Source organism: Bacteroidota bacterium (assembly GCA_017303975.1).
Lineage (GTDB): Bacteria > Bacteroidota > Bacteroidia > JAFLBG01 > JAFLBG01 > JAFLBG01.
Genome location: JAFLBG010000011.1, coordinates 1 through 57,671 on the forward strand (window position 1 = coordinate 1; position 57,671 = coordinate 57,671).

Consider the following 57,671-nt stretch of genomic DNA (forward strand, 5'->3'; position numbering starts at 1 on the left):
GTTCGGAGAATTGTGTTTTTTTCATTGTTGTTACCATTTAAAGTTAAATTTAAAAAACTGAACGCGCAGCTGTAGCTGCTTGTCGATTTTCTATTTTTAATTGGCTCAACTTTGGGGAAGCTTACAGGTGGTATTTAAAAATAATAACTTAGCACAATGAAAATAAGAATTTATCTTTTAATTTTTTCTTCCCTTTTAATAATATTGCTTTTTACATTTTGGGCTAATTACAAAATCGTTAAGACGTCTGAACCTTTTATATTTGAAAACATAAATGATCTTCCAACAATTGAGACAGGTTTGTTGCTTGGGACAAGTAAGTATTTAAATAATGGAAATGTAAATCAATATTTCAAAAATCGAATTAAAGCAACAATCGAATTATACAAAGCTGGAAAAATTAAATACATTATTATAAGTGGCGACAATAGTAGAAAGGATTACAACGAACCACTTGATATGAAAAATGAATTAGTAAATAGTGGAATTCCTGACTCAGCAATTTATTTAGACTACGCAGGATTTAGAACTTTCGATTCTGTGATTAGAGCAAAGAAAATTTTTGGACAAAATAAATTAATTTCAATTTCTCAGAAATTTCATAATGAACGGACTGTTTTCATTGCAAGAAAGAATGAAATTGAGGCTTATGGCTACAATGCTAAAGACGTTAATGCATATATGGGTTTTAAGACAAACTTGAGAGAGTTTTTCGCGAGAACTAAAGTATTTTTAGACATTTTAATAAATAGAGAACCGAAATTTCTTGGTGAGAAAATACAAATAGGAAAGTAGCATAGCCCCACCTCATCCTCGTTTAACGAAGTGTAACGAGGATGTTTAAAATTTAGCGTTTGCAACGCTATTCGTTTTGCGACAATTTCAGCCCCTGTTGGTGTTTTCACCAACAGGAAGCGTTGGATTAAGAAGCAATAAAGTATTATTTTTACTTAAATGCCTTCTCTAAAACCAGATACAAACTTATACTACTCTACCTACACAAATCTTAACTGGCTTCTTGTTCTTAAACGTGACAAACACAAACAAATAATAATTGACAGTTTAAATTACTTATCTAAGAACCATAGAGTAATTGTTTATGGTTTTGTTATTATGCCCAATCACATTCATCTAATTTGGCAGATAATCAATAATGATTTACCCAATGTTCAACGCGATTTTTTGAAATACACTGCGCAACAAATAAAATTTAGTCTTATTGAAACCAATGACCAACTGTTGGATGACCTAGTAGTAAATGCAAAGGATAGAAAAGTACAAATATGGGAACGTAATGGATTATCATTTGTGCTCAAAGAATATACAACGGCTGTTCAAAAGCTTAATTATATTCATAATAACCCTATTCAAGAGAAATGGAAGTTAGCTAATACCATTGAAGAATATTACTTTTCTAGTGCAGCTTTTTATTTTAAGAATGAAACTACATTTGCTTTCTTAAGGCATTTGAATGAGATAAAATGAATCTCACAAACCTATGTTGGTGATAACACCAACATAGGCGGAATCTCACAAACCTATGTTGGTGATAACACCAACATAGGCGGAAAATGTAGCAATAGACTATTTTTGATAGTATCAAATGATAGTATCAAAAACCAATCTCATCCTAGTTTAACGAAGCGCAGCGAGGACACTTGACTATAGCGTTCACAACTCGAGTCTATTCAAATATAGATACATTATAATTGCTAAATTTATCTTTTATACCAATTATATATGAAAGGCTTAGCAAGTGATAACTATGCAGGTGTTCTACCCGAAATGATAGAAGCTATACAAGAAGCAAATGTACAGCATGCTAAATCGTATGGCTACGACATTTTTACGGAGCAAGCAAACAATGAATTCAAAAAAGAATTTGGTACAGAGGATGTAACATTTGTCTTCAACGGCACTGGTGCCAATGTATTGGGCATAGGCACTGTTACGCAAACATTTAATTCTATTTTATGTGCCGATACTTCGCACATGTATGTAGATGAATCTACCGCCCCGGAAACCTTTACAGGTTGCAGATTGGTACCGTTAAAAACAAATAATGCAGGAAAAATTGAAGTAGAAACAATTCAAAATGCATTGATTAGAAGAGGCGATGAGCACCATCCTCAAGTAAAAGTATTGTCCATAGCCCAACCTGCCGAATACGGAACGGTTTATTCCTTAGAAGAGTTAAAAGCCATAGGTAATCTGCTAAAGCAGAACAACATTATTTTTCACATGGATGGCTCACGTATATTCAATGCTGTGGCCAGTTTGGGTTGTTCTTTAAAAGAAATGACCAAAGAAGTGGGGGTAGATATCCTTTCGGTAGGTGGTACAAAAATTGGGTTGCTTTTTGGTGAGGCTGTTGTATTCTTTGATAGAAACTTATCGAAGGATTTGAAATTCCGACAAAAGCAAAGCATGCAACTGCCATCGAAAATGAGGTTTATAGCAGCACAGTTTCACAAATTGCTAAAAGATAAGGTTTGGCAAAAACATGCTACACATGCCAATGCAATGGCACAGAAATTATACAGCGGAACAAAGAACATTTCCCACATTCAGATTACAAAGCCTGTTCAGGCGAATGCTGTATTTGCTATTATTCCAAGAGCATGGAACCAAGCACTAATCGACTCTACACCATTTTATGTTTGGAACGAAAAAACAAACGAAGTACGTTGGATGTGTTCCTTTGATACTACTGAAAGAGATATTGACGATTTTATTGGACTTCTAAAGAGGCTGAGCAGTATTATGCCAAATAACAATAATGATAAATGATTTTGCTGTTTCGATTTCCTAAAAGTTTATATTTAACTCGAGTGCAACTATTTAATTGGGCAACGAGAAATAATCAATAATGGCTTATACGCAATTACAAATAAGAAAAGGACAACTGACCGATTTGATTGAATTGCAACAGTTGTTCGTGGAAACAGTTAGAACTGTTTGCAAGGTAAACTACAACCGGCATCAAATAGATGTGTGGGCTGCAAGTGTTGACAATAAGCTTCGGTGGTTAGCAATTATTGAGCAACAGTTTTTGCTTGTAGCATGCCATCAAGAAAAAATTGTTGGTTTTTGTTCTTTAACACAGCTCGGTTGTATAGATATGTTATATGTGCACAAAGACTGGCAGAGAAGAGGTGTTGCAGCGCAACTTTATTCTGCTATCGAGAAGGAAGCAAAACAAAATGGACATAAACGATTGATTTCAGAAGTTAGCATTACAGCTAAACCTTTTTTCGAGAGGGTTGGCTTTTCGATTGAGACAGAACAAACTGTAGTTAGAAATGAAGTTGAATTGACCAATTATAAAATGGTAAAAGGATTGATGTAGCAAATTTTGAAGTATTATGGTTTGCCAGGAATTATTTTTAGCCGGAAGCAAACGTTTAACAAAGTAAAGTGTGTATGTTTGAGTTGGATATTGGTAGCGCCAGTGCATTAAGTAACGAGTGTCGAAATTTGATGGAATGCATTTCCAGTACTATGTAAAAACAAAAAACGTGATATGTCAACAGAAATTAGTATAACAACACCTGATTGTGAAATTGTTAGTTCTCGGGTTTTTAATGTTTCAAGAGAGCTTCTTTTTCGTGCTTGGTCAGACCCTGCCTATCTGCAAAAATGGTGGGGACCTGCAGGGTTTACCAATACGTTTAATGAATTTGATTTTCGAGTTGGTGGCAAGTGGAGTTTTATAATGCACGGACCTGACAAAGGAAATTATGCTAATGAATGTGAGTTTATAAAAATTGTTGCTCCTTCGTTAATAGCCTGGAAGCGGTATTCAAAGCCACTTTTTCAAGTAGTTGCTACTTTTGAAGAAGTGTCGGTAGCGAAGACACAGCTTGTTTTTAAAATGCTTTTTAATACAGCAGAGGAGTGTAGAAAAGTGAAAATATTTGCAGTTGAAAAAAACGAAGAGAATTTTGACAGACTTGAAGTTGTATTAGCTAAAATGACAGTTTAATCAAGAAACACTACATGTGAAATGAAATAGATTGTTTACATCTTACAATCGCATTAATCAACAACATACACGACATACACTAAAATTTGGGAAACACAATTAATAAAAAGCTATTTGGGCTAGATCATTTGCGGGCAGTAGCCATTTTATTTGTTTTCTTTTTTCACTATTTCATATTGAGTAATGCCACACTTAAATGGCTACCTAATTTTTTAAAATTTGGATGGACAGGTGTAGATTTATTCTTTGTATTAAGTGGATTTCTAATTTCAGTGCAGCTCTTTCTTCCTATTAAACTAAATCAAGCTATTCCCATTAAACAGTTTTTCCTGAAACGTTTTTTTAGAATTATTCCCTTGTATTTGGTAGTTGTGTGTATTTACTTTTGCATGCCGTTTTTTCGGGAGAAAGAAAATTTACCACCATTGTGGAAGTTTCTAACATTCACTCAAAACATTGGCTTGGATTTAAATGCCTTTGGTGCATTTTCTCATGCATGGTCGCTTTGTGTTGAAGAACATTTCTATTTATTATTTCCATTTATTTTATTTTTACTCCATTATACCGGACTGCTCAAAAGAGCCTACTGGCTTGTGCTAGCCATATTCCTGTTGGGCTTTGCAACCCGATTTTATAGTTTTACTCAATTGTATATTCCTAGAATCGGCCAAGAAAACGGCTGGATGTATTGGTACAAGCACATATATTACCCAACATACAATCGCTTAGATGGAATTTTAGTGGGTGTTTCAATTGCGGCAGTTTATGTTTTTCTTCCCAATGTGTGGAATAGAATACGTAATTATGGAAATTTTATTTTTGGCTTTGGGTTGCTGATTTTAGCAGGATGCTATTTTTTGTGTTATGATAAAACCGCTTTTAATGCCTCCATATTCGGGTTTCCTTTAATTGCAATTGGATATGGCTTTGTAGTTGCTGCTGCAGTAAGCGAAACAAGTTTTCTTTACAAATGGAATTCAAGACTAACAACGTTTATTGCAACAATTTCTTATTCAGTTTATTTGACACACAAAGGGGTAATTCATTTAACACTTACATTTTTAAGCGACTATGTAATGCATAATAATGTACGACTTTTGATTTGTATGATAACATGTATAAGCTTTGCCTACTTATTGCATTTTATTGTAGAAAGACCTTTTATGAAGTGGAGAAGTAGAATGATTGAAGCAAAATAGAATTGGATTTTTAGGAGGAGTGGCTCTTGAAAATCATTTATATCTTTGGTTGTATAGCTATGAAAAAATCAATTGCAATTATAGGGAGCGGTCCTGCATCGCTTATTTTGGCAGCAACCCTTGATGAAGCGCTTTTTGATATTGTAGTATACGAACGCAATTTTGCTCCGGCCCGAAAATTTTTAGTTGCAGGAGATGGAGGCTTTAACTTAACGCATTCCGAAGACATGGAGCAATTGATTACCCGTTATACTCCGTCCATTTATTTAGAAAAGTGTCTTCGGTCTTTTACCAATATTGATTTGCAAAAATGGCTTAAACAATTACACATTGAGACATTTATAGGTTCGAGCAAAAGAGTATTTCCTGTGAAGGGAATCAAACCAATTGATGTATTGAATGCCATTTTATATAAATTAAAAAGTAGAAACGTTCGTATAAATACAAAACACGAATGGAAAGGATGGAACAACAAGAACGAATTGCTGTTTAGAAATGAGGAAAAGGAATTTGTCGTAAATCATGATATTGTTGTATTTGCACTTGGCGGTGCCAGCTGGAGCAAAACAGGAAGTGACGGAAAATGGACAGCTTATTTTAACGAGAAAGGAATTGAAACAATTCCGTTTCAACCATCCAATTGCGCATTTGCAATTAATTGGGATAAGGATTTTATAGCAAAAGCAGAAGGGCAGCCTCTTAAAAATATTTCTGTAATGTGTAGTAAAAAGGAAAAGAAAGGCGAAATAGTGTTAACTCAATTTGGCGTGGAGGGTGGTGCTGTGTATGCATTAAGTCCTGAAATTCGCAAGCAGCTGGAGGAGAATACTACAGCCACCATTTTTATCGATTTAAAACCAACCTTAACCAAAGAAACTATTTTTGAGAAGCTGAATAGTGCGATGAATAGGACGATTTCAAAAACATTGCAAAATGAAATTAAACTAAATGAACTTCAAATCGCATTGCTGAAATCTGTTTTGCCGAAAGAGGATTTTGTAAATCCAATAAATTTGGCACTTAGGATAAAACAATTGCCATTGTTAATTACTCGAATGGCTTCAATAGAAGATGCAATATCAACAGTGGGCGGGATTGCATTACAGGAAACAGATGAGAATTTTCAATTGACAAAATTACCTAATCATTATGCAATAGGGGAAATGCTTAACTGGGATGCACCAACAGGTGGCTATTTGCTACAAGCATGTTTTAGCATGGGATATTATCTTGCTAATCTACTGAATGCGAAAAATAACTAGTGTTTGTATGGTGTTGTTATTAGTAGGGCATACTTACAAAATAACAACTCCTCAAATCCAGTGGCGATCTAATCTGTAGCTCGTTGTAAAAATTTATTTAACGGCTGCATCGCTTTAAATATTTTAGATGCAATCGAAATAAATTTAGTGTTAAGCACCTCGTCATCTTTTAATTGGTGTACCACGATAAAGCTTTTGTGTTTAATCAACTCTATGGCGGGATTGTCTTTTGCATAGCCTCTTGGCAGCGAAGTAAGTTTGTCTGAATCATCCAGCTTGCCAAAGTAGGAGACAAAATCTTTGTTCGAGATAATCTTTTTAAACTCCATAAAGTTGTAATCAATCTCTTGTCTAACAGCAGCAAGTCTGTCAGACGGAGGCATGTACATACCTCCGGCTAAAAAGGAATTTCCCGGTTCAATGTGCAAATAATATCCGGGAATCATCGACTTTTTACCTCCCGGATTAATGCTAGCACCAATAGTGGTTTTGTAAGGGCTTTTATCTTTTGAAAAACGAACATCTCTATTAATCCTAAATAAACATTGCTTAGGAGTTAATCCGGCAACTTGTGGTTCAAACTTTGACAATTCAGAAATTAATTTTTCAACTAGAACTGACACTTCCGCTTTGGTTGCTTCATAGGTTGCACGATTCTTGTCAAACCATTCTTTATTATTGTTCTTTTTAAGTTGCTTTAAAAAATCGAATGTTTTTTTTGTCACCATATTAGTTTTTTTTGAGGCTAGAATATATTTCCATGCTAATTATCTTTAAGATGGAATAAACTGGGACAGCCAATATCATACCGGTAATGCCAAATAAATTGCCGGCTGCAATTAATACAATAAAAATTTCTAAAGGATGTGCCTTTACGCTATTCGAAAAAATATACGGTTGAAGAAACATATTGTCGATAAATTGCACTACAGCAAAAATTCCTGCAACTTTAATAATAAGAATATACCATTCTGTATAAAAATCTAAGTATGTATTTGTTGTTAGAGCAATAACGCATGCAATGGCTGACGAAAAAACAGGACCTATATAAGGTACAATGTTTAATAGCCCTCCAATAAAGGCCAGCAATAGCGCATTGTCAATGCCAAAAATGCTTAATGCAATGAAAAGTAGTATTCCGGTTGCTAAGTTTTCAATTATTATTCCAATTAGGTAGCGTGTTAATAGTTTCTTGGCATGCACAATAACGGAATCAATTTGCCCATGATATGTTTTTGGGAAAACAGTTTTAAAAAAAATATTGATAAGGTTTTCTTCATTTAAAAAATAAAATGTCATGAAGCTGATGGTGAAGATGGCAACAAAAAAATTGCCAATTGTAGAAACAATATTGTTAAGCGTATCTGTTATCCAGGAAAAACTTAGTAGTTCCCTTATTTTTATGGTTACAAATTCTTGAACACTTGTTTTCTCAAGTTCTTTAATATTTAAGTTTTGAGCAAAGTATTCAATACGTTTTATAGGTTCGCCTAATCGTTCGGTAATATCTGTAACAGAAAGGGACGATATTAATTTAATTTCATTTACGACTAAGGGAATAAATAAAGTAAATGTGCCAAAAAAGAAAATTAGCAAAACCAATAAAGCAATTAGTGAAGCAACTGATTCGGGTAGAATATTTTTTTTGAAATTAATTTTTAATACAAACTGTTTAATGGGCCTCCCAATAATAGACATCAAGAATGCAATAAATAGGTAAAGAACAATACTTGGAAATACAAGAGTTGCAGCTATACATACTAATAAAATGATAAAGCTTATGATGTTGTTTTGAGAGATATTCATGTAGAGTAAATATACTCAACAAAGTTTGAAATAAATTAAGCATCTACGTATTTTCTGTTTAAATTTAGAGTATAGATAACGAAAAGTAAACACAAGGTGGATTCATTAACGCATATTGTTTTAGGAGCATCTCTTGGGGAACTCATTGCAGGAAAGAAACTTGGTAAGAAAGCTATGCTGATTGGCGCTTTGGCAGATACCATTCCTGATTTTGATGTGTTTGCCAATCCCTTTGTTCCTCCTGTTGATGCATTGCTTATCCATAGAGGCATTACTCATTCTGTATTGTTTGCCGTACTTGCTCCTTTTGTTTTTGCTTGGCTGTTTCAGTTGCTTTTTAAGAAAAGAGAAGTTGATTACATAACATGGTACTTGTTGTTTTTCGTAGGGTTTGCATCGCATATATTTATTGATAGCCTCACAGCTTATGGTACTGCATTGTTCGAGCCATTTGATAATCATCGCATTTCGCTGCATACTATTTTTGTCGCAGATTTGTTGTACACGTTGCCTTTACTGGTGTGTGCAATTGCATTATTGGTAGTTAAAAATAAGCGAGTAGTATGGGCCACTTCCGGTATTGCAATAAGTACCATTTATATTTTTAGCTGTATGTTTAATAAAATGGAAGCCACCAATCAATTTCAGATAGGTTTGAAAGCACAGAATATTTCTTATAATAGATTAATTGCAACTCCAACTCCATTGAATAATGTATTATGGACAGCTATTGCGCAAACAGATTCGGGAGCATGGACAGCATACTATTCTAAATTTGATGACCAAGCTCCAAAAGAATTTTGCTATTTGCCTCAAAATAAACACTTGTTAGATTCGGTTGAAGATGTAACAACAATAGAGAAATTGAAATTATTTTCCGATGATTTTTATTGTGTTACTACTAAAGATGGGAAATTAAAGTATGTCGATTTGAGATTTGGACAGGTTGGTGGTTGGCACAATTGCAATGCTCCTTTTGCGTTTGAATATACACTTACGCGTGGCGCTGACAATAAAATGATTTTAGAAAAAGGTCGTTGGAATTCATCTTCTCTAAAGGATGAGCTAAATAAGCTATGGCTTAGAATAAAAGGAAAATAAATTTCTTGCAATTTATATTTCTTTCTCTGAAAACACGACACCAAATTCTTCTAATTCTTTTAATACCGGTTCGTAAATTTCTTTATGAGTAGGAATTTGCACTCCTGTTGCTTTTATTACTCCTTGTAAAATTAATTTTGCAGCAATAGCAGCCGGTAATCCAACAGTTTTTGCCATTGCTGTATATGTTTGATCTTCACCCAACACTACTAATGAAGAAGTAATAGTTTTTAGTTTTCCATCTCTCTTTTTTACACTAAATAAATGCTGCAATACAATCATATCTTTATCGTGCGGCATTAATTTCCATTTGCCTTCCAACAAAGCTTGCAGAGCCATTGCCGGGGTTGCATTTGGAATATTTATTTTCTTATCAGAAAATAAATCAAGCCATTCTATCTTTTTACTAACTGTAGAATCAGGTTGTATATTCAAGAAGTTGCATAGTTTTTCTTTTACAGAATTGCCTTTTAGGTGCGAAGGTAAAAGAGCTTCTATTAATTCAGCATAGGTTAGATTCTCTGCATTTTCAATTGAATATGAATCATCCGTTAAGCCTAATTGTACAAACACATTCCATGCTTCGCAAAAGCCCGGCATTCGCAGCGTGCCTCTCAGCATAGTTGGAATGGTTTCTAATCCGTAAACTTTGCGATATGATAACGAATCTCTATTGGCATACCCATCAAATGTACCATGTTCTTCCACAGAGATAGTTTCAATATCTTTAAAAACTCGACTGTACGGCTTATAATGGTATTTCCCATTCTCAATATACTTTGCTGTTCCTTGTCCTGCCAACACCACATTGCGAGGATTCCATGTAAATTTATATCCCCACGGATTGTTATTGCTTTCCGGAGCAATTAGCCCACCGCAGTAGGATTTGAACGAAATGATTTCTTCTCCTTCTTGTTTACATGCGTCAATAATTTTCATGGCGCTCATGTGGTCTATTCCGGGGTCTAAGCCAATTTCGTTTAGCAATAAAACTCCATTTCTTTTTGCTTCCCTATCCAAAGCCCCCATTTCTTTTGATACGTAACTGGCCGTAACTAAATGTTTTTTTTGTTTGATACACTCTACAGCTACCGAATAGTGCATTGTTGCAGGTAGCAATGAAATTACCAAAGAATGTTCTTTTACCAACTCCGATACTTTGGCAGCATCTTGTACATCAAATAAAACTGCAGCAGCCCTAGGATTATTTGCCGTTTTTTGCATAGCAACCTCTATTGATATATCAGCAATGGTTACTTGCCAATCAAGTGCAGCAGAATTGTCGAGTAAATATTTAATTAACGATGATGCTGACCGGCCGGCTCCTAATACAAGTATCTTTTTCATAGAAAAATTGAGTAATTTAAGAGTAGCAATTTACGATAAATATTGCATCCAATAAGTAGGATTGTTTTCATTAAAACAATTGAAGCAGTGAAGTAGTTTGCAATTATTAATTTAAAATGTAGAGTATGAATTTTAGAGTCTTTTATTTACTAGTTGGGTTGATGGGCGCAACAGCAGTAGCTTTAGGCGCTTTAGGGGCACATTTTTTAAAAACCTTTGTTGATTTAGGTGTTTTAACTCCTGCTAGCTTGGCTTCTTTTGAAACCGCAGTTAAATATCATTTGATACATAGTGTAGTTTTACTGATGTGTATTTATTTCGCCAAGCACTATAATAATTCGCTACTCAGAGCAGCTGCGTATCTTTTTTTTGCAGGAGTTATTTTATTCTCGGGTTCAATTTATTTTTTATCCACTAAAGCAATTACACAAATTGAAGGACTGTCCTGGCTTGGCCCAATAACGCCACTTGGCGGACTTTGCATGATAGCCGGATGGCTTTGCTTAGGATTTGGGTTATATAAAACAAAGCATCATTCACATTCACACCATAACGAACATCATTAATTAGTATGAGTTACATAAACTACATAGAGAAGCTTAAAAAAATTGCAGATATTAACTATGCATATGGATTGTTAAGTTGGGATCAAGAGGTGTATATGCCGGAAAATGGAGCAACCCGGAGGTCGGGGCAAATAGCTACTCTTGCTTCTGTTTCGCATCAATTATCTACCGATAACAATTTAGGAAGCTTGTTGACTGCTCTTTCTAAAGATGCCACACTAACAACTAAACAAAAAAGAAATGTAGAATTAAGTTTGAAAGACTACAACAAAAGTATAAAGCTGCCGTCTGATTTTGTGGAACTAATGAGTAAAACGGTTTCGGAAAGTTTTGTAGCGTGGCAAAAAGCAAAAACAACCAACGATTTTTCTGTTTTTGCTCCTAAGCTACACGAATTGGTAGAGCTAAAAAAGAAGCAAGCTGATTTGATGGGATATGAAAATCATCCGTACGATGCACTTATAGACACCTATGAGCCGGGGATTACAACAGCAGAGATAGATACATTGTTTAAAGATGTAAGAAATAAATTGGTGCCGTTTGTAAAACAAATTACTGCATTGCCGCAAACAGATGATTCTGTTATGTATCAGCACTTTCCTAAAAAAGAGCAATGGGATTTTGGAATTTATCTGTTGGAGCAAATGGGCTACGATTTTAAATCGGGCAGACAAGATATTTCATCGCATCCGTTTACTATTAATTTTGGAGCAAAGGATGTCCGTGTTACCACGCGAATAAATGAAAATGATTTGGCCGAAATGATTTGGAGTTGTATTCACGAAGGCGGTCATGCCTTGTATGAGCAAGGATTGCCTGATGATGAATACGCCTTGCCTTGCGGAGAAGCGGCATCGTTGGCTATACACGAATCACAGTCTCGTTTATGGGAAAATAATGTTGGCCGAGGATTGCCTTATTGGAAAAATAATTTTTCAAAAGCAAAGGAATTTTTTCCGGAGCAACTAAAAAACTGTTCGGTCGAAAATTTTTACAAAGCAATGAATTGTGTAAAGCCTTCTTTAATTCGTACATCTGCCGATGAGCTTACGTATCATTTTCATATTATGATCCGTTTTGAAATTGAAAAGTCGCTGTTAGAAGGAGCATTGAAAGTAGCAGAACTGCCGGAATATTGGAATGCAAAGTACAAGGAATATTTAGGAATAGATGTGCCCAATAATCAAAAAGGAGTATTACAAGATATTCATTGGTCGCACGGCAGCTTTGGATATTTTCCTACCTATTCGTTGGGAAGTTTTTATGCGGCACAATTTTATCAGCAAGCAAAAAAGGAACTACCTAGTTTAGAGAACGAAATTGAAAAAGGCAATATGCAGCCTCTCTTACATTGGTTGCGAGATAAAATACACGCACACGGAAGATTTTATACTGCTAATCAATTGTGTGAAAAAATTACAGGAGAGAAATTGAATTTCTCGTATTTCTATGAGTATGCAAAAGAAAAATATAGCGGTATTTATGGCGTGAAGCTTGTGTAGGCGTTTAAATACTTGCAGCAACTTTTTTTATGTTCTTGTGAAACTGATTGATAATACGGGTATGAAAAAAAGGATAAATGTATTTATCCCGAAATTTTGATCCGCTTTTGAAATACGTTTGATGAATAATTTGAGTTTGACCGTTTTCGCCTTCCACAAACTTTAGCTGCTGTTTTCCTTGCGATTTATTTCCTTTTATGTAACTAAACTCCATGATTCTGTTTGCCGGGTCAACGGTGGTTATTTCAAATGCTACTGGCACGTTGGCTAGTCCTTTGCATACTTTTAAATTCAAAAACAATACATTCCCCTTTTTTGCTCCATCGTACTCTTTACTGTCGTTATATACAATTTCTCCAGTCGATTTTTTTAACAACACATCAAATCCTATGTTTTTTCCGCACCAAGCTATTGCAGGATTTGCATTTTTGTAGGCTTCCCAACTTTTCGAAATCGATTGGTTTACTACATAGGTTTTAGTATGTGTGCTATATTGGTCTATATCCGCAGCATTGTCAACTAAAGAAGGTTGAATATCATTAAACCGAATAATGTTGTTGAGTTGTTGTTTTCTTAAAAATCTACGCACTTTTTTATGGTGCACTTTCTTTAAATCAATATCAGATAGGTTTTCGTGAGCGTGTGATAAATTACCTAACACCATAAGTGTAACAAACAACCCAATATGTAATTTGCGTAAATTCATTTGCGTGCCAATGATAGTTAAAAATGAATTAAAAAAAAAGGGAGATAAATTTTCTTTATCTCCCTTTTTTTAATTAAAAATATTCTATTATTAGTCCATTACACATCGAACATACGCAGAGTCAGTCTTGCTATGTAGGTTTGTATAAATATAATTGGTGTCTGAATTAAGTTGCATTATTTGTGCATGACTGGTAGATTCTGTGTTGCTCCAATAGCGTGCAGCTTTTTTTCCGCCAGCTAAATTAATATTAAGAACAGCCGAAAAGCCTAGCAAGTCCGTTCCAACTCCGCTTCCGGTACCTTGCCCTACTTTTTTTAAATCATTTCCGTTGTTGCCAGCATACATTGCTAAATTTTGCAATTCGGCACTGGTAGGCAAGTGCCAGCCTGTTGGACACACTCCCTGCGAATCTGTTGGTGCAGGCATCATTTCAGTGTACATAAATCGGTCTCTTGTACCGGTTTTAATTAAATTTTCTTTCATCCAACATTGTGTACCGCCAACCTCTACAACATTGTACGTTTTTCCGCTTAAAGTAAATGTTGTTACTCCATTACATCCTGAATTAGAAAACTTAACATATACATACTTTTGTTTTATTTGACTTGGAACTCCGCTTAGGGTGTATGTTACGGTGTACATTCCAATGTGTTTTCTGGTAATGTTGCTCACAGAAGGGTTTTGAACGGTTGAACTAAATCCATTTGGTCCTGTCCAGCTGTAAGATGCGCCTGCAATGGTTTGTGTAGAAAACGTTAAAACGCCACCTACAGAGGGAGAATTATTTGTGATAAATGATACTGCAGGAGGAATAACTTCAACAGTAACAGTACTTACTGCTGATTGAAATCCATTTGCAGATGCAACACAACTATATGTTCCGGCTGCGGCAATCGGCACTGCTGTAATAGTAGGGTTTTGAACAGAGGATGTAAATCCATTTGGTCCTGTCCAGCTATAGGTAGCGGCAACGGCTTGTCCAAGATTATCTAAAATATATCCACCAAATAATGTTAGTGTTTGATTCATAATTACCGGGCTATTGCTGCTTGCAGTGGTTTTAAGCTCTTCTACATAAACATAGTATGGATCGCTAGTACACTCGTCAACAGTAATTGTTACGGCATACGTTCCTGCCGCGGCAGAGGTAAAAGATACGCTTGGATTTTGACTTGTAGATGAAAACCCATTGGGCCCTGTCCAGCTATAAGAAGCACCTGAAATGCTTTCTGCTGTTAATTGTAATGTGCCGCCAACACCTATAGGTCCGTTGGAATATGCTTTTGCGGGAGTAGGTTTTGAACAAGGAGTATTAAACTCTTCTTCTTTTTTCTTGCACGCATTAACTAAAAATAAAATTCCAATTAAAACGCTAACGGAAAGGAATGCTATTCTTCTCATTTTCTTGTTTTTTTCTTAGTGGGCAAATATAATAATATATTGAATAGAAATTATGCTAAAATTTAAATACGGTTCAATAAAACACATGAATGGTAGGGCAGCTAAATAGGCGGGTAAGTGCTAAATTCGTTTTAGGTTAATTTCCTTTATTGGGGAAATAACTAGAGGTACTTTTTCGATGTTTACAGAGCTGGTATCTAAACCAAAAGCCTTTTCTTCCGACAAACTCCAGTGTTTTAAGAAGAAATAAATATCTAAAATAATTTTTTGATAAAATGGTAAATCATTGTCGTATGACAAGAACTTTTCTAAAACAACAAACCTAAAGTCTCCAATTACGTTTTGTTTATTAAGCGATTCGTAGCGACTGGTAATATCCACCTCTCCATTCTTCACTAAGTCTTGAACAACTTTTCGATACATTAAATTTATTTTTGGAGCAACTCTAAAGCCGAGCCGAAAATCTATACGTATTATATCGTGTTTAATAATTTCTGTAACGCGGTAATCCATTTTGTATGGCTCATCTACAACATCTACATGTACAAACCAATAAATATCTGCACGTTTGGGTTGTTTTTGTAAAATAGAATAAATAGCACCCGATTCTATTTCGTCTGCTTGATTTGCTCCGGTTAGGTATACAAGATGTGTGGAGTATTTTGGTATAGTTAAATCCTTGCTTAAGTCAGCAATCATAGGAATATAATCAGATAGGCGTACAAATTCGATGTACTTGTTTCGAATTTCTTTTGCTCTATGCCAAGCGTACATTATTAAATAGAGTGTCCCGGCAATTAGCAATGTAATCCACCCTCCGTGGGTAAATTTTTCTAAATTGGCAATTAAAAAGGATGTTTCAATAATAATGTAGGTTACGAGTAAACTATACATAAAAATTTTGTTGTATCTCTTTAAGGTGAGATAATATGCTAGTAGTGTTGTTGTCATTAACATGGTAAGCACAATCGCTAACCCGTAAGCAGCCTCCATATTGGACGACTCCTTAAAATATAAAACAACTGCAATACAACCAACGAGCAACATCCAATTTACTGATGGAATATATAATTGTCCCTTCCAATCTGTTGGATATTTAATTTTTACTTTTGGCCAAAAATTAAGTCGTACAGCCTCATTAATTAATGTAAACGAACCGCTTATAAGAGCCTGGCTAGCAACAATAGCAGCGGCAGTAGAAATAATAATACCTGTCAATAAAAAACTATCGGGCATAATTAAATAGAATGGCTTGTCAATATTAAAAGATGAAAGCAATGCTCCTTCATGATGCATTAGCCATGCCCCTTGACCAAAATAGTTAAGCAATAGCGCGATTTTAACAAAAATCCATGTCGCACGAATATTGGCTTTACCACAATGGCCTAAATCTGAATACAAAGCCTCAGCTCCTGTAGTACAAAGAAATACGGCTCCCAATAACCAGAATCCCCCCGGAGTTTTTAAAAGTAGTTGATAGGCATAGTAAGGATTTAAGGCTTTCAAAACTTGCCAATCGCCCACAAGCTCCTTGATTCCCAATATAGAAAGCATTAAAAACCAAATAAACATTATAGGCCCAAAACCTCTACCCACTATTTTTGTTCCAAATTGTTGAATTAGAAATAGTACGGTTAGTATTGCAATAACGATAGGCACAGTATTTATATTAGGATTTATTTTCACCAAGCCCTCTACAGCCGAAGAAACTGAAATGGGTGGTGTTATAATGCCATCTGCTAATAACGTGCTACCGCCAATAATGGCTGGAAATAGCAGCCACTTTACTTTTGTTTTTCTAACTAATGCGTATAATGAAAATATCCCCCCTTCACCTTTGTTGTCGGCTCTTAAGGTAATTACAACATATTTTAAGGTTGTTTGAAGTGTAAGTGTCCAAAAAATACATGATAATGCACCTAACACTACGTTATTACTTATTGGATTTTTTCCAATAATGGCGCTTAATACATATAATGGAGAGGTACCTATATCACCATATATAATTCCGAGTGTTACAAGTAGACCGGCTGCTGTAAGTTTATTATGATTGCTATGTTCTTTGTTTAAAGACACAAATAGTTTATGATGAGCAAAGGTAGTATTTTTTTAATTCAGCCACTTTTAATCATTCAAAAATAAAGACCAACGCTAATAATTTTGTGCTTGTTCCAACAGTTGATTGAGCTTACGTTTTATTTGATTAAAAAACTGATTGCGGTCGCGCTCGGCAATCCCGCTAATAAGCGATGATTTTTTAATTGTATTTTTAATCCAAGATTCCGCTTCTTTGGTATATCCGGCATGAAAAGTAGTAAGCGAATTAATACTATTAAACGAGTGTACAGCTATTCTTTGGGAATCAAATTCAGAATAAATTAAAATCCCCGTAAGGTTTATATTACTTAAATATAAATTATACTCTACAGGAGCTTTATCTGGGTTTGCCTTATTGCTATGTATTGCAGCCTGCTCAATGGTCTCAATCATTTGAATAGTTTGTTGTATAATCTTTTCGGCAATGGCTCTATTCTTAAACAGGAAGCTTTCTAAATAAAAGGTTATTTGTGTGTAAATAGTATTAATGGATTCTGGAGTCCATATTTCTGTGGCAGGACAGCGCTTGTAAGTTGTATATATATTATGGCAAATTTCATTAATCTCGGGCTCTAAATCTGATGCGTCAAACAGCATTTTATCGTAAGCGGGCACACCTAAAACTGTTTTGCGCCAATAAAATAATTTGTATGCAGTAAGCTCCGGAAACTGGAAGTAATAAAACAAAGGCATTTCGTGCGCGGCATAATAAATATGTTTTTCGTTACTTTCTGCGCAACCTCTCAATTGGCTTAGCATATTCTTGAAATGCTGTTTCAGTAATTCAGGGTTGTGGTATAATGAGGTGTAGTTAAAACTAACTGAATTATTATTACCGTCTTCTCGCAATAATTCAACCAGGTTCAGCTTAAACTTACGTGCAATTAAAGCCATTTCATCAATACTAATGGCTGTTTCACAACGTAAACGTCTGTAAATACTATCGGTGCTTAATCCTAGAATATCCGATAATTCATCAGCCAATGATATATTATCAGATACAGAAAGCTTTAGGCTCTCGATAAAGCGGTGCTGATATTTTAATTCCTGTTCGTTTTTCATAAATAAAGCAGTTGATTTTGGCGATTTTATTTGCATTTTTCGCAAATAAATGGATTTTGTTTTGCAATAATTCGTTTCAATATACCCAAAAGTTGCAAATTTTGCAACTAAAAATGATTGTTGCTTAGGAGTGCCCTTCTAATTGCATTTTTTGCCGATTTTCATTCGGAGCGCCTTATTTCCCGTTACACTTCTCTGCTAAAGCGAACGAACTTTGTGTCATAAAATTAAATAACAAAACAATTAAAATTTAAAACATGAAAACGTCAAATTCAAACAAACTGATTAAAAAATTAACTTTTGTAATGTTACTAACGGCAAGTATTGCTAACGCAAATACAGGAGATTCTTCCAAGGTTGAATATTATAGAAATATGAATAATGTATCGAAAAAAAATTTATTTTCTATTGAAGCACATAAATTATTGGCATTTACGGCCGTTGTTCATTATGAATATTTGATTAACGAAAGATTGTCTGTACACACATCATCATCGTTTGGACTATTGGGGATTAATGGGACTTTGGGAGCAAAGTATTATCCTATTAAAAATACAGGGTTGATTTCGCCTTATATCGGAGCAGAAATGTTTTATGCAGGCAGCGGGTATATATTAACCAGAAATAATTTTTGGGATGCAAGTTTTGACGAGGCGTTGGATGGTAAAACAAAAATGAATCCAGGAATAGTATTCGCGTTAAAAAACGATTTCTTTTTAGACGTAAGCTATCCAGTTTACATTACCCAGGGCAAGTTTGATAGTGCTGTGCTTCCTCAGTTTAAGATTGGACTAAAACTGTAATCGATACATTGAAAAATCAGAGTGTAAAACCAACCATTTTTTTATCAACAAATGTTAATAAAAGCAACTTCTTTTAATAGCCTTTCTTGCTAATAAATAAAGGCTTTTTAGTATATTTACCACACTTAAAAAAACCAAAAAAATTAGCAAAAAAAAGTATGGAAGACGCATTGAAAAATAATGGAGATTATAACGCAGATAGTATTCAGGTTTTAGAGGGCTTAGAGGCTGTTAGAAAGCGCCCTGCCATGTATATTGGCGATATTGGCGTAAAAGGATTACATCATTTGGTGTATGAAGTAGTTGACAACTCCATTGATGAGGCTCTTGCCGGACATTGTAAAAATATTGATGTTTTTATTAACGAAAATAATTCCATAACCGTAAAAGATGATGGACGTGGTATTCCTACCGACTTTCATCACAAAGAAAATCGTTCGGCTCTAGAGGTTGTAATGACGGTATTACATGCCGGAGGAAAATTTGATAAAGATTCGTACAAGGTTTCCGGAGGATTGCATGGTGTGGGTGTTTCCTGTGTAAACGCCTTGTCTACACATTTAATGGTGGAGGTTCACCGTAACGGAAAAATGTTCCAACAAGAATATTCAATAGGAAAGCCATTGTATCCTGTTAAGGAAATTGGAACTACTGAGAAGCGTGGTACAACTGTTACATTTAAACCGGATGAATCTATTTTTACCACTACGGTTTATTCATACGATACACTAGCAACGCGTTTGAGAGAACTATCGTTCCTTAACAAAGGAATTAGATTAAATCTTACAGATTTAAGAGATAAAGACGCAGAAGGAGTAGCAAAAAACGAATCGTTTTATTCTGAAAAAGGATTGCTGGAGTTTGTTGAATATTTGGATGCTACACGCGAAAAATTGATTCAAGATGGCATTTACATGGAAGGCGAAAAGTCCGGTATTCCTGTTGAGATTGCAATGGTGTACAATACTTCTTTTGGAGAAAATTTGCACACGTATGTAAATAATATCAATACACACGAAGGAGGAACTCACTTAGCCGGATTTAGAAGAGGCTTAACGAGAACCTTGAAGAATTATGCCGATAAATCGGGCATGCTATCTAAGCTTAAATTAGAAATAAACGGAGATGATTTTCGTGAAGGATTGACGGCAGTAATTTCCGTAAAGGTGCAAGAGCCGCAGTTTGAGGGACAAACAAAAACAAAGCTTGGGAATAACGAAGTGATGGGGGCTGTAGATACAGCCGTGAGCGAGATGCTTTCTAATTACTTGGAAGAACATCCAAAAGAAGCAAAACTGATTGTAGATAAAGTTATTTTGGCTGCCACCGCACGCCATGCTGCTCGTAAGGCGCGCGAGATGGTGCAACGTAAGAATGTGCTTACAGGAACAGGTTTGCCGGGTAAGCTTTCGGACTGTTCCGAAAGTGATCCTTCTATTTGCGAAATATTTTTGGTTGAGGGAGATTCAGCGGGTGGAACTGCCAAACAAGGTAGAAACAGAGCCTTTCAAGCTATATTGCCATTGCGTGGAAAAATTTTGAATGTGGAGAAAGCAATGGAATATAAAATTTACGACAACGAAGAGATAAAAAATATGTTTACTGCGTTGGGTGTAACAAAAGGAACTATGGAGGATGAACGTGCATTAAACCTAGATAAATTACGTTACCACAAAGTTGTTATCATGTGTGATGCCGATGTGGATGGAAGTCACATCACTACCTTGATTTTAACTTTCTTTTTCCGTCACATGAAGGAGTTAATTGAGAACGGATATATCTATATAGCTACTCCTCCGTTGTATTTAGTTAAAAAAGGAAAAGACCAACGCTACTGTTGGAATGAAGAACAACGTGATATTGCTATAAAAGATATGGCGGGAGCCGCAGGTAAGGAAAGTACTGTAGGCGTGCAACGTTACAAAGGTTTGGGAGAGATGAACGCAGAACAATTGTGGGAAACTACGATGAATCCGGAGTTCAGAACACTAAGACGTGTAACAATTGAAAGTGCTGCCGAAGCCGATAGAATTTTCTCTATGCTTATGGGAGATGAAGTTCCGCCACGTAGAGATTTTATTGAGAAAAACGCTAAGTATGCAAATATTGATGCGTAGGAATATTTATAAGTAAGAGTAAGAATTAAATGAAAAAGGCTGCGGAATTTGTTTCGCAGCCTTTTTCATTTGTTTTTTGTGAATAGCCGTCCCTGCGCGTTTTAAACTTTAGTTAAGCTTGTTTTTTACTAGCGTATTATTGTAACATCACCGTATTTTTCAATCTCGTTGTCATAAAAATCTTTTACAACAAGTTTCCATACGTATGTTTCTATTTCTGCAAGTGTGCCATTTTTCTTTCTTCCATCCCAATGCTTATTAGAGTCTGTCGATTCGAATAGCAATTCGCCCCAACGATTAAATATTTTTAAATTATAGGAGCTGATTCCATAAGCGCTAATTTCAAACTCTTCATTTTTAGTATCTCCATTTGGCGTAAAAGAATTTGGTGCAAAAATAAGTACTTCTGCATTGATGCGAATTACTTTTTCCATAGAGTCTTTGCAGCCTACTTCGTTTATCAGTACTATTTTTGAAACAAACTCTCCTGTTTGTGGATATGCATATTTTGGATGTGTTTGAAATGATGTTGCACCGTCTCCAAAAAACCAAACAAAATTTTGTATCGTGTCGCTAGATAAGTTGGTAAATGTGATAGTTGGATCCGATAATTGAGTTTCCTCTTTGTCAACGGTGAAATCGGCAACAGGAGCCGGAAGTATTGCTAATGTGGTGTTTCCTGTGCTTATGCAGCCGTCTGAGTTTACTACCGTTACAGAATAAACGCCCGACATATTTACGGTTGAATTAGAAATTACCGGATTTTGCACCGTTGTATTAAAGCCCATTGGTCCTTTCCATTGGTAGGAAACCCCATTGCCTACAACATCGAGCATTGCGGCTGTTCCGGCACAATACGGTCCGGTGTTTGTTGCAGTAGCACCGGGATAAGTAGATACCAAAACGGAAATCACGGTGTCTTTTGTACATGGTCCAATCTCTACACTGAGCCTAACTTGCTTGGTTCCGGGGGTTGAGTAGAGGTAAGTAGGATTTTGTTGCGTGTCGTCTATGCTTCCATTTCCATCAAAATCCCAATACCAAGCAGTAATAGAGCCTGCCGGGCTTGATAAGTCGGTAAACTGTGTAGTTGCTCCAATGCAGGTAGATGTAGCCGAAAAACTAGCTATAGGGCTAATTGGAATTCCGGGTATTATGGTATCTAATGTGTATGCACACGCTGCTCCGGTAGAAGGAGTAACCAAAACTTGGTAATGGCCGCCTTGGTTAATGGTAACATTTTGGTTTGTTGTGGTGCCAACAATATTTCCTTGCCCACCTATTACAGACCATGCGTAGTTGCTAGCTCCTGCAGGTGCTGTGAGTACCACATTGGTAGTGCCACACACTACCGGAGCAGAGGCTGTAATGGCTGATGTCATTGGGCTACAAACGGCATCGACATAAGCATATCCGTAGTGACCTCCAAATGCGCAGCTGGAAGCGGTAAATCGAACCGTAACATTTTGACCAACATATTGGGATAGGTTAAAAGAAGCAATTGTCCAAGGTTTGTAATATACTCCGGAAAACCAACTGCCACAGTTATTGCTTAAGATAAAACCCGGAGATCCTCCATTTTGGGCTACCACATTATACGCCAAACAATTGATAGGATTTCCAAGAGCATCCAGCACTTCTGCCCTAAAATAAGGCTGTTCGTTGGTTCCATGGCCACTGCCGCCATCTTCTAAAACTACCGCATACGCAATTGTGAGAAGCGCATTTGACTGTGCAACTGTAAACATTTGCTCTAAAGAAGCCCCAAACCCAAATGATGCAAAGTTATAGCAAGTACTATTGAGCAGCACAGAATTATTGCTATTAGGAAGGGGGGACAATGTTGGAAAACCTCCACAAGCATCATTCCCTAAGGTGTTTCCTGCAACTAGGGTATGTCGATTGCATGAGGATGGAGGTTGGTTAACTCCTCCATTCGGTCCGGGAACAAAGCCTGCAATCATATTTGACAATGGTTGTTGAGAATCATAATTGTCGCCTTTGTATCCGTTCCATCCATTTAAACTTCCATTTTCAAAATCCATGTTCGTGCAAGGCCCTTGTACTATTGGGTTTGCAGAGTTGTTGTTGTTTTTAAAATTAGCTTTTGGTTGTAGTGATGGAATTGTAAGATTGTATTTAGCAGCCACAAATTCTACTTGCTTATGGTAGAAGAATCCAGGGATATCTACCGATGCAATGCCTTTTGCTGAAATCTCATTCCAAGTGGCATTGTGGTCAAAGTTTTTGAGCGAATCGCCTTTAAAAAAATTGTATTGTTGGGAATACAAAAAGGAAATATAAAATATTCCAACAAATATGATGGAAAGTTGCTTTTTCATGGTTGGGTGTAATTGGATGCAAATGTACCACAATTATCAACCCAATTCAAGAGGGCGTAGTTAAATTAAGTATTTGATTTTCAGTTGTTTGAAAAAAGCTATCGAATCATGTTTACATGACCAACTCTTTCTACTTGTTGGTTGTACAAATCTGTAATTTCAATTTTCCAGATGTACGTATCTATTTGAAATAATTTGCCATTAGCATCTTTCCCGTTCCAATTTTTTAATGGGTCGTTGGTTTCAAACATTAATTCTCCCCACCGATTAAAAATTTTGAGTTGGTATGTCGTAATCCCCCAAACGCTTACTGCAAACTCATCGTTTAGTCCGTCTCCATTTGGTGAAAAAGAATTGGGGACAAAAATTAACGCATCGGCATTAATTCGGATTACTTTTTCTAAAGAATCTTTGCAGCCAAGTTCATTGGTAAGTACAATTTTTGCAATGTACTCTCCTGGATTCTCGTAGCTGTGCTGAGGATGCACGGTGGTTGATGATATCCCGTCTCCAAAAAACCAAACAAAGTTTTGAGTTGTATCGCTCGATAAGTTTGTAAAATTAACTATCGGATTAAGTATTTGTGTTTCTTGTGGATCTGCAATAAAATCGGCAGTTGGAGAGGGTAATATGGAAATGCTCGTGGATGCCGTTGTAACGCAGCCCAAAGAAGAGGTAAATGTTACCGAATATACACCAGCCATATTCACAGTAGAGTTAGATATTACAGGATTTTGCAAAGTGGTGCTGAATCCCATCGGGCCTTCCCATTGATAGGTACCTCCGGTTTGGTTTACATCCAATTGAATTGATTGTCCGGCACAGTAAGGCCCTGTATTGCTTACAGCAATTGGTGTTGCGGCTCCTACCTGAAAAGTAAGCACAGTGTCTTTTGTGCAAGGTCCAATTTCTACGGTTAGTTTAACTTGTTTGGTGCCAGGAGTTGTATATGAATAGGTCGGATTTTGATTGGTGTCATCCACGGTTCCGTTGTTGTCAAAATCCCAATTCCAGGCAGTTACAGAGCCTGTAGGAGTCGATAAATCTGTAAACTGAGCAACAGAGCCTAAGCATACCGATGTGCCTGAAAAATTAGCAACCGGTACAATTGGTATTCCCGGAATGATGGTGTCGATTGTGTAAGAACATGATGCACCGGTTGGAGGTGTAATCGTTACTTGGTAATGCCCGCCTTGATTTACGGTAATATTTTGATTGGTGGTAGAACCCACAATGTTTCCGCTATTTCCAACAACCGACCATGCATAAGAAGTTGCTCCTGCGGGTGCAGAAATAACTACATTATTGCTGCCACACACTGCAGCCGATGAGGTGGGCATAGCCAATGGTCCGCATTCGGCATCTACATAAGCATATCCAAAGTGCCCTGCTAGGGTGCAACTAGCAACCGTAAAACGAATGGTTACATTTTGCCCCATATATGCTGCCAAGTTGAAAGAGGCAATTGTCCATGGTTTGTAGTAAACCGTTCCACCGCTATTTGCTTGGCAAGTACCTTGTAAAAAGCCGGGAGTAGAACCATTTTGTGCAATTATCTTATACGTTAGGCAACCAATTGCATTCCCTTGTGCATCTAAAACTTCCGCTCTAAAATAAGGCTGTTCACTATTGGAGTGCCCTCCATCCTCTAATACTACTGCATATGCAATTGTTAGTAGTGCATTGGATTGAGAAACAGAAAAAGTTTGTTCCAAAGAAGTTCCATAGCCATAACTAGGAAATGCAAAGAATGGGAAACATTTATTATTTAGTAGCACAGCATTGTTGCCAGATAAAGGAGATAGTGTTGAAAACCCTCCACAAGCATCATTGCCAAGAGTGGTTCCGGAAACTAAGGTATGTCGGTTGCAATTATTAGGAGATTGATTTATTGCTCCATTGGGACCGGGGGAAAATCCAGTAGATAAAGAGGAAAGTGCGTTATTTGAATTGTAGTTTCTCCCTGTAATGCCTGTCCAACCAGATAGATTTCCATTCTCAAAACCAAAATTAGTACATGAAGCTTGTAGTGAAGGTGCGTATCCTATATTGTTTTTAAAACTTGCACCTTGTTGAAGTGCAGGAAAGGGGTGTAAATTGTATTTTTTTGATACGAATTCAAATTGTTTATTCCCGAAATAACCGGGGATATCTGCACTGCCAATTCCTTTTGTTGCAATTTCATGCCAAGTAGCATCGTAGTCAAACCCGTTTAGTGAATCTCCACCAAAAAATTTATACTGTTGTGAAAACACAGCATAAGAACAGCAAATAAGTAAAAGTATAGTAAGTGTTAATTTTCTCATTTTACAAAGGGAAACAAATATAGCGCATTAGAGTTTTATATTCAAATAGATATGCTAATTGTTGCCTAATATTTCCCAACATTAATTAAATTCGGATAAAATATAATAACGGTCTATATGCCATTGAATTATAATTATACAGTTACAAATCGTTTTACGAGTTATGTTAAAATTGATACCCAAAGCGACCCAACTTCACCTTCATGTCCATCAACAGATAAACAAAAGGATTTAGGTCGTTTATTAGTGAAGGAATTATTGGAAATGGGTATAAGCGATGCGCATTTAGATGAACACGGTTATGTGTATGGTACTTTACCTGCTACTACCACAAAAAAAGTTCCGGTTATTTGTTTTTGTTCTCACATGGATACCTCGCCCGATTGTAGTGGGAAAGGTGTAAATCCAATTATTCACAAAAAATATTCAGGCAATGATATTGTGTTGCCTAATGATACAACTCAGGTAATAAAAACGAGCGACCATCCCGAATTACTTAATCAAATTGGGAATGATATAATTACCGCAGATGGCACAACCTTACTGGGTGCTGATAATAAGGCCGGTGTTGCAGAGATAATGGATGCGATTAATTATTTGGTAAAGCATCCTGAATTAAAACATGGCGCGATAAAAATTTTATTTACACCGGATGAAGAGATAGGTAGAGGTGTAGATAAGGTAGATATGAAAAAACTAGGAGCCGATTTTGGCTATACTATTGATGGAGAAACGCTTGGGCATATAGAGGATGAAACATTTTCAGCAGATGGAGTAACTATTACTATTAATGGATACAGCACTCATCCCGGCTTTGCAAAAGGCAAAATGGAAAGTGCCATTAAGATTGCAGCCGAGTTTGTGGCTAATTTACCCAAAGACAAACTATCTCCGGAAACTACCGAGAAAAAACAAGGCTTTGTGCATCCGGTAAGTATTTCGGGGACTATAGAAAAAGCGATTGTTAAATTTATTATTCGTGATTTTACCGAAGGAGGATTGGAAGACTTGGAGTCGTTCTTGAAAAACGTAATTGAAGCAGTTGTGAAAAATTATTCAAAATCGTCCTATACATTTGACGTGCAAAAGCAATATAGAAACATGAAGGATGTTTTGGTGTCTTGTCCTCACGTAGTGGAGTATGCAGTAGAGGCTATTAAACGAACAGGTGTAAGTCCTGCCGTTGGAAGTATTCGGGGGGGGACTGACGGTTCTCGCCTTTCGTTTATGGGATTGCCTTGTCCTAATATTTTTGCAGGAGAACATGCTTTTCATTCTAAGCACGAATGGGTTTCTGTGCAAGATATGCAGAAAGCAGTAGAAACTATTGTAAATCTATCTTTGATTTGGGAAGAACGTTCATAATTCTAATAGTTTAAATTTTTTATATGAGTGATTTTGGGTCGGTGCGTTTAAATAAATATATCAGTGAGAGCGGATTGTGCTCTAGAAGAGAGGCCGATAGGTTTATAGAGCAAGGTGTGGTTTTTATAAATGGAGAACGCGCAAAGATTGGAAGGCAAGTGTTTCCGGGGGATGTGGTAAAAGTTAATGGGAATATAATCGAGGGGAAAGATGCAGAGTCAACTATTTTTATTGCTTTGAATAAACCAGTTGGCATTGTATCAACCACAGAAGAGGGTGAGCGAAATAATATTGTAAGTTATGTAAACTATAGTCAACGAATATTCCCAATCGGACGATTAGATAAGGATTCACAAGGGCTTATTTTTTTAACCAACAATGGAGATATTGTAAATAAAATCTTACGTGCTGGCAATAATCATGAAAAAGAATATTTGGTAACAGTTAATAAACCTATTACAGATGGCTTTATTGATGGGATGGCCAAAGGTGTTCCAATTTTGGGAGGGACAACAAAAAAGTGTTTTGTAAAGCAAGAATCTGTATTGGTGTTTAGAATAATACTAATACAAGGACTTAACAGACAAATACGAAGAATGTGTGAGTATTTTGGATACGAAGTAGTAAAGTTAGAGCGAGTTCGTATTATGAATATTAGCTTAAAAGGCTTGCCGGTAGGAGATTGGCGAGAGCTTACAAAGCAGGAGATAGATACAATTAATTTATTGGTTAAAGATTCTGTTTCTACTATCGAGAAAACAAACTCGCCTTCAAAAAATCACAAGAAAGAAAAAGATTTTTCTCGTTTCAAGAAGAAAACTTCTTCTCGAAACGGGAAGTTTAATAACCGAAACACCTCTTTTTCAAAAGGCGGAAAAAACAACAAATCCAATTCTAAATTTAAAAAGAGAAGATAGTATCTTCTCTTTTCATTATAAGTAAACCTTTTCATCTATGCAGCTTTTGCACAGATGAAATTACATCAATTATTAATTTCCTGAGAATTTAGTTGTCTTTTTTTAGATTGCTTCTGCAACAATAAACGTGCTTCCACACACTAAAATTAAATCGCCTTTTTTGTAATTTGTTTTTGCAGCGCGCAGTGCATGCTTCACAGATTTGTAACATTTTCCATGAAGTTTATATGTTAGTGCTGTGCGCTGAAGTTCTTGTTCGTCAAGCGATCTAGGAATCTTTGCTTTGCAAAAGTAGTAGGTAGCTGTTTTGGGCAGTAACGACAACATCTTGGTGTAGTCTTTATCATTTACTACCCCCAACACCCAATGTAGTTTAGTGTAGTGCGTGTTTTTTAGTTGGGCAAGTATTTCTTTTATTCCGGCTTCGTTGTGGCCAATGTCGGCAATTACTTTTGGTTGGGCCCACACTTGTTGCCATCTACCCAATAAGCCGGTGTTTTTAATTACATTTTTCAATCCCTTACTCAGGGCGGTGTTTGAAATAGAGTAGCCTAACTGATTAAGCCTTTCAATACTACAAAGTACAGTGGTGCAATTCTTTTTTTGATACATGCCAGAAAGTTCGCAATCGTATTTTGTTCCATTCGTACTTATTGATAAATAGTTCTTCCCTTTTACAGTAGCAGTATGGCAATTGGTTAGTTTAATTTTTTTGTCTGCAAATACTATGGGAGCGCTGTTTTTTGCAGCAGTAGAAATGAAAACTTCTTTTGTTTCTTTTTGTGTTTCACCAATCACCACAGGGGTGTTGTGTTTTATGATGCCAGCTTTTTCTAAAGCAATTTTAGGTAATGTGTTTCCCAGTAAATGAACATGGTCGTAACTGATATTGGTAATAATGCTTAAATCGGGCATAATTACATTAGTTGAGTCTAGACGTCCTCCAAGCCCAACTTCAATTACAGCTACATCTACTTTTTTTTCTGCAAAATAATCGAAAGCTAGCGCTACCGTCATTTCAAAAAAGGAAGGATGTATGGTGTCGAAAACTTGAGAGTGCTTATTTACAAAAGCAATTACTTTTTTTTGTGAAATTTTTTTACCATTTATTTTTATTCGCTCTCTAAAATCTTTCAGGTGGGGCGATGTGTAAAGTCCAACTTTGTATCCTGCCTCTTGCAATACAGAAGCAATCATGTGAGAAGTAGAGCCCTTGCCATTAGTGCCGGCAATGTGAATACTTTTAAACCCTTGTTGGGGATTGTTCAAATGAGTACACAAAGCCCATGTATTATCTAAATTAGCCTTGTATGCAGCTGCTCCAATACGCTGATACATGGGCAATTTGCTGAATAAATAATCAAGCGTTTCTTTATAGGTTGCGAACATTTAATTGGATTTAGGCTACAAAAATAAGTTTTTGAATTCGTAAATATCAGTTTAACTTTAAACTATAAAATTATTTTATGCCAACAATTTCAACAAAGGCTAATTCAATGCCTTCATCGCCCATACGTAAATTAGTTCCATATGCAGAAGATGCAAAGAAAAAGGGAATTAAAATTTATCACTTAAATATTGGGCAACCAGATATAGAGACTCCCGAAACAATGTTGAATGCGATAAGAAATTTTTCTCCTAAAGTTGTTGAATATACGCATAGCGCAGGCACCGAGAATTATAGGAAAAAACTGGTTGGCTATTACCAAAAGTATAACATTCATCTTTCTTATACCGATATATTAATAACTACCGGAGGTTCTGAGGCAATAGAAATAGCTATGATGAGTTGTTTAAATGCAGGCGATGAAATACTCATTCCGGAACCTTTTTATGCCAATTACAACGGCTTTTCTGCACAAGCAGATGTTGTGGTAAAGCCTATTCGTTCGTTTATTAAAGATGGATTTGCATTGCCTCCAATAGCAGAATTTGAAAAACTAATCACCCCCAAAACAAAGGCAATTATGATATGCAATCCGGGAAATCCAACCGGATATCTTTATTCTAAGCAAGAATTAGAATCATTAAAGGAATTGGTGCTTAAGTATGATTTGTTTTTATTTGCCGATGAGGTGTACAGGGAGTTTTGTTACGATGGAAAAGAGTATGTTTCTGTTATGCATCTTTCGGGTATAGAAAATAATGCTATTCTGCTGGATTCTATTTCTAAACGTTATAGCGCATGTGGAGCTAGAATAGGGGCGTTGATAACAAAAAATAAAAAAGTGATTGAAGCTGCATTAAAATTTGCACAGGCTAGATTAAGCCCTCCTACTTTTGGTCAAGTAGCTGCAGAGGCTGCTATTGATACACCCGATAGTTATTTTGCAAGTGTAAAAAAAGAATACACCGAACGTAGAGATTTGGTAATAGAAGCTCTTAATAAAATGGAAGGTGTATTTTGTCCAAAGCCAAGCGGTGCTTTTTATTGCATAGCCCAGTTGCCAATTGACGATTCCGATAAATTTTGCCAATGGCTTTTAGAGTCGTTCGAACACAACAAGCAAACCGTTATGTTAGCCCCAGCAACGGGGTTTTATTCAACTCCCGGGCAAGGAAAACAAGAAGTTAGAATTGCGTACGTGTTAAATAAAGAATCGCTAAAAAGCGCCATGGGGTGCTTGGAGAAGGCGCTTAAAGTTTATCCCGGAAAAATTAATTAAGGAAGAGTTAGATTTACTTCCCTGCAGGTCTAGTACTTACGGTAACTACATATCGTAGTATAGACTCTTGACCGTTGGCATCCACAACTTCTTTTCCGGCTTTTTTGTTTGTCTTCTTCGCCATGCCGGGTACAATTTTTATCCACTGTTCTTCTGTATAGTCTGAAGGCTTTACAAGTCCGTGGCAACTGCCACAGTTTTGTTCATATAAATTTTTTCCTTCGTTTAATGCAGCTACTGTATAACCCGGATATTTACTTGACACCCTGTCAACATCTACTTGTGCCTGTGATCTTGTTTCTGTTTTTGTTTCTAATTGCGCAGGAGCGGATGTTTTTTTACTACATGCTATAGCAAGTAAAATAATACCAATGTAAATTAGGTTTCTCATAGAAGAATTAAAATAGAATTCTGTTTTTAGTTTTAATAATAAGCAAGTATCAAAAGTAGTTATTCTGTTTTAATAAATTTTTGTGTAACTGCTTTTCCAGCAATAATTGCTCTTATAAAATATACTCCCTTTGGAATTTCTCTAATATCAATAGGTTGAGGCATCCCTCCTGAAATAGTTAATTTGTGTACAACTTGTCCATTCATATTTACTATTTCGCAATCGTAAGAGTTATTCATTTCTTCGGGCAGTTGTATGAAGATATTGCTAGTTGCGGGATTTGGATAAATGTGTAAAGCTAGTAATTCATCTTCATAAGAAGTTTCTGTTTCCTCTTGTAGCTCTTCGTCTGTTTTCGAGCTGTTGGTGTAAGGTAGTACAACTGTTTTCATGATAGAGGGCTTGAAATTCTTATTATTTCCGGTTGTTGCACCTACAAACTGCCAATTGCTATTAGTTGTGTTAGATAAACTTCTGAAAATGATGTAATATGTTCCAGGAGGTACATTTATAGAGGAGGTGTTGAAATTCAAGCTTTTTGATGCTCCTGCATTTATACTAACGTTAGTTTTTATTTGAATGTCTTTTATAAAATCGCCATATAAATCGTATAGCGAAGCTCTCACTTGTCCATTAAAGTGTTGCGTACTCCAATTTTTGATGGTTGCACTTACAGAGCAACTTTTTCCTTTTGTAAAATTTCCGGAAGGGGAGGTTTTAATAGATGAATTTACAGCTAAGCTATCGTTAAAGGCTCTTACTTCAAGATTGTAAGGGTAGGTACCATAAGAAGCATTTGCAATAAGTTGCCAAGAAGGAGTTGTGGCATTCTTAAAATAAATTCCAAGTCTGTAATCTGCCGGAACCACATTTACAAATGCACTGGAAAAATAAAGAGTTGTTGTAGCTCCTGGATTAATTGATATGGAGTTGAGTGTGCTTAAATTTTCAGCAAATACATTTTTATTGTCAAATAATCTTGCAGCCAAACTGCCTGTTATTTTTGTGGTTCCGTAGTTTTTTATTTGAACCGCAATAAGTGTGCTAGTGCTATATTTTATAGATGTTGGTACACTTACTTTTGATACAATTTGCAATTTTGCAGGATTCAAATTTTTTGGTTTTATCCCAATAGTTAGGTTTTGGTAATCGTTCCATGTTAAATGACCATTTCCACCGGGTTGTAGGTTGCTAATTTGAAAGTAGCCATCATATAAACCTCCCCAACCCCAATTGATATGAAACAAATCATTTTGGTCGTAGCCATCTACAACAAAAGCATGTCCATATTCTAAATCGGCAGAACGCCCTCCTAATATGGCCACTCGGCTGTTGTTCAATTCTGTCTTTACTAAATTAATCCATTGCAATTCGGTATAGTTTGTTCTTTCTATGTATTGTGTTGTAGAGGAGTAGCCAAAATATTTTTTAAGTGCAGTAGCCACATCATGAAAATAAGCAAGACTCGATTTTTTGTTGTAGTTGATATTTATGGCTATACCGCAATGATACATTAGTTTTGCGATGGCATCTTTTTGTGCTGTTGAACTCGAAGAAGTAAGTTTATTTGGCATGTTTGTCCAGTCGTATTTGGTTGCGCCAAAATTTGCACCAATAGTGCCAAAGTAATCGTGATTATAGCTGTTTTGTCCCCATCCTTGTTCCGGATAGTTCCAGTATTTTAGTGTTTGTGCAAATGCAGTAGCAACGCAGCCTGTAGGCGTATTTCCCGGACATAATTTATTGTATCCATCATTTCGTTGTGTCCATTTTGTTTTCACCAATGGTGCAACACTTGATTGTATTTGTTGAGATTGTCCATATTTTATAGCACCACTACTTAAAATACTTTGCCACTTTTGTTTGGTAGCAGAGCTCTGTATCGAGTTTTCAATTACATATTGTATCTCTTGTGTATATTGATTTAAAAGTGCGGTAAAATGCTCAGGCATATTGGTGGTGTCAAATCCACCTTCGTTAGAATAACCAATAATAGGATTGATGTTATCATCGGCAGCAACCATCACAAATCCGTTGTTGTTATTAATACTAAATACATAGAATGCATTTTTGAAACTTAAATCGGACGATTTAAATTTTTGTGTATAGGCGGTTTGCAAATTAGTAGTGCCCGAGAGGGTTGATAATCCCTTTTGGTGGGATATATAATGGCTAGCAATAGATAATGCTTCTGATTCTTTTACGGGTGTTGCATACGAATAATATACACAAAGCGCAAATAGCGCAATTGATAGTGCTTTTTTCATGAGTTGTGGTTAAGTTATAAGTAGTTTTTGCTACTTACGCCCGCAAATATACCTCAGAAAAGAGCAAACGTCCACTTTTAGCCTAATTTTTTGCAAATCATTGGTAGGAAGGTGTTTAGCTACGATTAAGCAGTGTGTTTTTCAACTGTCTATTTAGGCTTTAAATCGCTAAATTTACAGCATGAATGTATTTTATGTTGAAAAAATTGTTCCGTACCAACCGCTAATCCTTTCTCCGGAAGAGTCTAAGCATCTTATTCGTGTGTTGCGCAAAGCCAAAGGAGATATCGTACAAGTTACAAACGGTAGGAGTGAGATGTATGAAGCTGTTATTAATAATGACAATTATAAAACGGGGTGTGAGCTTTTGTTGACAGCCAAATTGGAGAATACAAAAGAGACCTATTATTCGCATATTGCCATTTCTCCTACAAAAAATTTAGATCGCTTGGAGTGGTTTGTAGAAAAAGCAACAGAGCTGGGTGTGCATCAAATTACACCCTTGATTTGTGCAAGAACAGAAAAAGGTAATGTGAAAAAAGACAGATTAGAAAAAATAGCACTGGCTGCGATGAAACAAAGTGGAAGAGCTTGGCTACCTATCATTTCAGAGGCGGTGGAGTTTGATACCTTTATAAATACAGTGCAACAGGAAGATCAGAAATTTGTTGCCTACTGTGAGCATTTGTACGAAAAAAAATCACCACCACATTTATCTAATCAATTAAAAAGAGGGAGTCGTTATACTGTACTTATTGGCCCGGAAGGGGATTTTACTAAGGAAGAGGTGCAACAAGCACTACAAAAAGGATTTGAAAATGTGAGTTTAGGAGGCAACAGGCTTCGCACCGAAACAGCTGCATTATATGCTTGTTCGTGTGTGTATACGTGTAATAAGAATTAGTTAGAAAGCGTAAAGCTATCCGCATCCATCCATACGGGAAAATTTGTTCGGTACTCCGTTAGTTTTTCTCTAGATAATTCAACTGTTTCAACAGAATTTTCGTGAGGTTTTGTGTTGCTTACTCGCTCTCCTAAAAAATTAAGAACAGCAGAATCTCCAGAATATGGTATGTTGTTGCCGTCTGAGCCAATTCTATTTACACCTACAACGTAACAATGATTTTCAATAGCTCTAGCTTGCAGCAGTGTTTTCCACGCAATGCTTCTTCTTTCGGGCCAATTTGCAACAAATACGGCTAAATCGTATTCAATAGATTCTATGCTTTTGGTGTCGGTTGTAAATTTATTTCTGCACCAAATTGGGAAGCGTAAATCGTAGCAAACAAAGAATCTCACATTCCAGCCTTTTATCCGAATGGTAAGTGGTTTATTCCCGGGAGTGTAAACATTGTTTTCCTCCGACATCCTAAATAAATGTTTTTTATCGTAGTAGTGGATGTTTTCGTTCTCGTCAACAACTACCAGTCGATTGTAAAAGCCGGAATTTTCTTTTATTACAAGACTTCCACAGATAGTGCAGTTTTTTTCTTTTGCAATTTTTTTCATCCATGTTACAGATTCTCCACGCATGTCTTCTGCTACAGCAGCTGCATTCATAGTAAATCCGGAGCTAAACATTTCCGGTAAAATTATTAAATCGGAGTTGCTTATGTTTTGCAGTTGATTAGAAAGAGCACTTAAATTTTTTTCTCTTTCCTCCCAAAACAAAGCAGTTTGAACAATGGATACTTTTAGCATTTAAATTTTTTTAGTGTTCCTTTTTTTTAAATCTTACAAAGTATTTCAGCAGCTTTTTCTATGGTTTCTTCTTTTTTTGCAAAACAAAACCGCAACATTTTATTGTCGATTGGAGTGTGGTAAAATACCGACACCGGTATGGCTGCAATTTTATTTTCTTTTACCAATCGAAGCGCATACTCTGTATCTGCTTCGTTTGTAATTGCACTGTAATCGAGCAACTGGAAGTATGTGCCACTTGCAGGATTTATTTTAAATCGTGAGCCAGAAATTAATTTATTAAAATAGTCGCGTTTTTTTTGGTAGAAATTGCCCAACTCTAAATACAAATCTTTCTTTTGAAGGTACTCTGTTAATGCATGCTGAATGGGTGTATTTACCGAAAAAACCAAGAATTGATGCACTTTTCTGACCTCGGCAGTTAAGCTTGGAGGAGCAAGTATATAACCCATTTTCCAGCCCGTGGTGTGGTATGTTTTTCCGAAAGAGGAAATGACAAAACTTCTTTCTGCTAATCCGGGGTATTGGCAAGCACTTTGGTGTTTGTGTGTGTCAAATAAAATATGTTCGTATACCTCATCACTTATAACAAGAATGTCGGTATCGGCTGTTAATTTTTCCAGAGTTGCCAAATCATCTGCAGATAGAATACTTCCCGTTGGATTGTGTGGAGTATTTATAATTATCATCCTGGTTTTATGGCTAATTACTTTTTTTACTTCCTCCCAATTTATTTCGTATGTAGGAGCTTTTAGTTGCATGAAAATTGTTTTTCCTCCGCACAGTTCAATGGCAGGTTGGTAACAATCGTAGGCAGGTTCAAAAATGATTACTTCATCTCCTTCACGCACCACGCTTGTAATTACAGTAAATATTGCTTGTGTTGCTCCGGCAGTAATGGTAATCTCCGTTTCGGGATTGTATTTTGCTCCGTACAAAAATTCTGTTTTTTCGGCTATGGCTTCTCTAAGGCTCATTAAACCTGGCATAGGGGCATATTGGTTAAATCCCTTTTTCATGTATTTCGAAACAAGGTCAATCAATTCGGTATCACAATTAAAATCCGGAAAGCCTTGCGCCATGTTTATTGCACCGTGTTCAGTAGCGGCTTTTGTCATGATGGCAAATATGCTGGTATTGGCTGTAGGTAGTTTAGAATGTATGGGCGATTTATATTGTGGCATTTTAAGAAGTATTTGAGTTAAATAATCAGCAAAAGTGTAAAAATAAATTTACCTTTACGCACAAATTTTTAATAAAATGAATATAGAAAAAAACAAAGTAGTTTCTGTTACATACAAATTGAATGTAAAAAATGCTACACAACCTGAGGAGCGCTTTATTGAAGAGACAAATGCAGAAAATCCATTAACATTTTTAATGGGTTCGGGTAATTTGTTGGAAGCATTTGAGCATAATTAGCTGGAAAGAAAGTTGGTGATACATTCGATTTTATTTTATCGGCCCAAGATGGTTATGGAGTGCGAGATGAGAAAAATGTGGTTGCCATAGCCAAACAAAATTTTGTTGATGATAAAGGAAATATTGAAGAAGGACTATTAGATATAGGTAATACCTTACCAATGCTTACACAAGACGGGCATAGAATGCACGGAATTGTTAAAAGTGTTACAGATACTACTGTTGAAATGGATTTTAACCATCCGTTAGCCGGAGAAGATTTGCATTTTGCCGGAGAAGTTGTAGAAGTAAGAGCCGCTACAGCCGATGAAATTGCGCACGGACACGTACATGGACCTGGAGGACATCACCACTAAATTGAGCGCCAACGTTCTTTTTAGTAAGCCGTCTGAGTTAGAATTTGAAAAGGTAAAAGCGGGTATTTTAATACTACAACTTGATGGACGAATATTGAATCCCGACAATTTTATTGTTGCAAAGGTTGACAATAAAGTTGTTGGATTTGGTCAATTAAAAACGTTCTCTCATTATCAGGAGATATCTACCGTAGGTATATTGCCTCCTTATGACCAACAAGGCATAGGTTCGAGACTAATAAAATTGTTGCTAGAAAAAAGCAATAAGCCGGTGTTTGTAGTAACCGTAATTCCTGCTTTTTTTAAACGAATTGGGTTTACTGCTGCATCTAGTTACCCCGAATCTATCAACGAAAAGCTTACGTATTGCTCTACTCAACTTCCCGTAGCAGAAGAATATGTGGTAATGGAATACAATCGGTAGTTGTTAATTTTTTACCCTTCCGAGTGCTAGTGCTTTCAACATCCATGTTGGTAGCGACTTTTCCGGGTCTCTTTTCTTTAGATTTAAATACCATCCTAGCTTTTTAAGGATTGGTACTTTGTGTGTTTCTACAAATTCGATAAAATATCCGTCCGGATCTTCTATATAACTGAAAGAACCACCTGCTTCCCCCATTTCAAATTTTTCTCCACTGTACACCGTAAATGGATGTCCAAAAGATTCGCATTCAGATTTTACTTCCTTCATGTTTGTAACATCAAAGCACATGTGTATAAAACCCAAATCGCCCCAAAAGCGATTCTCAAATATTTTTCTTGGAGTGTGCTCGTAATTTTGTATCAATTCAATTTCCGTTTTGCCAAGTAGCTTGCTAAATGCGCCTTTTCGAATGTTCGGGTGGCGTAATAATACACGTCTTATTTTTTTATCACCAAGAGGAAGGTGTTTTAAGTCATCAAAAATACCCTCTTTGTCATATACAACACTGGTGTAGCCCAATAAATTTTTGTAGAAGTTAATTGATTTGTCCATGTTGCTTACTCCAATTATAGATCCTGCTGTTCCACCTGTTGGGTACTTGCCATTGCCAAACCAATCTTCGCTTTCTATAATTTCAAACCAGTTTCCGTAAGGGTCTTTTACAAAGAAATGAGGTTGATTAGAAGGGCTAGTAAGTAATTCCGTAATAAACGGAACATTTTTAGTGCTTAAAAATTGATGTGCAATTGCTACGTTTTTCGCTTTTATTTTTCCACAAAAAACACCAAGGTCGCCTAATTGTATATTGAATTTTGCTGGTTGTGGGGTTCTGCTTGTGTATTGCCAAATTTCAAATCCACCACCGCCATTCATATTTATAGCAAGTATGGCTCGCCTCATATGAGGTTTCCCGCCTGTGTAGGGTAGCATTAAATTGGCCTCTGCTGCTTCATCAAAGATTGGTACATCTACACCAAAATGGCGTCTGTACCAAGTAAATGCTTCTACCACATTGGGTATTCCAATTCCTAATTGCTGAATTCCTGCAATACATGTAATCATAGTTGAAATATAATTAGAGGCTAAAAGTAGTTAAAAATGGAAATCGTATCAATAGATTTTTTAGCCAATGTAAGTTTAAGTGGAAGCTTCAATAGTTCAAGATTGCTTTTTGGCAAGGCGTTTAATGTGCTTGGAGCCAAAGAATGCTGTATTCGCTTGATTAGCGATTAATCTTAAAACTATAGAAAGTATGTGTTTAAAATTTTTTGAATAAAATAAATTTAATTCCCGTATTCAGATAAAAACTTAATTCTTACCAATCGAATTTCTTCTTCTGTAAAATCATCAGCACCCAACTCTTGCAAAGCCTCTTGAATAGAGTCTGAATTGGATGTTTTAAAATATTCGATTATTTCTTGTTGTTTGTCTTTGTCAACTTCGGTGTCTAAATAATAACCAATATTTACCTTTGTTCCGGACATAACGATTGTTTCAATCTCATCCAGCAATTGGGTCATTGATAGATTTTTTGCATCTGCAATATCGTCCAAACGCTGCTTTCTATCTATGCTTTGAATAATATGAACTTTTGACCCCGACTTATTTACAATAGACTTTACTACAAAATCCTGGGGGCGGTCAATGTCATTATCCTCTACATACTTTGCTATTAAATCAATAAAAGGTTTCCCGAATTTTTGTGCTTTCCCATGACCCACACCGGTTATTTTAGTTAGCTCCTCAATAGTAATAGGAAATTGAACTGTCATTTCCGAAAGAGAACTTTCTTGAAAAATCACATACGGAGGTAAATTCTTCTGCTTTGCAATTTGCCTGCACAAATCTTTTAACATAACAAAAAGCTCCTCGTCAGCGCTATTATTAGCTTTGGCATTATCAACAATCTCGCTATCATCTACATCATCAAAACTAGAAACATATTCATGATCTTTTACAATCTCAACAGAGTATGGTGCTTTAAGATATTCTTTCCCTAGCTCGGTAATTTTAAGTAAGCCATAATTTTCTACCTCTTTTGATAAAAGTCCCATCATTAAGGCTTGTCGAATAATAGCACTCCAATATCGCTCATCTTTACCATCTTCGTTCCCCGACCCAAAAAACTCCTGTTCGTGACACTTGTAGGCTTTGGTAACAGAATTCTCCATCCCTAAAATAGCGCAAATCAAATCTTTCGATTTTAACATCTCTTTTACATCCAGCACAGAATCTAAGGCAAGTACAATATCTTCTTGCGCTTCTACACGTTGCTTAGGATTTTTGCAATTATCGCACATGCAATTGCAATCTGCTTCTTCAAAACTTTCGCCAAAGTAATGAAGGATAAATCGTCTCCGACACAATGCACTCTCTGAAAAAGAAACCACTTCATACAGCAGTTGCTTCCCAATTTCTTGTTCAGCAACCGGCTTGTCTTTCATAAATTTTTCTAACTTAATTATATCGTCATATGTATAAAACGCAATGCAATTGCCTTCGCCACCATCTCTTCCTGCGCGACCTGTTTCTTGATAATACCCTTCTAAACTTTTCGGAATATCGTGGTGTATTACAAAACGCACATCGGGTTTATCTATTCCCATTCCAAATGCGATTGTAGCAACAATCACATCAATATCTTCCATCAAAAATAAATCTTGCGTTCGTGCACGTGTAGCAGCATCTAGTCCCGCATGGTAGGGCATTGCCTTTACACCATTTACTTTCAATGTTTCTGCTAATTCTTCTACCTTTTTTCGGCTTAGACAATATATAACACCTGATTTTCCGGTGTTTTGTTTCACATATTTAATTATCTCTTTTATCGCATTCTTTTTAGGTCGTACCTCGTAGTATAAGTTGGGTCTATTAAACGAGGATTTGAATACTTGGGCCTCCATCATTCCTAAATTTCGTTGAATATCAACCTGAACTTTAGGTGTGGCAGTAGCAGTAAGTGCTATGATTGGAACATTTCCTATTTGCTCTATTATTGGCTTTAGTCTTCTATATTCCGGCCTAAAATCGTGACCCCATTCGGAAATACAATGCGCTTCATCAATCGCAAAAAAAGAAATTTTAATCTCGTTTAAGAAACTAATATTTTCTTGTTTGGTAAGAGATTCGGGAGCCAAATAGAGCAGTTTTGTTTTGCCCGACAATAAATCAGTTTTTACAGCTGCTATTTCTGCTTTTGTAAGAGATGAATTAATAAAATGAGCAATGCCATCTTCGTTGCTAAAATTCCTAATTGCATCTACTTGATTTTTCATTAACGCAATAAGTGGCGACACCACAATTGCGGTTCCTTCGCTTATTAAAGCCGGCAATTGGTAACAGAGCGATTTCCCGCCACCTGTTGGCATAATAACAAAAGTATTATTGCCTGCTAATAAATTTTTTATTACAACTTCTTGCTGTCCTTTAAATTGCTTGAACCCAAAATAGTGTTGTAGTTTTTCCTGAAGAGGGATATCGGAAATGTCCATTTTACCATAATAAGTTACTTCTTAATGTAACAAAAAAAAGTTACTTAATCTAATTTATTTGCTAGTTATGGGCAAGCTCATTTCTGCCCAAGTAAGATTATTGTTTGCTATAAGTAAAACGTGATTCAGCTGAAATGCCATTCTACAAACAACTGCAGCTTTTTTCCATTCACGATTTTCGTTGTATGCTGCGCCTATAATACTGTAGAATTCCGGTTAGAATAAAAAGGTTTGTGCAATGAAATATACATGTACTCTGCACCCCATTTCGAATAAAATAGTCAAGTGAAATACCGGCTGAAACAAGTAGTAGATAAAATTGATTGGGATGAAGTACACTAAATGTTTTGCTAAAGTAGGCGTATGCCAAACTTTGTTGGTATTAAGCACACTAGTATTAGTAGCACTAAAATAGAATTTAATTCATAATTTAGCACCCATAGTAAATTCCCAACCAAAGTTTGGTTTTTTATGTTGCTAAATATTTTCAATTCAAAAAATAACGGAGAAAAAGAAATGTCGTTTCTCGACCATGTCGAGGTGCTTAGATGGCATTTGATGAGGTCGGTTATTGTTGTTGTGGTGGCTGCTATTGTTCTTTTTTTGAATAATGAATTTTTGTTTGGCACAGTTATATTTGGACCCAAGAAGCCAGATTTTCTTACCTATCAACTAATGTGTAAGTTTTCCTATTGGATTGGTGCAGGAGAAAGTATGTGTATTCGCGAAATCCCTTTTTCACTTATAAACACAAGTCTTTCCGGGCAGTTTACTACCCACATGTGGGTATCTTTTTTGGGTGGTGTAATTATTGCATTTCCCTATATTTTATGGGAGTTGTGGCGTTTTATTAAACCTGCATTACATGAAAAAGAACAAAAAAGCACAACTGGTTTTGTTTTTTTTGCATCCATCTTGTTTATTATTGGTGTATTGTTTAGTTACTATTTAATAGTGCCGCTAACAATTAATTTTTTGGGCAGTTATCAAGTAAGCAGTGATGTGTTGAACACCATCAGTATGGACTCTTACATATCAACCCTTACAACTCTTACAATTGCTACCGGACTGGTTTTTGAATTGCCAATTGTGGTTTATTTCTTAACCAAATTTGGCATATTAACTCCTGCCTTTATGAAGCAATACAGAAGGCATGCTGTAGTAGTTATTTTAATAGTGGCTGCTGTAATTACACCTTCTCCCGACATATCATCCCAGGTTTTGGTCGCAATTCCACTTTACATGCTTTATGAATTGAGTATTTTTGTTTCCAGGTACGTGATTTCGCAAAAAACTTCCGTAAAATAGCACCTAAAACACATGTTAGGATATATTAATCCCGAATAGTAAATTAAGACCTTATTAAGCGTGCTATCAAAATCATTTTTTGAGTCAAACATGAACATTCGCGCCTTTTGTTTTATTTTATTTTTTGTATTAGTAGGAATCACATCTACATCCAATGCGCAACAAACTGTTGTTACCGGAAAAATTGTTGATGCCGACACCAAAGAACCATTGCCATTTGTAAGCGTTTTGCTTAAAGGCACTAAAGTTGGTACCTCTTCGGACTTTGATGGCATGTTCTCTTTGTCTTCTCCAGATCCATCCGATAGCATTGTCGTATCTTATGTAGGCTATCTGCGCAATTCAAAAAAAATTAAAAGAAATGCAACACAGCATATTGTAATTGAGTTGCGCAAAAATGCCATCAGCCTTTCTGAAGTAGTAATAAAACCAGGTGAAAATCCTGCACACCGCATCATTCGAAAAGTGATAGCGAATAAAGATAACCACAACAAAGAGAAGCTGGAAAGTTATCAATATGAAGTTTACAACAAGATGGAGATTGACCTAAACAATATTCCGGAGAGTTATAAAAAAAGCAGAGCTTTAAAGCCTGTTAAATTTATTTTCGACTACATAGATAGCACAAATGAAAAAGAAAAACCTTTTCTGCCTGTTTTTTTATCAGAATCTATCTCAGACTTTTATTACAATAAGGACCCCAGAAGAAAAAAAGAAATTATAAAAGCCTCGAAGATTACCGGGCTGCAAGACGAAAAGAGCGTAACCCAGTTTATGGGAGAAATGTACCAAACTTTTAATATTTACGACAACAACATTACCATATTTGGCAAAACATTTTCGAGCCCAATATCTGATTTTGCATTGCTTTATTATAAGTTTTATCTGATAGACAGTGTTTATATTGATGGAGTACGCTGCTACCATATTCAGTTTAAGCAACGAAGAAAACTGGAATTAGTATTTGAGGGCAACATGTGGATTGCAGATACCTCTTTTTCCATTAAGCGCATAGAAATGTCATTGCCAAAGGATATAAACCTAAATTACATTAACACCCTCAGCTTTATTCAAGAGTATGACCAAGTAAGTAATCAATGGATGCTCACGAAAGACAGAATTATTCTAGATTTCTCTTTGCAAAAAAAACAAGTAGGCTTTTATGGAAGGAAAACAACATCTTACAAAAACATTATCATAAACAAACCGCAAGACGAGCTATTTTATAAGATAAGTGAGAACCTTATTGTGGACGAAAATGCCAACAAAAAAACAGATGATTTTTGGAAAGTAGCACGGCACGACACTCTTTCGAAGAATGAGGCGCAAGTATATAAGATGGTTGACACCATTCAGTCATTGCCCATATATAAAACATGGGAAAATATGGTGGTGTTGTTTTTAACAGGTTATAAAGTCTGGGGGCCAATAGAAATAGGTCCTTACTATAAAATGCTCAGCTCTAATAATATAGAAGGGTGGCGTGCTAGAATTGGCGGCAGAACTAGCAATACATTTAGTAAATGGGTAGAACTAAATGGCTATACAGCCTACGGCTTTAAAGACGAAGAGTTTAAATACTTTGCAGAGTTTAAAACATTTGTTACCAAAAAACCGCGTCAAATTGCCTATCTCAACTATAAAAACGATTACGAAATTTTAGGACAGAGTTGGAACGCATTTACTCCGGATAATATTTTATCGTCCATTTTTAGGCGTAATCCAATACGTAACATGAATAGAGTGGAGCAGTTCCAGTTTATTTATGAATACGAGCCGTTTGCCGGATGGAACAACAAAGTTTATTTTATAAATAGAAGTATTACCTCGTTAGGGAATAATTATTTTAAATATTTTACTCCTAATCCCGAACACAGGCTAGATTCTACCAACAAAATACGAACCTCTGAAATTAGGCTGTTAACGCGCTTTGCATACAATGAAAAATATTTGGAAGGAACCTTTACAAGAAGCAGTATGGGAACAAAATATCCAATTGTGTCGGTTGCTGCAACGTTTGGTTTGAAAAACGTTTGGAAGGGACAATATGAATACCAGAAATATGTGGTAAACGTAAACGACCGTTTTTATTTAGGTGGATTTGGTTATGTTGACTGTATTGTAGAAGCAGGGAAAATATTTGGCACTGTTCCTTTTCCGCTACTGGAGCTTCATGGAGGAAACGAAACATATGTGTACGACCCTTACGCATTCAATATGATGAATTTTTATGAATTTGCAAGCGACCGATATTTTACTTCTCAGGCATTTTATCATTTGGATGGATTCTTTCTAAACAAAGTGCCATTATTTAGAAGATTGAAATGGCGAGAAGTTGTTTCGGGAAAAATGTTGATGGGGGATGTTAGTTTAAAAAATAAAGATGTGTTGCTATTCCCGAATACACTGGCAGAACTTAACAGAGGTCCGTATTATGAACTAGGTTTGGGGATAGAAAATATTTTTAAATTTTTTAGATTGGATATGATGTGGCGAATGAGCTACAAAGATGACCAGTACATAGAAAGGTACAATAAATACACAACCGAGTCCAAAATATCTAAATTTGGACTAAGGGGTACTATTCAAATTATATTATGATTCTTAAAGCAGAAAATATTTACAAAAAATATAAGAACAGAACCGTTGTAAACAACGTGTCTATTGAAGTAAAGCAAGGAGAGATTGTTGGATTGCTAGGCCCTAATGGTGCGGGAAAAACAACATCATTCTATATGATTGTAGGGATGATAAAACCAAATGATGGTGCTATTTTCTTGCAAGAGAAAAATATTACCGATTTGCCTATGTATAAAAGAGCTCAGCTCGGAATTGCTTATCTGCCCCAAGAAGCAAGTGTTTTTAGAAAATTATCGGTAGAGGATAATATAAAGGCAATCTTAGAAATGACCAAACTTACCAAACAGCAGCAGAAAGAAAAATTAGAAGAGTTGTTGAATGAGTTTGGATTGCAACACATACGCAAAAATATGGGGGATAGATTATCGGGAGGAGAAAGACGGAGAACTGAGATTGCGCGCTGCCTTGCTGTAAATCCTAAATTTATTTTACTAGACGAACCTTTCGCAGGTGTTGACCCTATTGCTGTAGAAGACATACAATCGGTAATTGCAAAATTAAAACAAAAAAATATTGGCATCTTAATTACCGACCATAACGTACACGAAACACTTACAATTACCGACAGAGCTTATATTCTATTTGAAGGCGGAATCTTTGCGCAAGGTCGACCCGAAGAACTTGCCAATAACGAACAGGTGAAAAAAGTATATTTCGGCCAAAGCTTTGAGTGGAAAGCTAAAGTGAATTAAATTTTATATTGTAACGTAACATACCAATTCACAGGATCGGCAGGAATAATGCCCGGTCCCGGATATCCTTCTGCTCTGCGTGTAAAATAGCGTGAATTAGTTGCATTATTAACCCCCACATAGACTCCCACTTTACGATATATAAAGGATGTGGAAAAATCAACTACCGCATAAGAGGGTATAATGCCGTATATTCCGGATGGGGTAGTTTCAGCATTTGTAGCATCAGAAAACTGTTGGGCTGTATGAGCATATTGGGCTGTTAGTCCAAAACCTTTATATCCGTATGTAACTCCCGTTCTAATAATATAATTAGGGACATATTCTACTTTTTTATTATTGAATGCGGCTTGCTTACTGCTTTTATAGACAGCCTGAATATAAGATGCATTCAAAAAAGTAGATACTTTATGTTTTGCATCTTTCTGAATGAGCTTTAGCCAATCTATTTCTGCAAAAGCCTCAATTCCAAAAGTGTTGCTCTTACTTATATTAGTACGGTATCTAATTATTTGATAGGTGAAGCTGTCTACAGCCAAAACAGTTCCAATTCTTTTGTTGTAATTTAACACAAATCCATTTACATCAAAATAAAGTAAATTTTTAAATGCGCCTCTTAGTCCGCCATCTGCGGTATATCCGCTTTCATCTTTTAGGTTTGGATCAACTTGAAAATTTGGGTTAGCAACACGCATATCATTAAAATTAATTGCCCTGTAGTTCTGACTAAAATTAGCGTATGCTTCCACAGCCTTTGAAAATTTATATTGCGAGCCAATCCCAACCAGCACAAAATTTCTTTTATTGCTTCTTGTTTCATTCGTTTTTATATCCAGCAAAATATTACCGGCAAGGTCTTTGTTAATTTGTCTATAATACCCATTTGCATTCGTATTTATATACTCCCATCTTATTCCGGGTGTTACACTCCATCTTTGAGAAATTTGTAAAATATTTTCTGCAAAAAAAGCAACATTGGCAGACGGAAAAACATACGAAGAATTTTCTAAATCATTGGGATTTAGAAAATGAAAGCTCGCATTAGGAGATTTATCGGCATCCCCCTGCCTTCTATCTGTATTGCCTTTATACAATCTACAACCTAACAATAAATTATTTTGCTGATTAAAAAAAGTATATCTCTTCAAATACCTTATTTCAGAACCAAAATTAGAATATTTGTCGGCCAATAGGTTTCTATTTTTTGTGGTGTCGTCCATTCTGTCAGTTCTTTCTAGACTTCCCACTGCATCACGTTTTGCATGAAGCACAAAAAAAATAAAATTCAATTTAGCTGTTTCACTTACCAAATAATTAGTAGTAATAGAATACAAATTCCAATTTACTTTAAACCAATTTCTAGCTCTATTGCTCTGCGTAGCATCATTTAAAAATTGCTTGTCTGTAAGCCCTCCTGGTTGTTGACTCACATAATTAAGAAATGTATACTCTCCTTTAATTGTAATTTTTTTACTTACACTGTAGGTAACACTACAAAATGCATTATGATGTTGCAGCTCTGAATTAGGTCGCCAACCCGCATAATGTTTGTATTGATAGAAAGTGTTGAAAGAAAGTTTAGCATTAGAACCGGTAAATTGATTGAATGAATTTAAAAAACCATACGCACCAACCGTTTGACGAGTATTTACACTTGTTTTTTTTGCTATATCCGGTTCGGAAAATTTATAGTTAATCATTCCGCCAAATTGTGTTCCGTATTGCAAACTAGCCGCTCCTCTTAAAATCTCAATTCGTTCGATTGCTTCTAGTGGCGGGGTATAGTAGCTCTCCGGGTAACCAAGCGCATCGGCAGAAATATCATATCCATTTTGACGCGTATTAAAATTAGATATTCTATTAGGGTTTAATCCTCGTCCACCAACGCCAATAGATGTTCCGGAGCCATCGTTCTCAAAAATATTTATCCCTGCAATTTTTGAAAACACTTGTCTGCTGTTATTTGCAGCTAGGTTAGCTTGCATATCTTTTAAATAGATGGCTTCCGATTTTTTTCCTGCATAAATAGCTGTACCATCTACATTGTTCAATCTTCCAATTCCAAATGTGTTGTCTTTTTCGGCAGAAACAGAAACCTCTTTTAACACAATAGTAGATGTAGTAATAGATGCAGTATCGACTCTACTGCTAATGGTTTGAGAGAACAATGAAATACTTCTCGCAAACAGAATAACTAATGTTAGAAGTCTCATTCGTATTGCTTAATCCAATTTTTATTCTTAAAAACAGAATTACTCTCTCTGCTTAAATCTACAGAAGAATCTATAAACTCTCTCGTTCCCAATCCATTTAGCGTAACAAATACTTGTGCTCGAACTGTTACATTTGTGTAGCCCATTTGCTCATATTCTTTTTTCAAAAACTTAGCATAATCAACCATCATATCGGGCTGGGTGGACATCATTTTCTCTTGCATATATGTAAGATACTGCTTATTGTCTACTTCCGATTCCTTTTGCGATTTGCTATCTTTTACATAAAAGAAAGCCGTGCCCGCCTTTTCCATAAGCATTACCCGCCAACTAAATCTGTAGCCTTGTTCAGTCCAAAATAAGTTTCCTGAGTAGAGTGTATATCTAAATGGTAGTAAACATTGCACGGAAAAATATAGTACAAAAAAATAAACAAGTCCATTCGAATAGTTAATGGAACCCTCTCTTAAATTATTGTTCGAATAATGCACAATTTTTTTTAGCAATGAAACAATTTTACCATGAAAATCTTCTTTGAAATAAATAACGGTAGCAACAATCATAATATAAGGAAACATACCAATATTGAAGAACAACGCAGTAGCTGCATGAAAAATAACAACAAACACATACGCAATATGAACGGTACGTTTGTTAAATAAAAAAAAGCCTATAAGAATGTCATACAAGCAACCAACCCAACTAAACAAATATGCTACCCAATCGTGCTCCATATACGAACCAATTATGGGATAATACGAAAACGCAGGCAACCACATTTTTAGCGGTTGGGCATTAAACAACCAATCAGTGTTTATTTTAGCTATCCCCGCAAAGAGATAAACTAAAAACAACTGAACCTTAATTAATAAGATATAAAATTGCGGAATAATGGTAGTTTCATTTCTCTTGAAAAGTAAATTATCTAGCGAAAATGATTTGTTGGCAGGCGTAAAAATTAACAGAAAAGAAATTAGACTAACAAAATAATAATGGTTTAAGTAATTCGTCTTGTCAATTAACTCGACATACGTAAATAAAATAAAAAAAGAGATTGCACTTACTCTATACAAAAATCCGAATGTTATGCCAAGACACGCAATTAGCATAGCCCCGAAAAAAGCATACATAAAGGATTCCGGCAATGCCTGTACCCATTCAAATCCATAATAGGGAAAATGAAATTTGGGCATTACATACATAGAATATACCCATCCTTTAAGCATAAACCTAAGAATGGATATGAACATTAAAAGACCAAATGCAATTCGAAAAAAGACAAGAGGTGCAATATTAGTAGGCTTAGAAAGAAAGTGAAAAGATCGATTAGTCGCCATCCCCATCTTGATAGGTAATAATAACGCCTAAATTAGAAGGCATATCTGTTTTTAGTAAAACCAATAACTTTACCAACTCTACATAAGCAGCATCAACTGTATTGGGATTTGAAATAACTTCTACAGATATAGGATTTGAGATGGCAGCTAGTTTAGTTTTTGCGATACTAAACTGATTTTTAATAGCGGCATCGAGGGTGCCAGAACCATAAGAAGCTCCCAAATGATTCAAATAATCATCAAACCCTTTTCCATCTATGCCTGCTTTGCTTCTTCCCAAATAAATATCCTCAATAATATTAAGTGTTGCAACTGCATATGGCAAAGATTGCGTTCCAAAATAGGCTTCGCATTTTTCGGGCAAAGGAATATTTAGCGTTTTTTTACCTAGCGGAATTCCAACTTTTGCATTCTTCAAATAATCCAACTCAAAATTTAATTGATTCACTAAGTAGCCGATAGAGCTTCCTATATCAGTATTTAAAGAGCTTATAAACTGAGAGCGATAAGTTGTATTCCAAGTAGTAATAACAGCATTCGTTTTTGTAGTCATCTCGTTCAAAATGTCGGTAACGTATTGTTTTCTAGTAGTTGATGAACTCAATAGATTACTCATACTATTTTCTGAACTATTTTTTCCATAAAATAAATAATCCAATGCCGGAAATCCTTTTGCATCAAGGTTAGAGGCCGCGGACAAATCATAGGTTCCAGAGGCAATATTTGCAATAATTTGAGCCGTATCTGTCGGAAAAACATTGAAATTCATACGGACAATCTCACTCTCGGCAGGACCAAATTCGGTAAGACTTATTGTTTGATATTTTAAATAAGCAACGTGCAATTTTTGTTTTACCAATTGAAAATCTGACAGCGATGCTGAAGTCTTAAATACATCAAACGACAAAACTAAAGAGTCTAGCGACAGTTTAAAAGAATTATAATTAGGTAGAATAATAGCGTCTGCATAGTTAATTAAGAGGCCTTCCTTATCAAATGGATTATCCGGTTCGGGATTATTGTCTTTATCCTTATCACAAGAATAAAAAAAGAATACCGTACAAATTAAAAGAAAAAGCAGTTTAAGTGGTTTCACGTTATGCGCATTCTAAATTAACTACAAATGTAATTATAATGTTGTTTTTACCGCATCTAATCCATACACAGAACTTAACAAATCACGAATTTGGTCTAAGCTAGTTGAAGTAATTGAATAGAAGTTTGTGCCTAAATACCCCTCTAATTGGATTAATTGAGCATTACTGATTTTCTTAGTCGGGTTGTATTTCAAGTTCATTAAAAAACCTTTTATTTCAGAAAGATTATGATTTCGAACTGCATCATCGCTTAAATTAGTTTTGGTAGCATTCACATAACTTATAATAGTAGCTGCAATAACCTTTTCCCAGGCATCTCTAACAATAGTAACTTGAGCGTCTCTAACGGTATAATCTTTGTTAGAAATAGCTGCACGCCCTTTTAAAAAAGCGTTCATAATTTCAGAATTGGTAGATAATATTGTATTTCTATCATTGCAATACTTACCCCAAAAACGCATACCTACCGTATTTGTTGGAAAATCTACAGGAACTCCAAAATAACCAAAAGCCTCATCCCAATGATGCTCCATTGCAGTTCCTTCTCCCACAACAACGGTTGAATTATCTACTGAATTACCAATGCTTGACTCATCCAAATACACGGCAACTGTTTGGTAATACATCAAAGCACCCATCAATCCTTTTTCAATAACCTGAGTCCATTCTACTCCATTTTTATCGCACAAATATTTTTTTGCACTATTTGTAGGACTAACAACAACACCCGCAACGCCATTACTTCCGGAAACAGTAGAGATTGAGGCTGCAGCTAAACTATCCATAAACCCCTCGAAAATAGTTTGGTCTAACGAAAAAACTTTGGATTTAATATTCTTCCCCGAAGTGTTTAAGCTAGAGTTCGAAAATTGATTATTTATATTTTGATACATCTCCTTAAGCTTTTGCGAGCTTAAAACCGCACCCATCGTATTACCGGTATTCATGTACGTTTTTATTTCGGCTACCATATCCAAACGTGTAGTTTGTCCGCTGTAATTTACATTCGAAAAATTATAGGTAGTTGGCACTGTATAAGATGGCTCCGGCTCTGGAGTTGGCTCTGGAGATTTTTCTTTTTCACAAGCTGTAATTAAAAGGATTGATACAAGTGTTGGATAAATAATTTTTTTCATCTGTAGTTATTTTTCTCCACAAATCTCTTATTTAGAACCAATCTACACAATACCATAAAATAGGTATTTAGAATTCTATTCCATGAAACTAAATATATTCGAGCTAGTGACTACAGGCCCAATTCTCGTATTCCTTTTAAAATAATTTGAAAGTCGCTAAACGTAGAGAAATTTTTGGCGTACGATAAATTGAATTCATTTTTAATTTTAGCCGTTACTTCTTGATTTGCATTAATTAAAACTAGCGGAGATATAACTCCTTGCTTTATTTTAGGCAATGCATCTGTATTTGAGGGAATATAACCCACCCAAGATTTTGTGCCTAGCAAAACCCAAAAAATATTTTTTAGAAATTTGGCTTTGCTTTTAACTATCCATATAATAAGCGGAAGCGCTATAATCAAAACAAGCGAACTCAAAACATCAAACAAGCGCTTGTTTCTTTTATTATGAGGTTTGGTAATAGTGTCAATTTCTATAGTATAAATATCGCCTGCAGTATCAATAGAGCTACTACCAATAACAGATAGGCTTTCCGGAGGTGCAATTTTATACTCAACAGAATTAGCAGGCAACTCACTCATCGTATTTATGATACTTTGTGCGGACATATCCCTTGCGCAGAAAACAAGTTCATCAATCTTATATATTTTTACAATTTCCTTCAGCTGCGTTATGGAACCTTTATAAAAATGATCTGGATTTTCTTCCCTCTTATCTACCGAAACAAATAAGGTTGTGTCCGGCTTTATACTAGTATTGGAAATTAAGTCAACCACCCTGTTGCACTCCTCTCTACTACCCACAATGGCCAATCGCTTTATATTAGAGGGGAACGAAAGTGATTTTACTCCCATCAATGTAAATAAATAGCGTACTGCTACTAATGAAAATAGTGACCATGCAAATGACATTAAAAGTATTGCACGCGAGAAACGCAAACTTTCCGGAAATAATGAATAGGTAGCAAGAATTAAAAAACAACCGGCAATTGAGCCTTTTAGCACTTTTCGCCAATTATAGGGTTTGTCGTAGCTCCCTGAAAACAGCATGGACACAAGCCACAACACTATAAATAGAGGTATTATATATGTAGTAAAAATCAATGGATATTCTCCACCTTGACTATATTTAAATGATGTTTCGTAATATTTTTTTATGCCAAACACTCCTGCAAATAAAATGGCAGCATCTATAAGTGGCAGAATAGATTGCTTAACAACTCTGGTTAAAATAGCTATTCCTGCTCTAAAATAGATTGCTAAATTGATTAATAGAGAAAACAATTTGGCATTATCGCTTGAGAAGTGCTTTTTCGCAAAAATGATCATTGCATTATAAAATACAAATACATAATTGATGCTACTTTTTTTTGTGCTTTCTCCTTTATAATGAATGATACGGGTTTCGGGGTAATAGTAGTTTTTATACCCACCTAAAATTATCCGATAAGACAAATCAATGTCTTCTCCATACATAAAAAAAGTTTCATCCAGCAACCCTACTTTGTCTAATGTTTCTTTGCGCATAAGCATAAATGCTCCTGCAAGAATCTCTACTTCATTTATTTTATCAGTATCTAAAAAACCTAAATGATATCTGCCAAATTTTTTAGAGCGAGGGAATAATTTTGACAAGCCAAAAATTTTATAAAACGCCACCGATGGTGTGGGCAAGCCTCTTTTCGATTCGGGTAAAAAATTTCCTTTCCCGTCAATCATCTTCACACCAAGCGCTCCGGCATCGGGATGTTCATTCATAAATTGAATAGTTTTGGAAAATGTATCTTCCTCTACTACGGTGTCAGGATTGAGCAGCAAAACATATTTGCCTTTGCTCTCTTTTATGGCTTGGTTATTGGCTTTGGAGAAACCTGTATTTTCTTTATTGGCAATTAATTTTACTTGCGGAAATTTTTCTCGCACCATCTGCACCGACTCATCTACAGAATTATTATCTACAACAAATATTTCGCTTTCAATATTTTTACACGCACGCAAAACAGAATGTAAGCACTGCTCCAAAAAATATTGAACATTGTAATTTACAATTATGACAGAAAGCTGCATTACTTAGATATAAGGCTGTTTTCGTACGGAACACGATTTATAATAGAGCGCCCTAATGTAATCTCATCAGTATATTCCAATTGGTCGCCAATAGCAATCCCTCTGGCAATAGCAGTTATAGAAACAGGATAATCTTTCAGTTTTTTGAATAAATAAAAATTAGTTGTTTCGCCCTCCATAGTAGTACTTAAGGCTAACATAATTTCTTTTACTACACCTAATTTTACTTTTTCAATCAAACTATCTATTGTCAAATCATTCGGACCAATGCCTTCCATTGGAGAAATTACTCCACCTAAAACGTGGTACAGTCCGCTATACTGCTGAGTGTTTTCTATTGCCATCACGTCACGAATATCTTCGGTAACACATACAATTGAAGCATCTCTTTTAGGATTGGCACAAATAGTACACACTTCAAAATCGGATATTAAGTGACAATTTTTACAGAATTTGATATCATTCTTTAATTGTAAAATGGAATTGCCTAAATGCTCTATTCGCTGTGGATCCTGCTTTACTAAATGCAACACATAACGCAACGCTGTTTTTTTTCCAATACCCGGAAAAGCGGCAAACTCATTCACTACATTCTCAAGTATTCTGGAAGAAAAATTCATAAAAACTAGCGTTATAATTGGTTACAAATTACAAAAAATAGGTCGTATTTACGCCTACCAGCATCAGATATATTGTAAGTTAAAACTGCAAATAAATGGGTAATACTTGCTCTGCTGTTTTACTTTGAATAGCCAACCAAATAATGAATATCAATACCAACGCACGACCCACAATCGTAATTTTTTGAAAGCCCCCAATTACATATTCATCCAACCTATTTGGCAGTAAATGTAAGCCAAAGGCAAGCCCCATAACCATAAATACTTTCCCATAGGCGTTTACTAAATCCCCTAATGCATCTATATGTAAATTGGTAAAAATCTGCTTGATAATTACTACACTATCTGCGAGTGTTTCTGCCTTAAAGAAAATCCAACAAAAGCAAACCAAATTAAACGTGATAAGCCAACCTAAAAAGTTGAAGGGGAACTTCATAAATTTTTGATTAGGAAAAAATGTCAATCTAAGCTTATCTATAGCAAGCGCAGTACCATGCAATGCGCCCCAAATAACAAAATTCCAACTAGCACCGTGCCATAGCCCTCCAAGCAACATAGTCGTAAACAAATTAAAATACTGCCGCACTTTCCCTTTTTTATTTCCACCCAACGGAATGTATAAATAATCTCGCAACCAAGAAGAGAGGGAAATATGCCACCTGCGCCAGAATTCAGTAATGGAGGTTGATTGATAAGGGGTATTAAAATTAGCCGGAATAGAAAACCCCATCCACTGTGCCATACCAATTGCCATATCCGAATACCCGGAAAAATCGCAATAAATAACCAATGCATAGCCATATACACCAAACAAACATTCTATACCTGAATATTTTTCGGGTGTATCAAATATGTATTGTACATAATTTATGTAGATATAATCGGAAACAACAACTTTCTTAAACAAGCCTGCCATAATCAAAAAGAGACCTTTGCTTACATCGTGCTCGCTTACAAAAATATCTTTCTTTATTTGCGGAATAAAGTCGGATGCTCTTACAATAGGTCCCATTACCAGCTTTGGAAAAAAACTTAAAAAAAAGCAATATTCTAAAAAACTCTTTACAGGTTTAAACTGTTTGCGGTACACATCAATTGTATAGCTAAGATTCTCGAACGTATAAAAAGAAATACCTATAGGCAATAAAATATACAATGGCTTAATTTGCCCAATTTGCAAATCATTTATAATATCAATAAAAAAATTGGTGTATTTGAAATAGGCCAAAGAGCCCAAATTGATAACTACACTAATAACTAAAAGTAATTTTCGCTTGGTAGGATTGAGGGTTTTGTAAATCCAATTGGATAAATTAAAATCGACTACCGCAGATAAAACAATTAGCAGAAAATAAAACCCACAAGCTTTATAGAAAAAGTAAAACGAACACAATGTGAAAAAAAAGATTCTGGCTAACTTATGCTTGTATAGTAATTGATAAACAAGAATAACAAATAAGAAATAAAAGAAAAAGAATCCACTATTGAACAATAATGGATCATTAGCATTATACAGTAATTGAGAAATTATTTTTTGAAAGTCAAAACTCAAAATATTTTTTTTGTGAATTTAAAAACAAAATAGAGTTTTAACTAAGCGTATATTTCTAAATACAGCCTATCCGTTTACACTAATTTTTTTTGCACCAAAAACTCTGCTATCTGAACTGCGTTGGTAGCTGCACCTTTGCGTAAATTGTCGGCAACAATCCATAAGTTCAATGTCTTTTTCTGGGTTTCATCTCTTCTTATTCTTCCTACCAACACATCATCCAAGCCTTTTGCGTCAATTGGCATGGGGTATTTAAGATTTTTAACATCGTCAACCACTTTTATGCCTTTTATACCGGCAAGAATTTTTCTTACCTCATCCAAATCAAATTCCGATTCAAATTCAACATTCACACTTTCTGAATGACCACCAACCACAGGTATTCTAACGGCAGTAGCTGTTACCTTTATTTTATCGTCACCCATTATTTTTTTAGTCTCTTCCACCATTTTCATTTCTTCTTTGGTGTAGCCATTTTCTAAAAAAGCATCGATATGTGGAATCACGTTTAAGTCGATTGGGTAAGGATAAACCATTTCGCCTTGAATGCTTTTGCGTTCATTCATCATTTGCTCAACAGCTTTAATTCCTGTCCCAGTAACCGATTGATAGGTAGAAACTACCACACGCTTTACTTTGTATTTTTTATGTAATGGTGCTAAAACCATTACCATTTGAATGGTAGAACAATTTGGATTTGAAATTATTTTATCGGTCTTTTTTAATACTGCAGCATTAATCTCCGGAACTATTAGTCTGTGCTCTTTGCTCATTCTCCATGCAGAAGAATTGTCAATAACGGTAGTTCCCGCTTCTGCAAATTTTGGAGCCCACTCCAATGCTACAGCACTGCCTGCTGAAAAAATGGCAATTTTTGGTTTTTGCGCTACGGCTTCTTTTAAGCTAACTATTCTATAACCTCGTCCCTTAAACTTAACTTCTCTGCCAACCGATTTTTCGGAGGCCACTGGTATAAAATCATTTACATGAAAGTTTCTTTCTTCTAAAACTTTCGACATCACCCCTCCAACTAATCCGGTAACTCCTACAAGTGCTAATTTCATCAGTGTTTGTTTTTTAGTTTATAATTTTAGTTATCATTCGTAACTTCTATCTGTTTTTCAATTAGATAGAAATTGCTGGCAGATAAATATAATTTTTGGCAAAAATAGTACATTTACACCGTAACTGAAAGAAAATTGCATGCGATTTTTATCTTTGACTATATTATATTTCTGTTTCTCAATTAATTACGCTCAGATTAACGATGCTTTTTCAGACGGAGATTATACCAATAATCCTACTTGGAATGGCTCAATTACCCAATTTACGGTCAATTCAAGCCAGAAACTACAGTTAAATAGCTCAGGTACAGATACTTCCTTCTTGCAGACAAGCAATTCATTTACACTAAACAATACAGAATGGAGCTTTTTTGTTCAACTAGCTTTTGCGCCCTCTGATAACAATTACGCAAAAATATATTTGGTGTCCGACCAAACAAACTTAAAACTACCACTAAACGGATATTTTATACGTTTAGGCGAAAATGGCTCGTTCGACAGTGTTGATTTATACGAGCAATCAGGCTCCACCGAAACGAAGATTATTGATGGCATAAATGGAAGATGTGCCAAAACCAATAATACCCTACGTGTTAGAGTTACCAGAGATAATATCGGAAACTGGACACTCTACTCTGATACTTTAGGCGGAATAAACTATTCACTCGAAGGCACTGTACTAGATAATACACATACCTCCACCACTAATTTTGGCGTGTGGTGCAAATACACAACATCAAATGCCACTAAATTTTATTTTGACGATTTTTATGTTGGTCCTATAATTGTTGATAATACCGCTCCTCAGCTCGATTCAATAAAAATAATCAGTTCATCCCAAGTAGATGTGTACTTTAACGAACCCATTGATTTGGCAAGTGCTCAAAACACCAACAACTATTTTATATCAGCAACTGTTGGCAACCCAAACAATGCTGTTAGAGATGCCTCTAACTTAGCACTCGTTCATCTAACACTGGCAAACCCCTTGGTAAGTAGCACAAGTTATACACTCACTGCATCAAGCATTAGCGACTTGAATTCAAATGTTTTAACAATTGATACGGTAAGCTTTCTGTATTACAAAGCAAAAAAATTTGACATACTTCTAAATGAATTAATGGTTGACCCTGACCCTCCTGTAGGGCTCCCCAATGCTGAATATATAGAGCTGTACAATCGCTGTGCATACCCTGTAAATATTGGCAACTGGAGTTTAACAGCCGGCACAACCGCTAAACTACTACCCAACTATATATTGCAACCCGATAGTTTTGTGGTGGTATGTGCAACCGCAAACATACCTCTTTTCGGTATCTCTAACTGCATTGGACTAAA

The 57,671-nt window shown here is 35.8% G+C and carries 47 protein-coding genes (1 of these 47 running past the window's edge); 23 read left to right on the forward strand and 24 right to left on the reverse strand.

Annotated features, from left to right (window positions below; genetic code table 11):
- Positions 1-156: 156 nt before the first annotated feature.
- The 7 genes from J0M08_05795 (at position 157) to J0M08_05825 (ending at position 6,446) form a co-directional block, all read left to right on the forward strand.
- Positions 157-795: a YdcF family protein gene (locus tag J0M08_05795; protein MBN8702555.1), complete on the forward strand. Its 639-nt coding sequence runs from the start codon at positions 157-159 to the stop codon at positions 793-795.
- A gap of 159 nt (positions 796-954) precedes the next feature.
- A complete protein-coding gene (locus J0M08_05800) occupies positions 955-1,485 on the forward strand; it encodes a transposase (GenBank protein ID MBN8702556.1) in 531 nt (176 codons plus the stop codon).
- 255 nt (positions 1,486-1,740) lie between these two features.
- Entirely contained in the window at positions 1,741-2,790 is a 1,050-nt protein-coding gene (locus J0M08_05805) for a low specificity L-threonine aldolase (protein MBN8702557.1), read from the forward strand.
- 79 nt (positions 2,791-2,869) lie between these two features.
- Positions 2,870-3,349 (forward strand): GNAT family N-acetyltransferase, encoded by a 480-nt coding sequence (locus tag J0M08_05810; protein MBN8702558.1) that lies wholly within the window; start codon positions 2,870-2,872, stop codon positions 3,347-3,349.
- Positions 3,350-3,523: 174 nt separating this feature from the next.
- The gene (locus tag J0M08_05815; protein MBN8702559.1) at positions 3,524-3,985 is read left to right on the forward strand and encodes an SRPBCC family protein; all 462 of its coding nucleotides are present in this window, start codon (positions 3,524-3,526) and stop codon (positions 3,983-3,985) included.
- An 86-nt stretch (positions 3,986-4,071) separates the two neighbouring features.
- Positions 4,072-5,184 carry an acyltransferase gene (locus J0M08_05820; protein MBN8702560.1) on the forward strand — a complete coding sequence of 371 codons (1,113 nt, stop codon included), beginning with the start codon at positions 4,072-4,074 and terminating at the stop codon, positions 5,182-5,184.
- Positions 5,185-5,243: 59 nt separating this feature from the next.
- A complete protein-coding gene (locus J0M08_05825; protein ID MBN8702561.1) occupies positions 5,244-6,446 on the forward strand; it encodes a TIGR03862 family flavoprotein in 1,203 nt (400 codons plus the stop codon).
- Positions 6,447-6,514: 68 nt separating this feature from the next.
- On the opposite strand, the gene J0M08_05830 is transcribed toward J0M08_05825, so the two are convergent.
- Together J0M08_05830 and J0M08_05835 are read right to left on the reverse strand one after the other, a co-directional pair.
- Complete coding sequence (locus J0M08_05830; GenBank protein MBN8702562.1) at positions 6,515-7,174, reverse strand: DUF2461 domain-containing protein; 660 nt, start codon at positions 7,172-7,174, stop codon at positions 6,515-6,517.
- Position 7,175: 1 nt separating this feature from the next.
- Positions 7,176-8,252, reverse strand: a complete 1,077-nt coding sequence (locus tag J0M08_05835) for an AI-2E family transporter (protein MBN8702563.1) — start codon at positions 8,250-8,252, stop codon at positions 7,176-7,178.
- A 96-nt stretch (positions 8,253-8,348) separates the two neighbouring features.
- Here J0M08_05835 and J0M08_05840 point away from each other — a divergent pair, with 96 nt between their 5' ends.
- Positions 8,349-9,353, forward strand: a complete 1,005-nt coding sequence (locus tag J0M08_05840) for a metal-dependent hydrolase (protein MBN8702564.1) — start codon at positions 8,349-8,351, stop codon at positions 9,351-9,353.
- Positions 9,354-9,365: 12 nt separating this feature from the next.
- Here the strand turns inward: J0M08_05840 and J0M08_05845 are convergent, their stop codons facing one another.
- Positions 9,366-10,700 carry a saccharopine dehydrogenase NADP-binding domain-containing protein gene (locus J0M08_05845; GenBank protein ID MBN8702565.1) on the reverse strand — a complete coding sequence of 445 codons (1,335 nt, stop codon included), beginning with the start codon at positions 10,698-10,700 and terminating at the stop codon, positions 9,366-9,368.
- Positions 10,701-10,825: 125 nt separating this feature from the next.
- On the opposite strand from J0M08_05845, the gene J0M08_05850 reads away from it, so the two are divergent.
- Both J0M08_05850 and J0M08_05855 read left to right on the forward strand, forming a co-directional pair.
- Positions 10,826-11,266: a DUF423 domain-containing protein gene (locus J0M08_05850; protein ID MBN8702566.1), complete on the forward strand. Its 441-nt coding sequence runs from the start codon at positions 10,826-10,828 to the stop codon at positions 11,264-11,266.
- A 5-nt stretch (positions 11,267-11,271) separates the two neighbouring features.
- Positions 11,272-12,768: a carboxypeptidase M32 gene (locus J0M08_05855; GenBank protein MBN8702567.1), complete on the forward strand. Its 1,497-nt coding sequence runs from the start codon at positions 11,272-11,274 to the stop codon at positions 12,766-12,768.
- 4 nt (positions 12,769-12,772) lie between these two features.
- Here the strand turns inward: J0M08_05855 and J0M08_05860 are convergent, their stop codons facing one another.
- The 4 genes from J0M08_05860 to J0M08_05875 all read right to left on the reverse strand — a co-directional run bounded on the left by J0M08_05860 (position 12,773) and on the right by J0M08_05875 (position 18,037).
- Positions 12,773-13,474: a hypothetical protein gene (locus J0M08_05860; GenBank protein ID MBN8702568.1), complete on the reverse strand. Its 702-nt coding sequence runs from the start codon at positions 13,472-13,474 to the stop codon at positions 12,773-12,775.
- 90 nt (positions 13,475-13,564) lie between these two features.
- Positions 13,565-14,878, reverse strand: coding sequence for a PKD domain-containing protein (locus J0M08_05865; protein ID MBN8702569.1), 1,314 nt, complete (start codon positions 14,876-14,878; stop codon positions 13,565-13,567).
- Positions 14,879-14,998: 120 nt separating this feature from the next.
- Entirely contained in the window at positions 14,999-16,954 is a 1,956-nt protein-coding gene (locus J0M08_05870) for a KUP/HAK/KT family potassium transporter (protein MBN8702570.1), read from the reverse strand.
- A gap of 75 nt (positions 16,955-17,029) precedes the next feature.
- A complete protein-coding gene (locus J0M08_05875; protein MBN8702571.1) occupies positions 17,030-18,037 on the reverse strand; it encodes a hypothetical protein in 1,008 nt (335 codons plus the stop codon).
- Positions 18,038-18,294: 257 nt separating this feature from the next.
- On the opposite strand from J0M08_05875, the gene J0M08_05880 reads away from it, so the two are divergent.
- Both J0M08_05880 and gyrB read left to right on the forward strand, forming a co-directional pair.
- On the forward strand, positions 18,295-18,840 hold the full coding sequence (locus J0M08_05880) for a hypothetical protein (protein MBN8702572.1): 546 nt from the start codon (positions 18,295-18,297) through the stop codon (positions 18,838-18,840).
- 158 nt (positions 18,841-18,998) lie between these two features.
- Positions 18,999-20,957: a DNA topoisomerase (ATP-hydrolyzing) subunit B gene (gene gyrB, locus J0M08_05885; protein MBN8702573.1), complete on the forward strand. Its 1,959-nt coding sequence runs from the start codon at positions 18,999-19,001 to the stop codon at positions 20,955-20,957.
- 128 nt (positions 20,958-21,085) lie between these two features.
- Here gyrB and J0M08_05890 read toward each other — a convergent pair whose 3' ends face one another.
- Both J0M08_05890 and J0M08_05895 read right to left on the reverse strand, forming a co-directional pair.
- Positions 21,086-23,299, reverse strand: coding sequence for a gliding motility-associated C-terminal domain-containing protein (locus tag J0M08_05890; protein ID MBN8702574.1), 2,214 nt, complete (start codon positions 23,297-23,299; stop codon positions 21,086-21,088).
- A 98-nt stretch (positions 23,300-23,397) separates the two neighbouring features.
- Positions 23,398-25,605 carry a gliding motility-associated C-terminal domain-containing protein gene (locus tag J0M08_05895; protein MBN8702575.1) on the reverse strand — a complete coding sequence of 736 codons (2,208 nt, stop codon included), beginning with the start codon at positions 25,603-25,605 and terminating at the stop codon, positions 23,398-23,400.
- A gap of 117 nt (positions 25,606-25,722) precedes the next feature.
- On the opposite strand from J0M08_05895, the gene pepT reads away from it, so the two are divergent.
- Together pepT and rluF are read left to right on the forward strand one after the other, a co-directional pair.
- On the forward strand, positions 25,723-26,970 hold the full coding sequence (gene pepT / locus J0M08_05900) for a peptidase T (GenBank protein ID MBN8702576.1): 1,248 nt from the start codon (positions 25,723-25,725) through the stop codon (positions 26,968-26,970).
- Positions 26,971-26,993: 23 nt separating this feature from the next.
- Entirely contained in the window at positions 26,994-27,887 is an 894-nt protein-coding gene (gene rluF / locus J0M08_05905) for a 23S rRNA pseudouridine(2604) synthase RluF (GenBank protein ID MBN8702577.1), read from the forward strand.
- Between the two features lie 102 nt (positions 27,888-27,989).
- On the opposite strand, the gene J0M08_05910 is transcribed toward rluF, so the two are convergent.
- On the reverse strand, positions 27,990-29,276 hold the full coding sequence (locus tag J0M08_05910) for a bifunctional folylpolyglutamate synthase/dihydrofolate synthase (protein MBN8702578.1): 1,287 nt from the start codon (positions 29,274-29,276) through the stop codon (positions 27,990-27,992).
- A 77-nt stretch (positions 29,277-29,353) separates the two neighbouring features.
- On the opposite strand from J0M08_05910, the gene J0M08_05915 reads away from it, so the two are divergent.
- Positions 29,354-30,553 (forward strand): pyridoxal phosphate-dependent aminotransferase, encoded by a 1,200-nt coding sequence (locus J0M08_05915; protein MBN8702579.1) that lies wholly within the window; start codon positions 29,354-29,356, stop codon positions 30,551-30,553.
- Between the two features lie 13 nt (positions 30,554-30,566).
- On the opposite strand, the gene J0M08_05920 is transcribed toward J0M08_05915, so the two are convergent.
- Positions 30,567-30,944 (reverse strand): hypothetical protein, encoded by a 378-nt coding sequence (locus J0M08_05920; protein MBN8702580.1) that lies wholly within the window; start codon positions 30,942-30,944, stop codon positions 30,567-30,569.
- A gap of 59 nt (positions 30,945-31,003) precedes the next feature.
- Positions 31,004-33,211 carry a thiol protease/hemagglutinin PrtT gene (locus J0M08_05925; GenBank protein MBN8702581.1) on the reverse strand — a complete coding sequence of 736 codons (2,208 nt, stop codon included), beginning with the start codon at positions 33,209-33,211 and terminating at the stop codon, positions 31,004-31,006.
- A gap of 181 nt (positions 33,212-33,392) precedes the next feature.
- Between J0M08_05925 and J0M08_05930 the strand changes: the two genes are divergently transcribed.
- Positions 33,393-34,115, forward strand: a complete 723-nt coding sequence (locus J0M08_05930) for a 16S rRNA (uracil(1498)-N(3))-methyltransferase (GenBank protein ID MBN8702582.1) — start codon at positions 33,393-33,395, stop codon at positions 34,113-34,115.
- Here J0M08_05930 and J0M08_05935 read toward each other — a convergent pair.
- Positions 34,112-34,912 carry an amidohydrolase gene (locus J0M08_05935; GenBank protein ID MBN8702583.1) on the reverse strand — a complete coding sequence of 267 codons (801 nt, stop codon included), beginning with the start codon at positions 34,910-34,912 and terminating at the stop codon, positions 34,112-34,114. The two genes, J0M08_05930 and J0M08_05935, sit on opposite strands and share 4 nt — an antisense overlap.
- Before the next feature lie 26 nt (positions 34,913-34,938).
- Complete coding sequence (locus J0M08_05940) at positions 34,939-36,096, reverse strand: methionine aminotransferase (protein ID MBN8702584.1); 1,158 nt, start codon at positions 36,094-36,096, stop codon at positions 34,939-34,941.
- Between the two features lie 76 nt (positions 36,097-36,172).
- Between J0M08_05940 and J0M08_05945 the strand changes: the two genes are divergently transcribed.
- Genes J0M08_05945 through J0M08_05955 form a run of 3 tightly spaced genes read left to right on the forward strand, consistent with a single transcriptional unit; the run spans position 36,173 to position 37,114 of the window.
- Entirely contained in the window at positions 36,173-36,334 is a 162-nt protein-coding gene (locus J0M08_05945; GenBank protein MBN8702585.1) for a hypothetical protein, read from the forward strand.
- Positions 36,335-36,393: 59 nt separating this feature from the next.
- Positions 36,394-36,690 carry a hypothetical protein gene (locus tag J0M08_05950; protein MBN8702586.1) on the forward strand — a complete coding sequence of 99 codons (297 nt, stop codon included), beginning with the start codon at positions 36,394-36,396 and terminating at the stop codon, positions 36,688-36,690.
- Positions 36,641-37,114: a GNAT family N-acetyltransferase gene (locus J0M08_05955; protein MBN8702587.1), complete on the forward strand. Its 474-nt coding sequence runs from the start codon at positions 36,641-36,643 to the stop codon at positions 37,112-37,114. Before J0M08_05950 ends, J0M08_05955 begins: the two co-directional genes overlap by 50 nt.
- A 3-nt stretch (positions 37,115-37,117) precedes the next feature.
- Here J0M08_05955 and J0M08_05960 read toward each other — a convergent pair whose 3' ends face one another.
- On the reverse strand, positions 37,118-38,176 hold the full coding sequence (locus tag J0M08_05960; protein ID MBN8702588.1) for a VOC family protein: 1,059 nt from the start codon (positions 38,174-38,176) through the stop codon (positions 37,118-37,120).
- A gap of 221 nt (positions 38,177-38,397) precedes the next feature.
- A complete protein-coding gene (locus tag J0M08_05965; protein MBN8702589.1) occupies positions 38,398-40,605 on the reverse strand; it encodes a RecQ family ATP-dependent DNA helicase in 2,208 nt (735 codons plus the stop codon).
- A gap of 516 nt (positions 40,606-41,121) precedes the next feature.
- Here J0M08_05965 and tatC point away from each other — a divergent pair.
- The 3 genes from tatC to lptB all read left to right on the forward strand — a co-directional run bounded on the left by tatC (position 41,122) and on the right by lptB (position 45,245).
- A complete protein-coding gene (gene tatC / locus J0M08_05970; GenBank protein ID MBN8702590.1) occupies positions 41,122-41,913 on the forward strand; it encodes a twin-arginine translocase subunit TatC in 792 nt (263 codons plus the stop codon).
- Between the two features lie 90 nt (positions 41,914-42,003).
- Positions 42,004-44,514, forward strand: coding sequence for a carboxypeptidase-like regulatory domain-containing protein (locus J0M08_05975; protein ID MBN8702591.1), 2,511 nt, complete (start codon positions 42,004-42,006; stop codon positions 44,512-44,514).
- Positions 44,511-45,245, forward strand: a complete 735-nt coding sequence (lptB, locus tag J0M08_05980; GenBank protein ID MBN8702592.1) for an LPS export ABC transporter ATP-binding protein — start codon at positions 44,511-44,513, stop codon at positions 45,243-45,245. The genes J0M08_05975 and lptB overlap by 4 nt, the downstream gene beginning before the upstream one ends.
- Here lptB and J0M08_05985 read toward each other — a convergent pair.
- From J0M08_05985 to J0M08_06020, 8 genes are all read right to left on the reverse strand, one after another.
- Positions 45,242-47,458, reverse strand: a complete 2,217-nt coding sequence (locus tag J0M08_05985) for a TonB-dependent receptor (GenBank protein ID MBN8702593.1) — start codon at positions 47,456-47,458, stop codon at positions 45,242-45,244. The two genes, lptB and J0M08_05985, sit on opposite strands and share 4 nt — an antisense overlap.
- Complete coding sequence (locus J0M08_05990) at positions 47,455-48,795, reverse strand: HTTM domain-containing protein (protein MBN8702594.1); 1,341 nt, start codon at positions 48,793-48,795, stop codon at positions 47,455-47,457. Before J0M08_05990 ends, J0M08_05985 begins: the two co-directional genes overlap by 4 nt.
- Positions 48,785-49,891 carry an imelysin family protein gene (locus J0M08_05995; protein MBN8702595.1) on the reverse strand — a complete coding sequence of 369 codons (1,107 nt, stop codon included), beginning with the start codon at positions 49,889-49,891 and terminating at the stop codon, positions 48,785-48,787. Before J0M08_05995 ends, J0M08_05990 begins: the two co-directional genes overlap by 11 nt.
- Before the next feature lie 33 nt (positions 49,892-49,924).
- Entirely contained in the window at positions 49,925-51,028 is a 1,104-nt protein-coding gene (locus J0M08_06000; GenBank protein MBN8702596.1) for a DUF4856 domain-containing protein, read from the reverse strand.
- A 110-nt stretch (positions 51,029-51,138) separates the two neighbouring features.
- A complete protein-coding gene (locus tag J0M08_06005; GenBank protein ID MBN8702597.1) occupies positions 51,139-53,097 on the reverse strand; it encodes a glycosyltransferase in 1,959 nt (652 codons plus the stop codon).
- The gene (gene recR / locus J0M08_06010; GenBank protein ID MBN8702598.1) at positions 53,097-53,717 is read right to left on the reverse strand and encodes a recombination protein RecR; all 621 of its coding nucleotides are present in this window, start codon (positions 53,715-53,717) and stop codon (positions 53,097-53,099) included. The genes J0M08_06005 and recR overlap by 1 nt, the downstream gene beginning before the upstream one ends.
- Before the next feature lie 79 nt (positions 53,718-53,796).
- On the reverse strand, positions 53,797-55,272 hold the full coding sequence (locus J0M08_06015; GenBank protein ID MBN8702599.1) for an MBOAT family protein: 1,476 nt from the start codon (positions 55,270-55,272) through the stop codon (positions 53,797-53,799).
- Between the two features lie 71 nt (positions 55,273-55,343).
- A complete protein-coding gene (locus J0M08_06020) occupies positions 55,344-56,333 on the reverse strand; it encodes an aspartate-semialdehyde dehydrogenase (protein ID MBN8702600.1) in 990 nt (329 codons plus the stop codon).
- 139 nt (positions 56,334-56,472) lie between these two features.
- On the opposite strand from J0M08_06020, the gene J0M08_06025 reads away from it, so the two are divergent.
- Positions 56,473-57,671: the 5' end (the start) of a lamin tail domain-containing protein gene (locus J0M08_06025; GenBank protein MBN8702601.1), read on the forward strand. Its footprint extends 1,405 nt past the window's final position; 1,199 of the gene's 2,604 nt are visible here — the first part of the coding sequence; its start codon is at positions 56,473-56,475; its stop codon lies off the right edge, out of view.

Bases quoted from the DNA above. Each gene is read 5' to 3' on its own strand.
- J0M08_05795 (MBN8702555.1), top strand. From the start codon at position 157: ATGAAAATAAGAATTTATCTTTTAATTTTTTCTTCCCTTTTAATAATA.
- J0M08_05800 (MBN8702556.1), top strand. From the start codon at position 955: ATGCCTTCTCTAAAACCAGATACAAACTTATACTACTCTACCTACACA.
- J0M08_05805 (MBN8702557.1), top strand. From the start codon at position 1,741: ATGAAAGGCTTAGCAAGTGATAACTATGCAGGTGTTCTACCCGAAATG.
- J0M08_05810 (MBN8702558.1), top strand. From the start codon at position 2,870: ATGGCTTATACGCAATTACAAATAAGAAAAGGACAACTGACCGATTTG.
- J0M08_05815 (MBN8702559.1), top strand. From the start codon at position 3,524: ATGTCAACAGAAATTAGTATAACAACACCTGATTGTGAAATTGTTAGT.
- J0M08_05825 (MBN8702561.1), top strand. From the start codon at position 5,244: ATGAAAAAATCAATTGCAATTATAGGGAGCGGTCCTGCATCGCTTATT.
- J0M08_05830 (MBN8702562.1), bottom strand. From the start codon at position 7,174: ATGGTGACAAAAAAAACATTCGATTTTTTAAAGCAACTTAAAAAGAAC.
- J0M08_05835 (MBN8702563.1), bottom strand. From the start codon at position 8,252: ATGAATATCTCTCAAAACAACATCATAAGCTTTATCATTTTATTAGTA.
- J0M08_05845 (MBN8702565.1), bottom strand. From the start codon at position 10,700: ATGAAAAAGATACTTGTATTAGGAGCCGGCCGGTCAGCATCATCGTTA.
- J0M08_05850 (MBN8702566.1), top strand. From the start codon at position 10,826: ATGAATTTTAGAGTCTTTTATTTACTAGTTGGGTTGATGGGCGCAACA.
- J0M08_05855 (MBN8702567.1), top strand. From the start codon at position 11,272: ATGAGTTACATAAACTACATAGAGAAGCTTAAAAAAATTGCAGATATT.
- J0M08_05860 (MBN8702568.1), bottom strand. From the start codon at position 13,474: ATGAATTTACGCAAATTACATATTGGGTTGTTTGTTACACTTATGGTG.
- J0M08_05865 (MBN8702569.1), bottom strand. From the start codon at position 14,878: ATGAGAAGAATAGCATTCCTTTCCGTTAGCGTTTTAATTGGAATTTTA.
- J0M08_05875 (MBN8702571.1), bottom strand. From the start codon at position 18,037: ATGAAAAACGAACAGGAATTAAAATATCAGCACCGCTTTATCGAGAGC.
- J0M08_05880 (MBN8702572.1), top strand. From the start codon at position 18,295: ATGAAAACGTCAAATTCAAACAAACTGATTAAAAAATTAACTTTTGTA.
- gyrB (MBN8702573.1), top strand. From the start codon at position 18,999: ATGGAAGACGCATTGAAAAATAATGGAGATTATAACGCAGATAGTATT.
- J0M08_05890 (MBN8702574.1), bottom strand. From the start codon at position 23,299: ATGAAAAAGCAACTTTCCATCATATTTGTTGGAATATTTTATATTTCC.
- J0M08_05895 (MBN8702575.1), bottom strand. From the start codon at position 25,605: ATGAGAAAATTAACACTTACTATACTTTTACTTATTTGCTGTTCTTAT.
- pepT (MBN8702576.1), top strand. From the start codon at position 25,723: ATGCCATTGAATTATAATTATACAGTTACAAATCGTTTTACGAGTTAT.
- rluF (MBN8702577.1), top strand. From the start codon at position 26,994: ATGAGTGATTTTGGGTCGGTGCGTTTAAATAAATATATCAGTGAGAGC.
- J0M08_05910 (MBN8702578.1), bottom strand. From the start codon at position 29,276: ATGTTCGCAACCTATAAAGAAACGCTTGATTATTTATTCAGCAAATTG.
- J0M08_05915 (MBN8702579.1), top strand. From the start codon at position 29,354: ATGCCAACAATTTCAACAAAGGCTAATTCAATGCCTTCATCGCCCATA.
- J0M08_05920 (MBN8702580.1), bottom strand. From the start codon at position 30,944: ATGAGAAACCTAATTTACATTGGTATTATTTTACTTGCTATAGCATGT.
- J0M08_05925 (MBN8702581.1), bottom strand. From the start codon at position 33,211: ATGAAAAAAGCACTATCAATTGCGCTATTTGCGCTTTGTGTATATTAT.
- J0M08_05930 (MBN8702582.1), top strand. From the start codon at position 33,393: ATGAATGTATTTTATGTTGAAAAAATTGTTCCGTACCAACCGCTAATC.
- J0M08_05935 (MBN8702583.1), bottom strand. From the start codon at position 34,912: ATGCTAAAAGTATCCATTGTTCAAACTGCTTTGTTTTGGGAGGAAAGA.
- J0M08_05940 (MBN8702584.1), bottom strand. From the start codon at position 36,096: ATGCCACAATATAAATCGCCCATACATTCTAAACTACCTACAGCCAAT.
- J0M08_05945 (MBN8702585.1), top strand. From the start codon at position 36,173: ATGAATATAGAAAAAAACAAAGTAGTTTCTGTTACATACAAATTGAAT.
- J0M08_05955 (MBN8702587.1), top strand. From the start codon at position 36,641: ATGAAATTGCGCACGGACACGTACATGGACCTGGAGGACATCACCACT.
- J0M08_05960 (MBN8702588.1), bottom strand. From the start codon at position 38,176: ATGATTACATGTATTGCAGGAATTCAGCAATTAGGAATTGGAATACCC.
- J0M08_05965 (MBN8702589.1), bottom strand. From the start codon at position 40,605: ATGGACATTTCCGATATCCCTCTTCAGGAAAAACTACAACACTATTTT.
- tatC (MBN8702590.1), top strand. From the start codon at position 41,122: ATGTCGTTTCTCGACCATGTCGAGGTGCTTAGATGGCATTTGATGAGG.
- J0M08_05975 (MBN8702591.1), top strand. From the start codon at position 42,004: ATGAACATTCGCGCCTTTTGTTTTATTTTATTTTTTGTATTAGTAGGA.
- lptB (MBN8702592.1), top strand. From the start codon at position 44,511: ATGATTCTTAAAGCAGAAAATATTTACAAAAAATATAAGAACAGAACC.
- J0M08_05985 (MBN8702593.1), bottom strand. From the start codon at position 47,458: ATGAGACTTCTAACATTAGTTATTCTGTTTGCGAGAAGTATTTCATTG.
- J0M08_05990 (MBN8702594.1), bottom strand. From the start codon at position 48,795: ATGGCGACTAATCGATCTTTTCACTTTCTTTCTAAGCCTACTAATATT.
- J0M08_06000 (MBN8702596.1), bottom strand. From the start codon at position 51,028: ATGAAAAAAATTATTTATCCAACACTTGTATCAATCCTTTTAATTACA.
- J0M08_06005 (MBN8702597.1), bottom strand. From the start codon at position 53,097: ATGCAGCTTTCTGTCATAATTGTAAATTACAATGTTCAATATTTTTTG.
- recR (MBN8702598.1), bottom strand. From the start codon at position 53,717: ATGAATTTTTCTTCCAGAATACTTGAGAATGTAGTGAATGAGTTTGCC.
- J0M08_06020 (MBN8702600.1), bottom strand. From the start codon at position 56,333: ATGAAATTAGCACTTGTAGGAGTTACCGGATTAGTTGGAGGGGTGATG.